This window comes from Burkholderia cepacia (genome assembly GCF_029962485.1).
GTDB lineage: Bacteria > Pseudomonadota > Gammaproteobacteria > Burkholderiales > Burkholderiaceae > Burkholderia.
Genome location: NZ_CP073637.1, coordinates 3,462,017 through 3,519,333 on the forward strand (window position 1 = coordinate 3,462,017; position 57,317 = coordinate 3,519,333).

A 57,317-nucleotide genomic window follows, 5' to 3' on the forward strand; every position below is an offset into this window, starting at 1 on the left:
ACCGCACATGCGGATGCCGCAGGCGCCAGTGCTCGACGAACGTCTCGAGCCAGTCGTCCACCGGCTGGCGGCTCGCCGGCGCGCTCGCACGGCTGCGCAGGCGCGCGAGCGCCGACGTGCAGAGCGTCATCTGTTCCTCGAGCACCTTCAGGTCGGCCTCGTAGCGCGCCAGCCCCGGATCGGCGCGTGCCGCGTCGCGCAGCTCTTCGGCGAGCATCGCGATCGTCGACAGCGGCGTGCCCATCTCGTGCGCGACGGTGGCGGCCTGCACGCCGAGCGCAACGGCCCGCTCGTCGCGCAGCAGATGCTGCTGCGCCTCGCCGAGCGCCGAATCGCGCTGGCGCAACGCATTCGACATGCGCGCGACGAACCACGCGATCAGCCCGACGCTCACCATGAAGTTCGCCCACATGCCGGTGCGGTAGTAGTCGAACAGGTTCGCCGGATTGTCCATGTTGAGCGGCACCGAATCGAAGCCGAGCGCTGCATAGCACGCGACCGCGAACGCCGCGAGCCAGATCATCAGGTGCCACGGCAGCACGGCCGCCGCGATCGCGAGCGACGGCAGGTACAGCGACACGAAAGGGTTGGTCGTGCCGCCCGACAGGAACAGCAGCGCGGACAGCGCGCCAAGGTCGACCCACAGCTGGCCGAGCAGCTCGAAATTGGTCTCGGGCCGGGCGCGCAGCACGCGCACCCAGGTCAGCGCGTTGAAAACGATTTCGAGCGCGATGACCATCAGCATGGCGGGCAACGGCAGATGCACGCCGAAATAGGTCTGCACGACGCCGATCGTCACGAGCTGGCCGATGATCGCGAGATTGCGAAGCCAGAACAGGTGACTGAGGTTGACGCGCCCGGTGGTGGTGATTCGTTGCATCCGGGCAGTTTACCCGTTTAGCGGGCAGCGCCTCCAGCGGGGCCGGATCGGCGCGCAGGGCCGGTGCCGTCAGCCGGTCGCGCGGGCCATCCGCTGCGCGATCTCGTCGGCGAGGCACTCGGGGCAGCGGCAGCGTGCGCCGGCCGCCGGCTGGGCGCCGCCGGGCAGCACCGGCATCGACGCGCACCAGCAGTCGAACGGCTGCGTATGCGCGCCGCAGTCGAAGCCGCGCCCGCAGTGCGGGCAGCGCGCGCGGCGCGGGGCGGAACGGGCGTCGGCGGCGGTATCGGTCATGGCGCAATCGCGGAAACGGGCGGGAACTCGCCCCACGCGACAAGCATAGCGCGGTGAGCGGAATTTGCACGCCGGCCGCTCGTCCGGCGTCCGCCGCCAACCCGGGCGCATCCCCCCGCCGCTACCGGGCGCGCACCGCCGCCGGAATCGCGCCGCGCCATAGCCGGCGGGCCGCCGCGCGCCGCGCCCACCTCGCGCCGCCGGTGTTCCGGCCCGCCCAAAAACCCGATGCTGCGCTGCGCCACTCCTGTACAATTCGCCGTGTTTCAACCGTTCCCAGCCAGAGCCGCCGCCATGTCCGAGCCCATCGACCTCTCGCAGATTGCCCCCACGCTGAAAGCAGAAATCCTCGCCGAGGCGCTGCCGTACATCCGCCGTTACCACGGCAAGACCGTGGTCATCAAATACGGCGGCAACGCGATGACGGAAGAACGGCTCAAGCAAGGCTTCGCGCGCGACGTGATCCTGCTGAAACTGGTTGGCATCAACCCGGTGATCGTCCACGGCGGCGGCCCGCAGATCGACCAGGCGCTGAAGAAGATCGGCAAGGCCGGCACCTTCATCCAGGGCATGCGCGTCACCGACGAAGAGACGATGGAAGTCGTCGAGTGGGTGCTGGGCGGCGAAGTGCAGCAGGACATCGTCACGCTGATCAACCACTTCGGCGGCCACGCGGTGGGCCTGACGGGCAAGGACGGCGGCCTGATCCACGCACGCAAGCTGCTGATGCCGGACCGCGACAATCCGGGCCAGTACATCGACATCGGCCAGGTCGGCGAAGTCGAGGCGATCAACCCGGCGGTCGTGAAGGCGCTGCAGGACGACGCGTTCATCCCGGTGATCTCGCCGATCGGCTTCGGCGAAGACGGCCTCTCGTACAACATCAACGCAGACCTCGTCGCGGGCAAGCTCGCGACCGTGCTGAACGCCGAGAAGCTGCTGATGATGACCAACATCCCCGGCGTGATGGACAAGGACGGCAACCTGCTGACCGATCTGTCCGCGCGCGAGATCGACGCGCTGTTCGAGGACGGCACGATCTCCGGCGGCATGCTGCCGAAGATCTCGTCGGCGCTCGACGCCGCGAAGAGCGGCGTGAAGTCGGTGCACATCGTCGACGGCCGGATCGAGCATTCGGTGCTGCTGGAAATCCTGACCGAGCAGCCGTTCGGCACGATGATCCGCTCGCATTGAGCGCGCGCCGCAAAACCATCAGTCCCGATCTGCCGGCGCCACTGCGACGCCGGCGCATCTCGCGCAGCCGGCCGCGCGCCGGCTCGCCCGTCTGGCTGTTCGATCTCGACAACACGCTGCACCACGCATCGCACGCGATCTTTCCCGAGATCAACCGTGCGATGACGCAATACATCATCGACACGCTGCAGGTCGAGCGCGCCGAAGCCGACCGCCTGCGCACCGGCTACACCGAGCGCTACGGTGCCGCGCTGCTCGGCCTCACGCGCCACCATCCGATCGACCCGCACGACTTCCTGCGCGCGGTCCACACGTTTTCCGACCTGCCCGCCATGATCCGCGCCGAGCGCGGCCTCGCGCGCATCGTCGCCGCGCTGCCGGGCCGCAAGCTGATCCTGACCAATGCGCCGGAGAACTATGCGCGCGCGGTGCTGCGCGAGCTGCGCATCGAGCGGCTGTTCGAGCGCGTGATCGCGATCGAGCACATGCGCGACCGCCGCACGTGGCGTGCGAAGCCCGATCACACGATGCTGCGCCGGACGCTACGCGCCGCGCATGCACGCCTGTCCGACGCGATCCTCGTCGAAGATACGCGCGGCCACCTGAAGCGCTACAAGCGTCTCGGCATCGGCACGGTATGGATCACCGGCCACTTGCCGGGCCATCTGCCGGTTACCGGGCGTCCCCACTATGTCGACCAGCGCATTCGTTCGCTAAAATCGCTTCGACTGGGCACACGATCGGGGCGACAAAAATGCAGCCGACTTACCCGCAGGACCAAGCCGTAACGGAAAGCCAGGCCACACCCTCCCGCCCGCGCCCGAAGCCGGGCGAGCGCCGCGTCATGATCCTGCAGACGCTCGCGGCGATGCTGGAGGCGCCGAAACCCGAGAAAATCACGACGGCCGCGCTCGCGGCCCGGCTCGCGGTATCGGAAGCCGCGCTGTACCGGCACTTCACCAGCAAGGCGAAAATGTACGAAGGGCTGATCGAGTTCATCGAGCAGGCGCTGTTCGGACTCGTCAACCAGATCGTCGCGAAAGAGCCGAACGGCGTGCTGCAGGCACGCACGATCGCGCTGACGATGCTCAATTTCGCCGCGAAGAACCCCGGGATGACGCGCGTGCTGACCGGCGAGGCGTTGGTCGGCGAGGACGAGCGGCTCACCGAGCGCGTGAATCAGCTGCTCGAGCGCATCGAGGCGACCGTCAAGCAGTGCCTGCGGGTCGCGCGCACGGAGGCGCAGGCACCGCAGGACGGCTCGACGCCGTTCGTACTGCCGGCCGACTACGATCCCGCGGCGCGCGCGAGCCTGCTCGTCAGCTACGTGATCGGCCGGTGGCACCGCTTCGCGAAAGGCGGATTCCAGAAACCGCCCGGCGAGCAGGCCGACGCCCATCTGCGGCTGATCCTGCAGTAAGCGGAGCGTTCGCCGACAGCAAATCCACGCTCGCCGCTCCGGCACGACTGGCGACTGCGCGTCGCCTCTGTTCATGCCGGGCGCCTCTGCGTCGATACTCGACGATTCGCGCCTGCAAACCGGCGGCTGTGCCGCGAAATCCGTGCCCTGCCGAATTCCGCTATACTCGTCCGACTTGTCGCCTCCTTGGCGGCAGGCCGGAAGCGCGCCGATTTGCTGACTCGATTGCGGGCGCGCGAACCGGCCGGGGCCTTGATGCGTCGCTGCGTCGTTCCCCGGCGGTTCACTACAAATGCGGCTAAAGAGGTCGTCAGCCGCGCACCTTCGACTCCGCGCCTCGCCGACACCATTTAGCCGCCCAGTCATAAGGCATAAGGCGGAACGAATGGAATCGATCGGCATCGTCGCTCCACAGACCATGCACTTCGCCGAACCGCTGCGCTTGCAAAGCGGCAGCGTCATCGGCAACTATCAGCTCGTCGTCGAGACGTACGGCGAGCTCAACGCCGCGCGCTCGAACGCGGTGCTCGTCTGCCACGCGCTCAACGCGTCGCACCACGTCGCCGGCGTCTACGCGGACGATCCGCGCAGCACCGGCTGGTGGGACAACATGGTCGGCCCCGGCAAGCCGCTCGACACCAACCGTTTCTTCGTGATCGGCGTGAACAATCTCGGCTCGTGTTTCGGCTCGACCGGCCCGATGAGCCTCGATCCGTCGACCGGCAAGCCGTACGGTGCGCGCTACCCGGTCGTCACCGTCGAGGACTGGGTGCATGCGCAGGCGCGCGTCGCCGACGCGTTCGGCATCGAGCGCTTCGCCGCGGTGATGGGCGGCAGCCTCGGCGGCATGCAGGCGCTCGCGTGGAGCCTGATGTATCCGGAGCGCGTCGCGCACTGCATCGACATCGCATCGACGCCGAAGCTGTCCGCGCAGAACATCGCGTTCAACGAGGTCGCGCGCTCGGCGATCCTGTCCGACCCCGACTTCCACGGCGGCGACTACTACGCGCACGGCGTGAAGCCGAAGCGCGGCCTGCGGGTCGCGCGGATGATCGGCCACATCACGTACTTGTCCGACGACGACATGGCCGAGAAATTCGGCCGTGCGCTGCGCCGCGCCGACGGTGCGCTCGACGCGTACAACTTCAGCTTCGACGTCGAATTCGAGGTCGAGTCGTACCTGCGCTACCAGGGCGACAAGTTCGCCGACTACTTCGATGCGAACACGTACCTGCTGATCACGCGCGCGCTCGACTACTTCGACCCGGCGAAGGCGTTCGACGGCAACCTGACGGCCGCGCTCGCGCACACGCAGGCGAAGTACCTGATCGCGAGCTTCTCGACCGACTGGCGTTTCGCGCCCGCACGCTCGCGCGAGATCGTGAAGGCGCTGCTCGACAACAAGCGCACGGTCAGCTACGCGGAAATCGACGCACCGCACGGTCACGACGCGTTCCTGCTCGACGATGCGCGCTATCACAACCTGATCCGCGCGTATTACGAACGAATCGCCAACGAGGTGGGTGCATGAACCAGCAAGCGCTGAATTCCCTGTCCGCGCGCGCGGACTTCCGCACGATCGCACGCTGGGTCGAGCCGCGCTCGACCGTGCTCGACCTCGGCTGCGGCGACGGCTCGCTGCTCGCGCTGCTGATGGAAGAACTGGACGTCACCGGTTACGGCATCGAACTGAACGACGCGGGCGTGCTCGCGAGCGCGAAGAACGGCATCAACGTGATCCAGCAGAATCTCGAGGACGGCCTGCGGCTGTTCGAAGACCACAGCTTCGACATCGCGATCCTGTCGCAAACCTTGCAGACGATCCACCAGACGGCAGCGATCCTGCGCGAAACGGCGCGTGTCGGCCGCGAGTGCATCGTGTCGTTCCCGAACTTCGGCTACTGGTCGCACCGTCTGTCGGTGCTGCACGGCCGGATGCCCGTGTCGAAATCGCTGCCGTACCAGTGGCACAACACGCCGAACGTGCGGGTGCTGACGATCGAGGATTTCGAGGCGCTCGCGCCCGAAGTCGGCGTCACGATCCTCGACCGCGTCGTGCTGCACGAAGGCCAGCCGATTCGATGGGGAGCGAACTGGCGTGGTAGTCTTGCTGTCTATCGCGTCAAGCGCAGCTGAGCCGGGGGGCCGTTGACGGACGCCGACGGCCCGCACGCACGTGCGGCCGCGCTCCTGTGCTACCCGCGCCGCCGCCTGCGCTGCCGCCGCAATCAGTCAACGCTACCCAGTTCCAGTCCATGTCGAAAACGCCACACGAGGCGCCCGCACTCACCGCTCACGAGGAGCACCCCGGCTGGCGAGCCTATCTGAACACGCACATGCTGATCTGCGTGTTCCTCGGCTTCACGTCAGGTCTGCCCCTCTTCACGCTCGTCTACCTCGTGCAGGCATGGCTGCGCTCCGAAGGCGTGAACCTGAAGGAAATCGGCCTGTTCGCGCTGATCCAGTTCCCGTATACGTGGAAGTTCCTGTGGGCGCCGCTGATGGACCGCTACATCCCGCGCCTGCCCGGCTGGCGGCCGGGCCGCCGGCGCGGCTGGATGCTGCTCACGCAGGTGCTGGTCGCGGGCGCGATCGCCGCGCTCGGCTTCGTGTCGCCGCGCGACTCGATCTGGACGGTGGCCGCGCTCACGACGCTCGTCGCGTTCTTCGGCGCGAGCTCCGACATCGTGATCGACGCGTATCGCCGCGAACTGCTGCGCGACACCGAGCAGGGCCTCGGCAACGCGGTGCACGTGAACGCGTACAAGCTCGCCGCGCTGATTCCCGGCTCGCTCGCGTTGATCCTGTCCGACCACATGCCGTGGGACGCCGTGTTCGCGCTCACCGGCGCGTTCATGCTGCCGGGCATCCTGATGACGCTGCTCGTGCGCGAGCCCGAAGTGGTCGGCGCGCCGCCGCGCAACCTGCGCGACGCCATCGTGCTGCCGTTCCGCGAATTCATTCAGCGCGACGGCTGGGCCGGTGCGCTGCTCGTCATCGCGTTCATCTTCCTGTTCAAGATCGGCGACACGATGGCGACCACGCTGTCGACATCGTTCTTCCTCGACATCGGCTTCTCGCGCACCGAGATCGGCATCGTCGCGAAAACCACCGCGCTCGTCGCGAGCGTCGCCGGCGGCATCATCGGCGGCATCTGGCTCGTGAAGATCGGCATCGGCCGCGGGCTGTGGGTCTTCGGCGCGCTGCAGATGGTGTCGACGCTCGGCTTCGCGTGGCTTGCGCACGTCGGCCCCAGCTCGCCGGTGCTCGCGATGCTCTACGAATTCACGGTCACGGCAAGCCACGCGCTCGCGTCGTTCCTGTCGATCTTCGGCTTCGAGGTCACACCGCATCTGAGCCCGATGACCGTGGCGCTTGCGCTCGTCTACGGCTTCGAAACCTTCACGACCGGCCTGACGATGGCCGCGTTCGTCGCGTACATCGCCAGCACGACCGACCCGCGCTATACGGCCACGCAGTTCGCGCTGTTCACGAGCCTCGCGTCGGTACCGCGCACGCTCGCGTCGGCCGCGAGCGGCTTCATCGTCGCGAAGATCGGCTGGTTCGACTACTTCATCGTGTGTACCGCGCTCGCGATTCCCGGCATGTTGCTGCTGTTCAAGATCGCGCCGTGGAACGGCATCGCACGCAACGGCGAGGCCAGCCGTGCGCAGTGACCGCCTGCGCCGCGTCGCGCGCGTTGCGGCCTCGTTGGGCATCGGCGCCGCGGCACTCGCCGCGACGTTCGCGCACGCGTCCGACACCGCCGCGACGGCAGCGGGCTCAGCGCCAGCCGCCACTCCCGCTACCGCGCCCGCGCCTTCGACTTCCACCGCACCCGTCGCACCGTCCGCCGCCGAAGCCGCGCAGCCGACCGGCGCCGCCGTGCCGGCGAAGGCGTATGCGCAGACGCCGCAACAGCAAGTCCGCTACGGCAACGCAATCGCGTTCCGCACGCTGATCCCGTCGCCGTTGCTCGAGCAGCTCACCGCGAACGAATACGCGCAGATCGTGCAGGCAGCCGCCGACAGCAACCGGTTGCTGCCCGCGAACCAGCCGCGCGTGAAGCGTCTGCGCGCGATCGTCGCGAAGCTCGCGCCGTACTCGGTGAAGTGGAACGATCGCGTGAAGAGCTGGACGTGGGACGTCAACGCGATCCGCTCACGCGACATCCGCCTGACCTGCCTGCCGGGCGGCAAGGTGCTCGTGTATGGCGGCATGCTCGACCGCGTCCGCCTGAACGACGACGAGCTCGGCGTGCTGCTCGCGCACGGCATCGCGCACGCGCTGCGTGAACACGCGCGTAGCAACTTCAGCGCGACGTCGCAGACGTCGCTGCGTGCGGCCGCGCTGCCGCCGCTGTTCGGCGTCGGCGATCCGCTGCCGCAGGCGCTGAATCTCGGCGAGCGCCTGCAATCGCTTCACTATGAGCCGACCGACGAGACCGAAGCCGACGTGATCGGCGGCGACATCGCCGCACGCGCGGGCTTCGATCCGCGCGCGGCCATCACGCTGTGGGACAAGCTCGCGGTCGCGACACGCGCGAACAAGGCGACGGGCTTCATCTACACGCACCCGTACAGCACCGCGCGACGCCAGGATCTGCTGAACCGGCTGCCCGACCTGATTCCGCTGTATGCAAAGGCGATCGGCAAGCGTGTCGATTCGCTGCCCGACTATGCGGGCATCAGCGCGCAGCGGCGCAAAGTCGTCCGGCGCGCCGCCGGGTGACGCCGGGCGCTACGCGTCCACGTCGGCCGCGACCGGGCGGACACCGCTTTCACGCATCCAGCGCACCTCGTCACCGGGGCTGCGGCCGAACAGCCGCTTGAACTCGCGGCTGAACTGCGACGCGCTCGCGTAGCCGACGCGCGCTGCCGCCGTGCCGGCGCCGACCCCGTCCTGCACCATCATCAGCCGCGCCTGGTGTAGCCGCGCGGCCTTCACGTATTGCATCGGCGAGGTTGCCGTCACGTGCTTGAACTGCGCGTGGAACACCGCGAGGCTCATCCCGGCTTCGCGCGCGAGCGTCTCGACATCGAGGTCGGCCGTCAGCTCCGCGTGGATGCGCCGCAGCGCCTTCGCGATGCGGCCGAAGTGATGCTGCTGCACGAGCGCCGCGCGCATCGCGTCGCCCTGTTCGCCCGTCAGCACGCGATACGCGATCTCGCGCATGATCGCGGGCCCCAGCACGCGCGTGTCGTGCGGCGACGCGAGCGCTTCGAGCAGCCGCACGACCGCGTCGGCCAGCGGCGCGTCGAGCGGCGTCGAATAGACGCCGAGCGGTTCGCTGACGGCCGCGCCGAGCGTCTCGTCGAGCAGGATCGCCAGCTCGGCGATCACCGCGAGGTCGACGCGGATCGAGATCGCGAGAAACGGCTCGTCCATGCTCGCGAACGTCTCGCACTCGAACGGCAGCGGCACCGACAGCACCAGGTACTGCTGCGCGTCGTACACGAACGAGCGGCCGCCGAGATAGCCGAGCTTGCGCCCCTGGCACACGACGATGATGCTCGGTTCGTACAGCACGGGCATGCGTGGCGCGGGGCGGCTGACGCGAAAAAGGCGCACGCCGTCGAGCGCCGCGAACGTGTCGCCTTCGTTCGGCGCAAGGCGCGTATGCAGCTCGATCATGCGGCGCTGCACACGGTCGCCCGCATCGGCAAAAAGGGGCTGAAAGCTCATCGGCGCGGTCCTGTCCGGCAAGAGAATCTGGCTCGCAATGTAGCACCTTGCACGCGTTTTAACGGCTGTTCGCATGCAGTTCAAGAGGAATAGGCAAATCTTCCAGACCTTCGTGTATTTCGCCGCGGCGCCGCGCTCCGTACGATGACGTCCTGCCTCGCCGCATCGCCACATGATGCGACGGCAGTTCGTTTCGCCGGATCCGTTCCGGACAAGGAGCCCATCGCATGAGCACAACCTATGCCTACGCGGCGACCGATTCGCAGTCGCCGCTCGCCCCGTTCGAATTCCAGCGTCGCGCGCTGCGCGACCTCGACGTCCAGATCGACGTCCTCTACTGCGGCGTCTGCCACTCGGATCTGCACCAGGCGCGCAACGAATGGCGCAACACGATCTACCCGGTCGTGCCGGGCCATGAAATCGTCGGCCGCGTGACCGCAACCGGCGCGCAGGTCTCGCGCTTCAAGGTCGGCGAGCTGGTCGGCGTCGGCTGCCTCGTCGATTCGTGCCGCACCTGCCCGAGCTGCGCGGACGGCCTCGAGCAATACTGCGAGAACGGCTTCGTCGGCACCTACAACGGCCAGGATCGCGTGACGGGCGACATCACGTTCGGCGGCTATTCGACGCAGCTCGTCGTCGACGAGGCGTTCGTGCTGCGCGTGCCCGAGACGCTCGACCCGGCCGGCGCCGCACCGCTCCTGTGCGCGGGGATCACGACCTACTCGCCGCTGCGGCAGTGGAACGTCGGACCCGGCAAGAAGGTCGGCATCGTCGGCCTCGGCGGCCTCGGCCACATGGGCGTGAAGCTGGCGCGCGCGATGGGTGCGCACGTCGTGCTGTTCACGACGTCGCCGTCGAAGATCGAGGACGGCAAGCGCGTCGGCGCGCACGAAGTCGTGATCTCGAAGGACGAAGCGCAGATGCATGCGCACCTGAACAGCTTCGACTTCATCCTGAACACGGTCGCCGCGCCGCACGACCTGAACCCGTTCCTGCACCTGCTGAAGCGCGACGGCACGATGACGCTCGTCGGCGCGCCGGAGCACGACCACCCGTCGCCGCAAGTGTTCAACCTGATCTTCAAGCGCCGCCGCCTCGCGGGCTCGCTGATCGGCGGGATCGCGGAAACGCAGGAAATGCTCGACTTCTGCGCGGAGCACGGGATCACGTCGGATATCGAGACGATTCCGATGCAGCAGATCAACGCCGCTTACGAGCGGATGCTGAAGAGCGACGTGAAGTACCGGTTCGTGATCGACATGGCGTCGATCAAGCAGTAAGCACCGCGTCAAACGAAACGGGCCGCATGTCAGACATGCGGCCCGTTTTGCATTCGGCGGCTGCGCACGCGGCGCAGCGCCGCCAATCACTTCTTGTAGTCGTAGTCGATCGTCAGCGGCGCATGGTCGCTGAACTTGATGTCCTTGAAGATCGACGTGCTTTTCGCGGTGCCGGCCACGCCAGGCGTCGCGATCTGGTAGTCGATCCGCCACCCGACGTTCTTCGCGTATGCCTGGCCGCGGTTGCTCCACCACGTGTACTGCTCGGCGCGCGGGTCGAGCGTGCGGAACACGTCGACGTAGCCGACATCGTCGAACAGCTTCGTGAGCCACTCGCGCTCTTCCGGCAGGCAGCCCGAGTTCTTCTGGTTGCTCTTCCAGTTCTTGATGTCGATTTCCTTGTGGACGATGTTCACGTCGCCGCACAGGATCACCTCGCGCTTCTTCTTGAGCTGAGCGAGATGCGGCATGAATTCGTCCATGAAGCGGTACTTCGCCTGCTGGCGCTCTTCGCCGCTCGAGCCGGACGGTACGTACACCGACACGACCGACAGCTTGCCGTAGCGCGCCTCGACGTAGCGCCCTTCGGAATCGAATTCGCTGCTGCCGAAGCCGATGATCACGTCATCGGGCTCGCGCCGGCTGTACACGCCCGCGCCGCTGTAGCCCTTCTTCTCGGCGTGGTGGAAATAGCTCTTGAAGCCGTGCGGCTCGACGAATTCGGCCGGCAGGTCGTCGGCCGATACCTTGATTTCCTGCACGCACACGCAGTCGGCGTTCTGTTCGCCGAGCCAGTCGAAGAAGCCCTTCTTCGCGGCGGAGCGGATGCCGTTCAGGTTGGCGGTAATCACTCGCATCATGTCGGGTTCCGTTCAGTTCGATGTTTTTACAGGGTGGCAGCTTAACGGATCTTCACGCCTTCGAGCTCGGGCTTCGGCGGCGGGAATTCCAGCTTCATGTCGGTCATCGCGCGCAGCAGCAGCTCGGCGATCATCACGTTGCGGTGCGTCTTCGAATCGGCCGGGATCACGTACCACGGCGCATGCTCGGCCGACGTCGCGGCGAGTGCGTCGCGGTACGCGGACTGGTACGCGTCCCAGTGCTTGCGCGCGTCGAGATCGGAGATGTCGAACTTCCAGTGCTTGGTTGGATCGTCGATGCGCGCCTGCAGCCGCTCGCGCTGCTCGTCCTTCGAGATGTGCAGGAAGCATTTGATGATCGTCGTGCCGTTCTCGGACAGCATCGTCTCGAAATCGCGGATCTGCCGGTAGCGGCGCTCGCATTCCTTCGCGTCGATCAGGTCGAGCACGCGCGGCACGAGCACGTCTTCATAGTGGCTGCGGTTGAAGATCGCGAGCTCGCCCGCGGCCGGCACCTGCGCATGCACGCGCCACAGGAAGTCGTGCGCGGCCTCGATCGGCGTCGGCGCCTTGAACGGCACGATGCGCAGGCCGAGCGGATCGACGTCGCGGAACACCGCGCGCACGGTGCCGTCCTTGCCGCTGGTGTCCATCCCCTGCAGCACGAGCAGCACGCGCTTCTTCTGCTGCGTGTGCAGGCGCTCCTGCTGCGTGTCGAGTTCGGTCGACACGGCCGACAGCCGTTCGCGGTCGGCGTCCTTCGAGCCGGACGAAAACGGCTTCGCGGCCGGGTCGAACGCATCGAGCTTGAATGCGGCGGCTTCCTTCTCGCGCGTGCTGTACGGCACGCGGAAATCGTCGAGCGACGGTTGTTTCGCCATTCGTTCCTCCGTTGGACGGTGTGGTGCATACGATAACGCATCCACCAAACGCAACGGGCCGCTCCGAACTGGTTCGGAGCGGCCCGTCGTCAAGCGCGGTTCAGGCGCGCGGTCATGCTCAGCCGAGCTTCTTCTTCAGCAGTTCGTTGACCTGCTGCGGATTGGCCTTGCCCTTCGTGGCCTTCATCGCCTGGCCGATCAGCGCGTTGAACGCCTTTTCCTTGCCCGCGCGGAATTCCTCGACCGACTTCGCGTTCGCCGCGAGCACTTCGTCGATGATCGCTTCCAGCGCGCCGGTGTCGGAGATCTGCTTCAGCCCCTTCGCGTCGATGATGCGGTCGGCCGCGCCTTCGTCGGTCGCCTTCTCGTCCCAGATCGTCGTGAAGATTTCCTTCGCGATCTTGTTCGAGATCGTGCCGTCGGCGATGCGCTGCAGCAACAGCGCGAGCTGCGCAGCCGACACGGGGATCGCGTCGATCTCGATGCCGTCGCGGTTCAGCTGCGACGACACGTCGCCCATCAGCCAGTTCGCGACGATCTTCGCGTTCGCCGCACCGGCCTTCGCGACCACGGACTCGAAGTACGCGGCCATCGCCTTGCTCGATGTCAGCACGCCCGCGTCATACGCGGACACGCCGTACTCGTCGACGAAGCGCTGCTGGATCGCGGCCGGCAGTTCGGGCATGCCGGACTGCACGCGCTCGATCCAGTCCTGGCCGATCACGAGCGGCATCAGGTCGGGATCGGGGAAGTAGCGGTAATCGTGCGCGTCTTCCTTGCTGCGCATCGAACGCGTCTCGCGCTTGTCCGGATCGTACAGGCGCGTTTCCTGCACGACTTCGCCGCCGTCCTCGATCAGCTCGATCTGGCGACGGACTTCGAAGTTGATCGCTTCCTCGAGGAACCGGAACGAGTTCAGGTTCTTGATTTCCGCGCGCGTGCCGAACTTCTCCTGGCCGACCGGGCGCACCGACACGTTCGCATCGCAGCGGAACGAGCCTTCCTGCATGTTGCCGTCGCAGATGCCGAGCCACACGACGAGCCCGTGCAGCGCCTTCGCGTACGCAACGGCTTCGGCCGCGCTGCGCATTTCCGGCTCGGTGACGATCTCGAGCAGCGGCGTGCCGGCGCGGTTCAGGTCGATCCCCGTCATCCCGGCGAAGTCTTCATGCAGCGACTTGCCCGCATCTTCCTCGAGGTGCGCGCGGGTCAGGTTGACCGTCTTCTCGTACGCTGCTTTGCCTGCCTTCTCGTTGGCGGGCACCTGGATCGTGATCTGGCCGCCCTGCACGACCGGAATCTCGTACTGGCTGATCTGATAGCCCTTCGGCAGATCGGGGTAGAAGTAATTCTTGCGCGCGAAGATGCTGCGCGGCGCGATGGTCGAGCCAATCGCGAGACCGAAGCGGATCGCGCGTTCGACTGCGCCGCGGTTCAGCACCGGCAGTACGCCCGGCAGCGCCAGGTCGACCGGGCAGGCCTGCGTGTTCGGTTCGGCGCCGAACTGCGTCGACGCGCCCGAGAAAATCTTCGAGACGGTCGACAGTTGCGCGTGCGTCTCGAGACCGATAACGACTTCCCATTGCGTAGTCATTGCTTACACCCCTGCCGGAACTTGCTTGTGCCAGTCGGTCGCGCGCTGGAACGCGTCGGCGACCTGCAGCATCCGGGCTTCGTTGAAATAGTTGCCGATGATCTGCAGGCCGACCGGGCGCTTCGCGTTCGCGCCCGCGCCGAAGCCGCACGGCACGCTCATGCCGGGCAGGCCGGCGAGGCTCACCGACAGCGTGTAGATATCCGCGAGATACATCTTCACCGGATCGTCGCCCTTCGCGCCGAGATCCCATGCGACCGTCGGCGACGCCGGGCCCATGATCACGTCGCACGACTTGAACGCTTCCTGGAAATCGTTCGCGATGATGCGGCGGATCTTCTGCGCCTGCAGGTAGTACGCGTCGTAGTAGCCGTGCGACAGCACGTACGCGCCGACCAGAATCCGGCGCTTCACCTCGGGGCCGAAGCCTTCGGCGCGCGACTTCTTGTACATGTCGAGCAGGTCGCCGTACTGCGCGGCGCGATGGCCGAAGCGCACGCCGTCGAAACGCGACAGGTTCGACGACGCTTCCGCCGGCGCGATCACGTAGTACACGGGGATCGACAGTTCCGTCTTCGGCAGCGACACCGGCACGAGCGTCGCGCCGAGCGCTTCATACTGCTTCAGTGCGGCGTCGATCGTCGCGCGCACGTCGTCGGCGAGGCCTTCGCCGAAATATTCGTTCGGCAAACCGATGCGCAGGCCCGCGAGCGGCTTGCCCGCGTCGTTGCCGGCTGCCCACGGCTGGCCGAGGTGGCGCGTGAAATCTTCGTCGTCGCGCTCGAGGCTCGTCGAATCGCGCTCGTCGAAGCCGGCCATCGCGTTCAGCAGCAGCGCGCAGTCGGACGCGCTCTGCGCCATCGGGCCGCCCTGGTCGAGCGACGACGCGAACGCGATCATCCCGTAGCGCGACACGCGGCCGTAGGTCGGCTTGATGCCCGTCACGCCCGCGAACGACGCGGGCTGGCGGATCGAGCCGCCGGTGTCGGTGCCCGTCGCGGCCGGCGCGAGGCGCGCGGCGACGGCGGCCGAGCTGCCGCCCGAGCTGCCGCCCGGCACCGCGTTCGTGTCCCACGGGTTCTTCACCGCGCCGAACGCCGAATTCTCGTTCGACGAGCCCATCGCGAACTCGTCCATGTTGGTCTTGCCGAGCGTGACCATGCCGGCCGCCTGCAGGCGGGCGACGACGGTCGCGTCGAACGGGCTCTCGTAATTCGCGAGCATCTTCGAGCCGGCGGTCGAGCGCCAGCCGCGCGTGACGAAGACGTCCTTGTGCGCGATCGGCAGGCCGGTGAGCGCGCCGCCCGCGCCGCGCGCGAGCTCCGCGTCGGCGGCTTTCGCCTGCGCGAGGGTCAGATCGGCGTCGACGTGGACGAACGCGTTCAGGTCGCGTGCGGCGTCGATCCGTTTCAGGTAGTGCTGCGCGAGCTCGACGGCCGAGCATTCCTTGGCGGCGAGCGCGGCGCGCAGTTCGGTCAGGCTTTTTGCGTGCATTGAGTGGTTTTCCTGGGAATTCTGGGTGGCGCGCGGCGCGAAGGCGGCGGCGCGCTTGTCATCGAATGCTTACTCGATCACCTTCGGCACGAGATAGAGGCCGTCCTGGACGGCCGGCGCCGGACGCTGGTTGTCGTCGCGATTGACGACCTCCGTCACGGCGTCGTCGCGCAGGCGCTGCGCGACTTCCTGGATCTGTTCGATCGGGTGGGCGAGCGGCGCGATGCCGGCGGTGTCGACCGCCTGCATCTGTTCGACGAGGCCGAAGAATTCATTGAGCTGGCCGAGCATGTGCTCGGCGTCGGCGTCGGCCATTTCGAGTCGCGCCAGGTGCGCGATGCGTTTCACATCGGTCAGGGTCAGGGCCATGCGATCACCGGAAAAACAAGGCTGCGCAGCGCATCAAAAGCAGCACTGCGGCGGGGGGTTGGAGGGTGCGATCCCACCCTCAAAAATCGGGGCCGAAGCGGCAAAAATACCACCCGTTTCGATTCAAATACCGTGAAATTATAAGGTATCATTACGCGTTCGACCCAAACCCGGCAGCCTTTTCCCGCACCGTTTCGCCTCGCTTCGGCAAGCCGTGCGTGCATCGTGCGATCCCCGGTAGACATCACTCGCAGCTTCGTGCGCCGCGGCGGCCGCTTCCGCCACGCTTCCCGAGGCTGTTATTTTTTCCGCTGCCGCCCTCAGCGCTCGCTATGCAGGGCCGGCCCAGAGCGAAACAGGATTCTGAATGTTCGGTTTTTTGCGCAGCTACTTCTCCAACGATCTCGCGATCGACCTCGGCACCGCAAACACCCTGATCTACATGCGCGGCAAGGGCATCGTGCTCGATGAACCGTCCGTCGTGTCGATCCGCCAGGAAGGCGGCCCCAACGGCAAGAAGACGATCCAGGCGGTCGGCAAGGAAGCCAAGCAGATGCTCGGCAAGGTGCCGGGCAACATCGAGGCGATCCGCCCGATGAAGGACGGCGTGATCGCCGACTTCACCGTCACCGAGCAGATGATCAAGCAGTTCATCAAGACCGCTCACGAATCGCGCATGTTCTCGCCGTCGCCGCGCATCATCATCTGCGTGCCGTGCGGCTCGACCCAGGTCGAGCGCCGCGCGATCAAGGAAGCCGCACACGGCGCCGGCGCATCGCAGGTCTACCTGATCGAGGAGCCGATGGCGGCCGCGATCGGCGCGGGCCTGCCGGTGTCGGAAGCCACCGGCTCGATGGTCGTCGACATCGGCGGCGGCACGACCGAAGTCGGCGTGATCTCGCTCGGCGGCATCGTGTACAAGGGCTCGGTCCGCGTCGGCGGCGACAAGTTCGACGAGGCGATCGTCAACTACATCCGCCGCAACTACGGCATGCTGATCGGCGAACAGACCGCCGAGGCGATCAAGAAGGAAATCGGCTCCGCGTTCCCGGGCTCCGAAGTCAAGGAAATGGAAGTGAAGGGCCGCAACCTGTCGGAAGGCATTCCGCGCAGCTTCACGATCTCCAGCAACGAAATCCTCGAAGCGCTGACCGATCCGCTGAACCAGATCGTGTCGTCGGTGAAGATCGCGCTCGAACAGACGCCGCCGGAACTCGGCGCCGACATCGCCGAACGCGGGATGATGCTGACGGGCGGCGGTGCGCTGCTGCGCGACCTCGACCGCCTGCTCGCGGAAGAAACCGGCCTGCCGGTGCTCGTCGCCGAAGATCCGCTCACCTGCGTCGTGCGCGGTTCGGGCATGGCGCTCGAGCGCATGGACAAGCTGGGCAGCATCTTCTCGTACGAGTGATCGTCTAAGCTGTTTCGTTGATATGACGCACCCGCGGCGTGGCCGGATCGCTCGATTAGAACGAACCGCCGCGCCGTTTGCGCGTCTGAGCATCATTTAACCGATCCCACGCGCCCGGCGCCGACCATGGAATACAGTCCGCCGCCCCTCTTCAAGCAAGGTCCGCCCGCGCTCGCGCGGCTCATCTTCTTCGTTGCCCTCGCCATCGCGCTCCTCGTATCGGACGCGCGCTTCAGCACGCTCGAAATCCTCCGCGGCGTGCTCGGCACCGTGCTCTATCCGCTGCAGCGCGCGGCGCTCGTGCCGCGCGACCTGTTCATGGGCGCGGCCGACATCGCCGTCACCGGCGCATCGCTGCGCCACGAGAACGACGATCTCCGCAAACGCAACCTGCAGCTGTCCACGCAGGCCAACCAGGCCGCCGTGCTCACGCAGGAAAACGCGCACCTGCGCGCGGTGCTCGAGCTACGCCAGCACATCGCGACGCAATCGACGCCGGTCGAGATCCAGTACGACACCAGCGATCCGTTCACGCAGAAGATCGTGATCGGGCAAGGTTCGCAGCAGGGCATCCAGAACGGCTCGCCCGTCGTCAGCGAAGACGGCGTGATCGGCCAGGTCACGCGCGTGTTCCCGCTGCAGGCCGAAGTCACGCTGGTCACCGACCGCGATCTCGCGATTCCCGTGCAAGTGCTGCGCACCGGCCTGCGCAGCGTGATCTACGGCACGCCGAAGGGCGATTCGCTCGATCTGCGCTTCGTGCCGACGAGCGCGGATCTCGTGGCCGGCGACGAGCTCGTCACGAGCGGCCTCGACGGCGTCTATCCGCCCGGCCTGCCGGTCGCGAAGGTCGCGCGTGTCGACAAGCTCGCCGATACGGCCTTCGCGCGCGTGACCTGCGCGCCGATCGCCGCCGTGCGCGGCGCGCGCCAGATGCTCGTGCTGCACTACCAGAACGACATCCCGCCGCGCCCGGCCGAGCCCGATCCGGCCACCGAGAAGAACGCGAAGGGCAAGAAGGGCGCGAAAGCCGCCGCGAAGGGCGAGAAGGCAGACAAGGCCGACGCTAACGCCAAGCCGGCCGCCGCGGCCCAGCCCGCCGCGAAGCCTGCGCCGGCGGCGCCCGCCGCCTCCGGCAAACCGGCCACCGCGCCCGCGAAGCCCGCGGCCGGGCAACCAGGAGCCCAGCGATGAACCGCCCGCAATACATCCTGCAGCCGGTCAATCCGTACTTCATCGTCTTCAGCCTCGCCGCCGCGTTCCTGCTGAACCTGATGCCATGGGGCCGCCTGCCCGGCGTGCCCGACTTCGTCGCGCTCGTGCTGCTGTTCTGGAACATCCACCAGCCGCGCAAGGTCGGGATGGGCGTCGCGTTCTTGCTCGGCATCCTGATGGACGTGCATGACGCGGGGCTGCTCGGCGAGCACGCGCTCGCCTATACGTTGCTGTCGTACGGCGCGATCACGATCCACCGCCGCGTGCTGTGGATGCCGATCGGCGTGCAGGTGCTGTATGTCACGCCGCTGCTTGTCGTCGCGCAGCTCGTGCCGTTCGTGATCCGTCTCGTGATGGGCGCCGCGTTCCCCGGCTGGCGCTACCTCGTCGACGGCTTCGTCGAAGCCGCGCTGTGGCCAATCGCGAGCCACCTGCTGCTGATGCCGCAACGCCGCCCGGTCGATCCGGACGATACGCGCCCCATCTGAGCCGGACCGACCTTGAATACCCGCCGCCCCCACGCCCGTTGCGCCCAGGGGCGGCACCTCGCCCGCCCGCGCGGGCCGGATCGACTGTAACCGCATGACCGAATTCAACGACACCCAACAGCAGCTCTCGAAGTTCCGCCTGCGCGTCGCGGCGGCGGGCGTGTTCGTGTTCGTCTGCTTCGGGCTGCTCGCGAGCCGCTTCTTCTACCTGCAGCTGATGCAGCACGGCAAATACGCGCTGCAGGCCGAGGAAAACCGCATCTCGGTCGCGCCGATCGTGCCGAACCGCGGGATCATCACCGACCGCAACGGCGTGATCCTCGCGAAGAACTATTCGGCGTACACGCTCGAGATCACGCCGTCGAAGCTCGACGACACGCTCGACAACACGATCGACAAGCTGTCCGAGATCATCCCGATCGACGCGCGCGACCGCCGCCGCTTCAAGAAGCTGCAGGAAGACTCGAAGAACTTCGAGAGCCTGCCGATCCGCACGCGGCTCACCGACGCGGAAGTCGCGCGCTTCACCGCGCAGCGCTTCCGCTTCCCCGGCGTCGACGTGCGCGCGCGGCTGTTCCGCCAGTACCCGCTCGGCATGACGGCCGCGCACGTGATCGGCTACATCGGCCGGATCTCGAAGCGCGACCAGGATCGCATCGACGCGATGAGCGACGACAACGACAGCGACCAGGAAACCTACGATCCGCGCCGCGACGCGAACAACTACAAGGGCACCGACTACATCGGCAAGATCGGCGTCGAGCAGAGCTACGAAACCGAGCTGCACGGGCTGACGGGCTTCGAGGAAGTCGAGGTGACGGCCGGCGGCCGGCCGGTGCGCACGCTGTCGCGCACGCAGGCGACGCCCGGCAACAACCTCGTGCTGTCGCTCGACATCGGGCTGCAGCAGGCCGCCGAGCAGGCGTTCGCCGGCAAGCGCGGCGCGCTCGTCGCGATCGAGCCGAAGACGGGCGACGTGCTCGCCTTCGTGTCGTCGCCGAGCTTCGATCCGAATTCGTTCGTCGACGGCATCGACCAGCAGACCTGGGACGAGCTGAACAACTCGACCGACAAGCCGCTCCTGAACCGCCCGCTGCACGGCACCTACCCGCCCGGCTCGACGTACAAGCCGTTCATGGCGCTCGCGGGCCTGACGCTCGGCAAGCGCACGCCGGGCTGGGGTTTCCAGGATCCCGGCTACTTCACGTTCGGCGGCCACACGTTCCGCAACGACGTGCGCTCCGGCCAGGGCTGGGTCGACATGAACAAGGCGATCATGGTGTCGAACGACACCTACTTCTACATGCTCGCGCGCGACCTCGGCGTGAACTCGATCGCGAACTTCATGAAGCCGTTCGGCTTCGGCCAGATCACCGGGATCGACATCCAGGGCGAGGCGCGCGGGATCCTGCCGTCGACCGACTGGAAGAAGAAGGCGTTCAAGAAGGCCGCGCAGCAGAAGTGGTTCGACGGCGAGACGATCAGCCTCGGGATCGGCCAGGGCTACAACTCGTTCACGATCCTGCAGCTCGCACACGCGACCGCGACGCTCGCGAACAACGGCGTCGTGATGAAGCCTCACCTCGTGAAGGAAGTCGAGGATCCGATCACGCGTGGGCGCCACCTGACCGTGCCGAAGGAAAGCGAAGTGATCCCGCTCAAGCAGGCCGACATCGACGTCGTGAAGCGCGGGATGGAGAACGTGATCGAGAACCCGTCCGGCACGGCATACAAGGTGTTCCGCGGCGCGCCGTACCTCGCGGCCGGCAAGACCGGTACCGCGCAGGTGTTCTCGCTGCAGGGCTCGAACTACAAGGGCCACCTGCTCGCCGAGCACCTGCGCGACCACGCGCTGTTCATCGCGTATGCGCCGGTCGACCACCCGCAGATCGCCGTCGCGCTGGTCGTCGAGAACGGCGGCTGGGGCGCGCAGGCTGCGGGCCCGATCGCGCGCCGCGTGCTCGACTACTACCTGATCGACCGCCAGAACCCGAAGAACGAGGCTGCGGCCGTAGCGGCCGCCGCATCGGCGACCGAACCCATCAGTGCGCCGGTGATCGGCGACGCGACCAAGCCCGCCGCCGTCGCGGCCGGCTTCACGGCGTTGCCGCAGCCGGTCGTGCCGACCGCGGCCAGCGCGGCGGATGCGGCATCGGCTGCGTCCGCGGCCGCCGCATCGGACGCGGCCGGCGCCAGCGCGGCCCAGCCGGCCGACGCGAGCGCCGCGGCGCCGAGGGCCGCGAGCCTGCCGCCGATCCGGCGTCCGCACCGGCCGCGCCGCCCCGCCAGCGACGCGCAGCCGCTCGTCGCCACGCCGCGGGACGACAACCACCGTGCGACGGCCCCCGCGAAAGCGGCGGACGCCGGCACCGCTCATTAACGGAGAAAGGCATGCAATTCGACAAGCGCGCCTGGCTCGACAAGATCAAGCAGATGTTCGCGGGCTTCGACCGCCCGCTCGCCCTCATCGTGTTCCTGCTGCTGTGCGTCGGCATCGTCACGCTGTACAGCGCGGCGATCGACATGCCGGGCCGCGTAGAGGACCAGTTGCGCAACATCCTGCTGACGTTCGTGCTGATGTGGGTGATCGCCAACATCCCGCCGACCACGCTGATGCGCTTCGCGGTCCCGCTCTACACATTCGGGGTCGCGCTGCTGATTGCCGTCGCGCTGTTCGGGATGACCAAGAAAGGCGCGAAGCGCTGGCTGAACGTCGGCGTCGTGATCCAGCCGTCTGAAATCCTCAAGATCGCGACACCGCTGATGCTCGCGTGGTACTACCAGCGCCGCGAGGGCGGGGTGCGCTGGTACGACTTCCTCGCCGCGTTCGGGATCCTGATGGTGCCGGTCGGGCTGATCGCGAAGCAGCCCGACCTCGGCACGGGCCTGCTCGTGTTCGCGGCCGGTTTCTTCGTGATCTACCTCGCCGGCCTGTCGTTCAAGCTGATCGTGCCGGTGCTCGTCGCGGGCGTGATCGCGGTCGGCTCGATCGCCGTGTTCGAAGAGCGCATCTGCCAGCCCGAAGTGCAGTGGCCGCTGATGCACGACTACCAGAAGCACCGTGTGTGCACGCTGCTCGACCCGACCTCCGACCCGCTCGGCAAGGGCTTCCACACGATCCAGGCCGTGATCGCGATCGGCTCGGGCGGCGTGCTCGGCAAGGGCTACCTGAAAGGCACGCAGGCGCACCTCGAATTCATTCCGGAAAAGCACACCGACTTCATCTTCGCGGTGTTTTCCGAGGAATGGGGGCTCGTCGGCGGGCTCGTGCTGCTGACGCTGTACATGGCGCTGATCGCGCGCGGGCTCTACATCGCCGCGCAGGGCGCGACGCTGTTCGGCCGCCTGCTCGCGGGCTCGCTCACGCTCGCGTTCTTCGTCTACGCGTTCGTCAACATCGGGATGGTGAGCGGCGTGCTGCCGGTCGTCGGCGTGCCGCTGCCGTTCATGAGTTACGGCGGCACCGCGCTCACGACGCTCGGCATCGCGATCGGGATGATCATGAGCGTCGGGCGGCAACGGCGGCTGATGAAGAGCTGACCGCGCGGCCCGCACCGCAGTCAAGGAAAACGGCGCCCTGGGGCGCCGTTTTTCATGGGGCGGACCGAACGCCGCGTGCGCTCACTGCGACGGCGTATGCGGCCCGCCCGGCTCCGCCCCGCCGCCCGATGCCGGCGCCTGCGACTTCAACCGCGCACTCAGCTCCTTGAATTTCAGCCCGGCCGTCTCGTCGCCCTGTGCGGCCGCCGCCGCGTAATACGCCCGCGCGATGTTCAGGTTCTGCGCGACGCCGTCGCCACCACGCTCGTAGAACGACGCGGTCACGTACTGCGCGGTCGGCTCGCCCGCGTCGGCGGCCTGCTTGTACCACGCGAACGCCTGCCGGTTGTCGCGCGGCGTGCCGCGCCCGTCGAGGAACTGGTTCGCGAGCGACAGCGCGGCCTGCACGTGCCCCTGCTTCGCCGCGCGCAGGAACCAGCGGTGCGCTTCGACCGGATTGCGCGTGACGAACTCGCCGTCGTCGAACATCCGGCCGTACACGTACTGCGCATGCGACATGTTCGCGTCGGCCGCGCGCTTCAGCCAGCGCAACCCTTCGTCGACGTTCGCGGTCACGCCTTCGCCCGTCAGCAGCATCATCGCGTAGTTGAATTGCGCGAGGCGATCGCCGCGCTCGGCCGCGTCGTGGAACTGCACCAGCGCCGCGCGATAGTCACCGGCGTTGTAGTCGGCGACCGCCGATTGCGTCTCGCGCGACGGATCGACCTTCTCTTGCGGCGCGCCCTGCGCGACCGCCGCGATACACAGGGCCCACAGGCCGAACATCACACCGATCCGCGTGCGCCCGCGGCACGCACCGTCACCACCGTTCATGACCGTACCTCCTGCAGCGCCTGCCGCGTCGCGCGCAACAACCAGCTCACGTCGGCCGACACCGAGATCATCCGGTAACCGGCCTCGCGGTACTGGCGTGCAGCCGCCGTATCGCCCGCGAAGATGCCGACCGCGACGCCGGCCTGCCTGCCGGCCGCGAGCACGCGCGCCATCGCGGTTTCGACGTCCGGGTGGCGGATGTCACCGAGATGCCCGAGGCTCGCCGCGAGATCGGCCGGGCCGACGAACAGGCAGTCGACGCCCGGCGTCGCCGCGATCCGCTCGACCTCGTCGACACCGCGCGCCGATTCGATCTGCACGATCACCGCGACCTGCGCGTTGGCCGTCTGCACGTAATCGCGGCGCATGCCGAATGCCGCCGCGCGCACCATGCCCGCGACGCCGCGCAGCCCGTCGGGCGAATCGGGCGATGGATAGCGCGTGAGCCGCACTGCGTGCGCGGCTTCGTCAGGCGTTTCGATGGACGGAAACATCAGCGTGCGTGCGCCGGCATCGAGCGCGCGCTTCACGAGCCACGGCTCGCGCGCCGGCACGCGCACGACCGGCTCGCTCGGCAGGTGCGCGGCCGCGATCGCACGCAGCTGCGAGGCCACGTCGCGGCTGTCGTTCGGCGCGTGCTCCATGTCGATGCAGAGCCAGTCGTAGCCGGCATGCGCGAGCGCTTCCGCGGCCGATTCACTGCCGAGCGACAGCCACAGGCCGTACAGCGGATCGTCGCCGTCACGCAGGCGTTGTTTGAGGGAATTGGTGAGCGTGCTCATCGATACGGCCTCCTGGACGGAACGGCAATCGAACGGGACAAGCAACAGGCGAGGCGGGACACAACACGTCGTGCAGCGCAGCACGGCGGCGACACCGGGATCGCGCCCTGGAACGTTAGTCGGCGACGGGCAGCGGATCTGACAACCGATCTGACAGCGCGCGCCGTGCGACGGCACACGAGCGGATTGTCCGGCGCCACTCAACGATCATAGCGCGGCGTTACGCGGAATGTCGGAACAGGCGGGAAGCTGCGCCGGCGCGGATCGAAGCCGCGCGGCACGATGACAGGCAACCCGCGCCGGACGGCACGGGCTGCCAGGAAGGCGGATCAGCGGCCGGGCTGGCGCTCGACGTCGGCCCAGCAGTTCGGCGTTTCGTACAGGCGCACGCGCTCGAGGCGCAGGTTCACGCCGTAGTGCGCGTCGTACACGTTCGCGAGGAGGTCGAACGCGATCGCCGCGAGGTTCTCGACGGTCGGGATCCGGTCGATCACGACGGTCTTGTGGTCGGCCATCTGCTCGAGGAACGAGCGCACGACTTCGTCGCGCGCATAGACCAGGAACGCGTGGTCCCACTTGCTGACGAGGTGCTCCATCGCAAGCGCCTTCACGTCGGCGAAATCCATCACCATGCCGCGGTCGGGCGCCCCCTCGGTATCGACGAGATCGCCGCGCAGCGTGATTTCGAGCACGTAGCGATGGCCATGCAGGTTCCTGCACTGGCTGCGGTGATCGGGGATGCGGTGGCCCGCGTCGAATTCGAGTTTTCGGGTAATCAGCACGATGTCAAAAGCCGTGGCTCAGGGAATGTTCAGATATTTGTGGGTCTGCATCGACAGCCGCCACTGCGGATGACGCTTGCACCAGTCGATCGCGAGCTTCGTATTGAGGTCGCGCGACGGGCCGTCCATCGGCTGGACCAGGAAGTACTCGAAGTCGAGCTTCGCATAGTCGGCCAGCCGCTGGTTGTCCTGCGGGATCACGACTTTCAGCTCGTTGCCCTTCGTGACGACGAGCGGCGCGTCGGCCTTCGGGCTCACGCAGATCCAGTCGATCGATTCGAGCACCGGCAGCGAACCGTTGGTCTCGATCGCGATCTCGAAACCGGCCGCGTGCAGCGCGTCGACGAGCGGCTGGTCGAGCTGCAGCATCGGCTCGCCGCCCGTGCAGACGACGAAGCGGTGCGCCTCGCCCTCCGGCCACAGGCCGGCGATCGTCGCGACGAGCGCTTCGGCATCCTTGAACTTGCCGCCGTTCTCGCCGTCGGTGCCGACGAAGTCGGTATCGCAGAAGCGGCACACGGCCTCCGCACGATCCTCTTCGCGGCCCGACCACAGGTTGCAGCCGGCAAACCGGCAGAACACGGCGGGCCGGCCCGCATTCGCGCCTTCGCCCTGCAACGTGTAGAAAATTTCCTTGACCGCGTAAGTCATCGTGCTTCGTCCGGCTCGCGCCGCTCGTTGTCGATCAGAATCCGTTATTCATTCAGTGCCGCCGGCGCACCCGCGTCACAGCGGCGCTTCGGTCACCCGCTCGCCCTTCAGGTAAGCCTCGTAGCCGCGCTTGCGCAGCTTGCAGGCCGGGCATTCGCCGCAGCCGAAGCCCCAGTCGTGCAGTTCCGCGCGCTCGCCCACGTAGCACGTGTGCGTCTCGACGCGGATCAGTTCGACGAGCGCCTCGCCGCCGAGCTGCTCGGCGAGCTGCCAGGTCTGCGCCTTGTCGAGCCACATCAGCGGCGTCTCGAGCACCATGCGCGTGTCCATGCCGAGGTTCAGCGCGACCTGCAGCGCCTTCATCGTGTCGTCGCGGCAGTCGGGATAGCCCGAGAAGTCTGTCTCGCACATCCCGCCGACCAGCACGCGCAATCCGCGACGATAGGCGATCGCCGCGGCGATCGTCATGAACATCAGGTTGCGACCGGGCACGAACGTATTCGGCAGGCCGTTCGCGGACGTCTCGATCTCGATCGTGCGCGTCATCGCGGTATCGCTGATCGCGCCGAGCACCGACAGGTCGATCATGTGATCGTCGCCGAGCCGGTCCGACCATGCGGGAAAATCGCGCTTCAGTGCTTCGCGCACGCCGTCGCGACATTCGAGCTCGACGCGATGCCGCTGGCCGTAATCGAAGCCGAGCGTCTCGACCGTCTGGTAGCGTTCGAGGGCCCATGCCACGCACGTGGCCGAATCCTGCCCGCCGGAAAACAACACGAGCGCGCCGTCTTTAGCGTCTGTCCGAATCACCGTGATACTCCGTGAATGTGTAGGCTCGCGTCGCGCTGCGCCCCAAGGCCGGCTGCCGCCGGGCGGCCCGACGCGGCCGGCCTGCGCCGGCTCGACCAGTATAGGCAGCGCGGTCGGCCGCGAACGCGGCGGTGCGCTTATACCGCCCATCGCGCAGCATCGTTGCCGCGCGCCACGGCGGCGCGAGACTCGCAGCCTGCCGTGCGTCTGAAGCGATGCGCTAAGTCATTGAGCGGGCACGGATTTTATCATGCCCCTGCGAATGCTGCCGGACACGCCGCCAACGACACGCAATACCCACCACAAACGAAAAACCCCAAGAACCTTCCGATTCTTGGGGTTTTAAATGCTGGTGGCCTGGGACGGAATCGAACCATCGACACGCGGATTTTCAATCCGCTGCTCTACCAACTGAGCTACCGGGCCAACGAAGAATGAAAGTATATCGAGCTATTCGTACCCGAGCAAGAGGTTTCGCAAAATATTTTATACGACGCCTTCGGACGGCTTCTTGCCGAGCTCGACACCGAGCTGCTTGAGCTTGCGATACAGGTGCGTGCGCTCGAGGCCCGTCTTCTCCGCGACGCGCGTCATGCTGCCGTTTTCGCGCGCGAGGTGATATTCGAAGTACGCGCGCTCGAACGCATCGCGCGCTTCGCGCAACGGGATGTCGAACGGAATCGCGGCCGTCTGCCCCGCGAGGCCGAGTGCCACTGCCATGTCGTCGCCGAGCGTCGGCAGCGCTGCCGCGGACGCCACCGATGCAGGCCCCGCGGCCTGTCCGGCGCCGGCCTTCGCCGCCGCGTTGGCGGACATGGGCGCCGCGCCGCGTGCGAGACCGTGCTCGACCGACTTCAGCAGCTTCTGCAGTGCGATCGGCTTCTCGAGGAAATCGAGCGCGCCGATCTTGGTTGCCTCGACGGCCGTATCGATCGTCGCGTGCCCGGACATCATGATCACGGGCATCGTCAGCAGCCCCTGCGCCGCCCACTCCTTGAGCAAGGTCACGCCGTCGGTATCGGGCATCCAGATATCGAGCAGCACGAGATCGGGCGCCTGATTCAGCCGGTATTCCCGCGCGGCCTGCGCGTTCTCCGCTGCCTCGACGACATGTCCTTCATCGCTGAGGATCTCCGAGAGCAATTCCCGGATGCCCATTTCATCATCTACCACCAGGATGGTTGCCATTTACGCTGCCTTTGTCTGCTCACTTGCTTTTGTCTTAGCGGGGGCCGTCCCGCCCTGCACGCCCGATTCGGCGCCTGGCGCATCGCTCGCCATCTGCAGGAACAGGATCGACACCTGCGCACCCTCGACGGTCTCGCCGTGCATGCGATTGCGCAGATCGATCCGCGCGCCATGCTCGTCGACGATTTTCTTGACCGTGGCCAACCCGAGCCCCGTGCCCTTCGCCTTCGTCGTCACGTAAGGCTCGAACGCGCGGGTCAGAATGCGTGCCGGAAAACCGGGCCCGTTGTCGGACACGGTAAGACGTACCGCGACGCGCGTTTTGCCCTCGGCGTCGGGATCGCCATATTCTACTGTCTTGGTTTCGATCAACACACGCGGATGCGCAGACTCCGCGACCGAATCCTGCGCATTCTGCAGCAGGTTGTGAATCACCTGGCGCAGTTGCGTCGCGTCGCCGCGTATCACCGGCAGCGACGGCGCGAGCTCGGCGATGATCGGGTTCTTGCCTTCGCCGACACCATACAGCCCGAGCACCTCGCTCGCCAGTTCATTCAACTGCAGGTTCGCGAGCACCGCCGGCGGCGTGCGCGCGTATTCGCGGAAATCGTCGACCATCCGCTTCATCGCGGCGACCTGGTTCACGATCATCGTCGCGCCGCGCTTGAGCACATCCGCATCGGGCGGCGCGAGCTTGTCGGACAGCTTCATCTGCAGCCGCTCGGCCGACAGCTGGATCGGCGTCAACGGATTCTTGATCTCGTGCGCGAGCCGGCGCGCGACCTCGCCCCACGCGACCGACCGCTGCGCGGAAATCACGTCGGAGATGTCGTCGAACACGACGACGTAACCGGACGTCTGCGGATCGTCGGCCTGCCCCTCGACCGTCGACACGAGACGCGTGCCGCGCACGAGCAGCGTCAGCGGCTCGGTTTCGCCCGGCACCTCGATCGCGAACTGCTGCTGCCAGTGGCCGCGATCGCCGCTGCCGCCGTCGGACGCCGCCTCGCGATCGGCGAACGCCTTGCGCACCATCGCGCCGAACCCCGCCGCCACGCCGATCCGGTCGAGCGTCGTGCCGATCAGCGAGTTGAACGGCTGCCGGAAGATCCGCTCGGCGCCGCGATTGGCCGTCGTCAGCCTGAACTGGCGGTCGAGCACGAACACGCCGGCCGTCAGGTTCGCGAGGATACTTTCGAGATACGTCTTCGAATGCTCGAGCGCGACGCGGTTCTTCTCGACCGCGAGCCGCGCCTCGGACAACTGGCGCGTCATCGCGTTGAACGACTGCGTGAGGAAGCCGAGCTCGTCGCGCGTCTTGATCTCGCGCTTCGGCGTGTAGTCGCCTTCCGTGACTTCCTTCGTGCCCTGCGCGAGCAGGAACAGCGGCCGCGCGAGCTGCTGGCCGAGCGCGAGCGCGAGCATCATCGCGATGAAGGTCGCGAGGAACAGCGCGAGCGTCAGCGTGCCGATGTACATCTTGCGCAGCCCCGTGCGGCCGAGCGACTTTTCCTGGTACTCGCGATACGCGCGCTGCACGGCGTCCGCGTTGTGCGCGAGCGTAGGCGGCACCGGCTGCGTGAGCTGCAGGAAGCGCTCCGCCGGCTGCAGCAGCGACGTCGTCGCATCGGGAATCGGCCGCACGACGCGCAGCCGCAACGCGCCCTTCGCGCCATGCGCACGCGGGTCGCCGTCGACTTCGCCCTCGATCGCCGCGTACGCGCCGTGTTCGCGCGCCTGGCTCAGCATCAGCGGAGTCGGCAGGTCGTCCGGAATCAGCGCCGCGAAATTGCCCGACGCCTGCGCGACGATATGCAGGTCGGGCGCCGCGCCCGAGCCGCCGCGGCTCGGCTCGACGATCGTCGCGTCCTGCACGCCGAACTGGTCGCGCAGCCGCAGCAGCGTGAGCGTCGTGCCGTTCGTGTTCGCATCGACGCTCGCGAGCTGGTCGGACATCATCCGCGCCTTCGTCTGCAGGTCGGACAGCGACGCATCGAGCATCCCGCGGCCGAGGTTCAGGCCGGCCGTCAGCGCGGTCTCGACGTTCACGTCGAACCACGACTCGATACTGCGCGACACGAACTGGTACGACACGATGTAGATGATCCCGCCCGGCACCACGCCGACGAGCGCGAAGAACACCGCGAGCTTCGCGAGCAGCCGCGTGCCGAACTTGCCCTTCCTCAGGCGCACGACGATCATCCCGATCAGTCCGAGCACCACGAGCAGGAACACGAGCGCGACGACGATGTTCGTCGCGTACAGCCACGAGTAGTAGCGATCGAAGAATTCGGTGTTCGCGCTCGCGGCCGCGAGCAGCACGAGCAGCAACAGCGCGGTCAGCGCGACGGTCGAGACGATCACACGGACGAGGAGGCTCTTCCCGCTGGCCGCGCGGCGCACTTTATTTAGCACGTTCGGTCACCGTGAAAGTGAAGCGCTTCCAGTCCGACCCGAGCGTCCAGTCGCGGTTGTTCACGGCATCGACCTGGAACGGCTTCGGCATCAGCGCCGTATCGAGCTGCATCCGCACCGACGCCGTGTAGGTTTCACCCGAGCGCACCTGGTTGCGGTCGATCACGTGCCACGACGTGATGTGCCGGACGACCGCGAGCGCGTCCTTCAGCGACGGGAAACCGAGCTGCAGGCCGCCGGTCGATACGCGGTACTCGCGCGTGAGCGGCTGGAACGACAGGCGGATCGTCTGCGACACCGATACCGGCTGTTCGTCAAGCCAGTACCAGCGCGCGCGACTCAACTCGAAATCCGTCGTGAAATACACCGGAATGCCTTTGTTCACGGCATCCTCGAGGTTCGGATTCAGCTCGAAGTCGAAACGCGCGTCGAGGCTCCAGCCGCTTCCGTCGGACTGGAGCGACGCGCGCTGCACGGCGATCGATTCGGCATGCGCCGGCCGGACGACGGCCAGGCACAGCATCAACGCGACCAGCAAGACGGCCGCGAGCCGAAATGGAAAAAGGTGTTTGATCGTCACCGTTTCTGAAACCGCGCGTAGAAAAATCCGTCTTGATCGGTGTTCTGGTCGAGTGCGCCGGCGGCCGCCCGTCCCTGCACGCCGCCTGGCAGCAGCTGGCCGGGGGCGTCCAATCGTACCGCATCTTCACAGGCCGCTTCAAACCAGCGGGCCTGCAATTCGCCTTCCTCGGGGAAGATCGAACAGGTCACGTAAAGCAGCTCGCCGCCCGGCTTCACGAGCGGCCACAGCGCCGACAGGATGCGGCGCTGTTCCGCAACGAGCGCCGGAATGTCGGCCTCGCGGCGCAGCCAGCGAATGTCGGGGTGCCGCCGCACGATGCCGGACGCCGAGCACGGCACATCGGCGAGGATACGGTCGAACGGGCGCCCGTCGTACCACGCGTCGGGTGCACCTGCATCGCCGACGCACACGTTCGCTTCGAGCGACAGGCGCACGAGGTTTTCGCCGATGCGCGCCGCGCGCGTTGCGTCGCTTTCGAGCGCAACGACTTCCGCGTCAGCCAGTTCGAGAATGTGGCCGGTCTTGCCGCCGGGTGCCGCGCAGGCATCGAGCACGCGCATGCCGTCGCGCGCGTCGAGCCATTCGGCCGCGAGCTGCGCGCCGGCGTCCTGCACCGACACCACGCCGTCGGCGAAGCCGGGAATGCGCTCGACCGGCAGCGCCGACGCGAGCCGCACCGCGTGCCGGCCGATCGCGGTCGCTTCGATCCCGCTCGCGCGCAGCGTCTCGAGATACGCGTCGACGCTCGCGCGGCGCGCATTCACGCGCAGCGTCAACGGGCCCTGTCGTTCGCCGGCCGCGAGGATCGCCTGCCATGCATCGGGCCATGCGCGCTTCACCGCATCGACCCACCATGCGCGGTAATTCCACCGCGCGACCGGATCGTCCTGCATCGCCGCGACGAGGGCATCGCGCTCGCGCAGGAAACGGCGCAGCACCGCGTTGACCATGCCCTTCGCGAACGCGCATTCACGCCGCGCGCCGATGACGGTGACTGCCTGATCGACTACCGTGAATGCCGAATACGCGGCATCCTCCGCCGGGTCGAGCAGCAGCGCGAGCGCGCCGGCGAGCACCGCATGCACGTGCGCGGGCGGCGCCTTGCTGACGAGTTTGCCGATCAGCCAGTCCGCGCTGCCAAGGCGACGCATCGTCCGGTAGGCAACGTCCTGCGTCGCACCGCGCGCGAGCGCCTGCGCACCGGACTCCATCTGTGCGAATACCGCCGACAACGCTGCCGGCAGCGCAGTGCCGCGCCGTACCGCATCGACCGCCTGCGCGGCCGCGTCGAGCGCGAAGCCGAGCGAATCGGGCGCCAGATGCAGCGCGGCCAGTCGCGCAGGGCGGCCGGAGGAAGACGGAGCGGAAGAACGGGTTCGTGTCATCGGTACGGAATCGGCAATCAAACGCAGCAAGCAAATGCGGCAAACGGCAGGATCGCGACGGCCGCAAGGCCTCGCGATCCCAAATCGCGCATTGTAGCGTGCGACCACGCGGCCCCTTTGTCCCCTTTACGGCGCGCACAAATGAAACACCCCGCAGCGCGAAGCGTGCGGGGTGGCGTGCCGGACCCCGCGCGGCAACGGCCGCACGGTACGCCGGGGTTTAGTCGAAGCGACCGGTACGCGCCATCTCCATCAGGCGCGCGATGCGCTCCTCGGTGGCTGGGTGCGTCGAGAAAAGGTTCTGCAGACCGCCACCGTGCAGCGGGTTCATGATCATCATCTGCGCGGTGGCCGGATGGGCCTCGGCCGCCTGGAACGGGATACCCGCCGCATAGCGATGGATCTTGTCGAGCGCGGTCGCGAGCGACTGCGGATCGCCCGAAATCTGCGCGCCGCCGCGGTCGGCCTCGAACTCGCGTGCCCGCGAAATCGCCATCTGGATCAAGGCGCCTGCGATCGGCGCGAGCAGCGCGACCGCGATACCCGCGATTGGGTTGGCCGGCCGGCCGTTCTCGTCGCGCCCGCCGAAGAACATCGCGAAGTTCGCGATCGCCGAGATCGCGCCTGCCATCGTCGCGGTGATCGTCGAGATCAGGATGTCGCGGTGCTTCACGTGCGCAAGCTCGTGCGCCATCACGCCACGCATCTCGCGCTCCGACAGCACGCGCAGGATGCCCGTCGTCGCGGCGACCGCCGCGTGCTCGGGGTTGCGGCCCGTCGCGAACGCGTTCGGCGCGTCCTCGTTGATCAGGTAGACGCGCGGCATCGGCAGGTTCGCGCGCGTGGCCAGCTCGCGCACCATCCGGTAGAACTGCGGCGCCGAGTTCTCGTCGACTTCCTGCGCGTTGTACATGCGCAGCACCATCTTGTCCGAGAACCAGTAAGAGAAGAAATTCATGCCGAGCGCGAACAGCAGCGCGATCGTCATGCCCCGCGAGCCGCCGATCATGCCGCCGATCACGATGAACAGGGCCGTGATCGCGGCCATCAGCATCGCCGTTTTGACCCAATTGAACATACCCACTCCTTATCCGTCAGGGGACCCGCCGCGCATCACAGGGCGCGGCGGAAAATTGTAAGCGATTTGTTAGATAAGGTCTTGCCGGAAAAATTCAATCTCAGCGTTGCGATGTTGCAAGGCGCAGCCCGAGGCCGACGAACGCGCTGCCGACCGTGCGGTCGAGCCACTTCTTGACGCCCGGCTTGCCGGAAAAGCGCTGCGTGACGCTGCCCGCAACCCATGCGACCAGGCTCGTCCAGACCGTGCTCATCGCGACGAACACCGCGCCGAGGGTCAGGAACGCCCATGCCTTGTGCGGGCTGTCGGCCGACACGAACTGCGGGAAGAACGACACGAAGAACAGCACGACCTTCGGATTCAGCACGTTGGTCCAGAAGCCCTGCATGAACAGCTGGCGCAGCGGCTTGGCAGCCGTGGCCTGCGCGGCCTCGACGCCCGCCGGCGCCGCGGCCTGCTTCGTGATGATCATCCGCACGCCGAGATAGATCAGGTAGGCCGCGCCGACCAGCTTGATCACCGTGAACGCGGTGGCCGACGCCGCAAGCAGCGCGGTCAGGCCGAATGCGCACGCGAGCGCGTGAACGCAGCAGCCTGCCGAAATGCCGAATGCCGACATCAGCCCCGCGCCGCGGCCCTGCGCGACGCTGCGGCCGACGATGTAAGCCGTATCGGGGCCAGGCGTGACATTCAGCAAGAAAACCGCCAGGACGAAGAAACCGAAATGGGTGATGCCGAACATGAAAACCTCGAAACCGGAGAGCGCAGGGAAATTCTACGCGCGCCTGCCGCGCCGCGCGACTCGGCCGTCCGGCCAATTGTGCAGGGCCGGCAGGCCGTGTCGAATGACGGTCAGCCCGCGTCAGGCAACGTCGGGCAGCGCGAAACGCTGGCCTGCGGCGAGCGGCGAGCCGGCCAGGAATTCGCGCGCGGGCAGCCGTTTGCCGCCCGGCTTCTGCAACTGCGTGACGCGCAGCGCGCCGCTGCCGCATGCGACGACCACGCCTTCCGGCGCGGCGTCGACGATCGTGCCGGGCACCGCGTCGCCGCGCGCCGCCACGGGCTCGGCCGCCCACAGCTTGATCGCCGCGCCGTCGAGCGTCGCGACGCCGCCCGGGAACGGATCGAACGCACGCACCTGGCGCGCGAGCACGTCGGCCGGCTTGCGCCAGTCGAGCGCCGCCTCATGCTTGCCGATCTTTTCCGCATAGGTCACGCCATCGGCCGGCTGCGGCGTCGCCGGCAGCGTGCCGTCGCGCTCGAGCCGCACGAGCGCATCGACGATCAACCGCGCGCCATCGGCAGCGAGCCGGTCGTGCAGCGTCGCGGTCGTATCGTCGGCCGCGATCGCGATGCGTGCTTCCTCGATCATCGCACCGGTGTCGAGGCCGACGTCCATCTGCATCAGCGTGACGCCCGTCTCGGCGTCGCCGGCCTCGATCGCACGATGGATCGGCGCGGCGCCGCGCCAGCGCGGCAGCAGCGATGCATGGATGTTGATGCAACCGGCGCGCGGGATGTCGAGCACTTCCTGCGGCAGCAGCAGGCCGTAGGCGGCCACCACCATCACGTCGTGCGGCGTCGTGCGCAGCAGCTCGATCGCATCGGCCGCCTCGACCGGGTACTTGCCCGCGCGGCGCAACGACGGCGGCTGCGCGACGGGCATCCCGTGCTCGACGGCGTAGCGCTTCACGGCGCTCGCCTGCAGCTTCATCCCGCGCCCCGCAGGGCGATCGGGCTGGGTGAGCACGAGCGGCACCGGGAAACCGGCCTCGTGGATTGCGGCAAGGGCAGCCGCGGCAAATTCCGGCGTGCCGGCAAAAATCACGCGCAACGTATGGGTCATGACAGCGTTCGAGGTCGGGCAGGGCGAACGCGCGTTACATCGCGCGTTCGAGTTTCTTCATCTTCGTCTTGATGCGCGTCTGCTTGAGCGACGACAGGTATTCGACGAACACGCGCCCCATCAGGTGATCCATCTCGTGCTGGACGCACACGGCAAGCAAGCCTTCGCAGTCGAGCTCGAACGTCTCACCCTGCTCGTTGAGCGCGCGCACGCGCACGTGGTCGGGCCGCTCGACTTCGTCGTAGATGCCGGGCACCGACAGGCAGCCTTCTTCATAGATCTGCTTCGCGTCGCTCGACCACACGATCTCGGGGTTGATGAACGCGCGCAGTTCGTTCTTCTCCTCCGAGATGTCGATCACGATCACACGCTCGTGCACGTCGACCTGCGTGGCCGCAAGGCCGATGCCGGGCGCCGCGTACATGGTCTCGGCCATGTCGGCGACGAGCTTGCGGATCCGGTCGTCGACCTTGTCGACGGGCTTGGCGACCTTATGCAGCCGCTTGTCGGGGTAATGAAGAATATTGAGCAAAGCCATGGTGTTCGGTATTCGGTGGAGCGGCGTGCCGCATCGGCCATCCGGCCGACTGGTGCCGCCGCCGGGATGCAATGAAGATGAGGCGGATGCGTGGCGATTCAACGCCGCGGATCACGCCTCCTGCAATTGGCCGGGCGCTCGTGCGCACGGCCCTGTCGAGTATTTCGGATGATGAAAATTTTATCATGGCGCCACGCGGTCCGCTGGCCGCCGCATTCGAGGGCAGCCTCATGTCGCCGCAAGCGCTGACGCCGTCCGCGCTGCGCGCGTGGCTACAGCTCGCGCACGCACCCGGCCTCGCGCACGCCGTGCTGCAGCGCCTGCTCGATGCATTCGGCTCACCGGCCGCACTGTTGTGCGCCCCTGACCCGGCCATCGCCGCGGTGAGCTGCCCCGCCGCCGCACAAGCGGTTCGCGCGAGCGAGCGCGGCGATCTCGACGCACGCACCGACGCCGCGCTCGCGTGGCTCGAAGCGCCGGGCAATGCGCTGGTCACGCTCAACGATCCCGCCTACCCGCCGCGGCTGCGCGACCTGCACGATCCGCCGCCCCTGCTATATGTAAAGGGCCGGCTCGACCTGCTGCACGCACGCGGTCTCGCCGTGGTCGGCAGCCGGCACGCGACGCCGCAGGGGCTCGCCGACGCAACGGGCTTCGCGCGCGCGTTGTCCGACGCGGGGCTCTCGATCGTCTCGGGCCTCGCGCTCGGGATCGACGGCGCCGCGCATCGCGGCGGACTCGACGGCCGCTCGGGCACGGTCGCCGTCATCGCGACGGGCGCCGATCTCGTCTATCCGGCGCGGCATCGCGCACTCGCGCACGAGATCGCCGCGCACGGTGCGATCGTGTCGGAATGGCCGCTCGGCACACCGGCCCGTGCCGCGCATTTCCCGCAGCGCAATCGCCTGATCGCCGCACTGGCGATCGGCACGCTCGTCGTCGAGGCCGCGCCGCGCTCCGGCTCGCTGATCACCGCACGGCTCGCGAACGAACTGGGGCGCGATGTATTCGCGGTGCCGGGCTCGATCCACGCACCGCTCGCGCAGGGCTGCCACGCGCTGATCCGCGACGGCGCGAAGCTCACGGCGGCGCCGCTCGATGTGCTCGAAGAGTACGGGCTGGCCGAACCGGCCGCGTGTGCAACCAGCCGCCCGGCTCCCGCCGGGCATCCCGGCACCAACACCGGCGGCATCCGCACAAGCGACGCTCCCGGCGCCGGGCAGGCGAATCCCGCCGTTCCGGCCGCCACGTCGGCCCGAATCGACGCCCCGCCGCCGGGCGCCGCGTCCGAGCAGGCCGTGCTGGCCGCATTGGGATACGGCCCCGTTACCTACGAATGGCTCGCCGAACGCAGCGGCCTGTCCGACGACGTGCTGCATGGCGCGTTGCTGGCGCTGGAGTTGGCCGGTCGCGTCGCCAGCCTCCCTGGCGGACGCTTCGCGCGGCTTGACGCCACGCCCACCCCGGCCGCGCACGGCGTGCTACATTCCCCGCCATAGGGGCGGCCAAGCCGCCGACGATATTCAAGGAATTCCATGCCCGCGCTGAATCTCGACACCGATGCGGATCGGATCGCCGAGCGCCTCGCCGATCCCGGCACGTTGCTCGTCGCCTGCCTGTGCGCCGAGTGGTGCGGCACGTGCCGCGACTACCGGACGGCCTTCGACCAGCTCGCCGACGCGCATCCGGACGCCTGTTTCGCCTGGATCGACATCGAAACGCATGCCGACCAGCTCGACGATCTCGACGTCGAGAACTTCCCGACGATCCTGATCGAGGATGCCAACACCGCACGCTTCTTCGGCACGGTGCTGCCGCACGCGGCGATCGTCGAGCGGATGCTGTCCGACCTGAGCGCGGTGCCCGGCTCGCCGCACGCACCGAAATTGCGCAACGTCCTGATCGTCGAAGCCTGAATTCGCAGGCCGGCGCGGCGGTTTTGCGCGTGTTCGCGCGCCCCGCCGCGGCGGGCGCTTGCCGCCGTTGCAGCCCCCCTCTATGATGAGCCGCTTTTTACACGCTGAGCCGCCGTCGCTGCGGCGTGTGCTATAAAGCGGTCGTAAAAGGGACCCACAACCGGCGAACCCGGTCTACCAACACACACCTGTCATGTCCAAAGCACTGATCATTGCGGAAAAGCCTTCTGTCGCGAACGACATCGCACGCGCTTTGGGCGGCTTTACCAAGCATGACGAGTATTACGAGAGCGACGATTTCGTCCTTTCGTCCGCTGTCGGCCACCTGCTGGAAATCGCCGCCCCGGAAGAGTACGAGGTCAAGCGCGGGAAATGGAGCTTCGCGCATCTGCCCGTCATCCCCCCGCATTTCGACCTGAACCCGATCGCAAAAAGCGAGTCGCGCCTCAAGGTGCTCACGAAGCTGATGAAGCGCAAGGACGTCGACCGACTGATCAACGCATGTGACGCGGGGCGCGAGGGCGAGCTGATTTTCCGCCTGATCGCGCAGCACGCGAAGGCGAAGCAGCCGGTCCAACGCCTGTGGCTCCAATCGATGACCCCGCAGGCGATCCGCGACGGTTTCGCGAACCTGCGCAGCGACACCGACATGCAGCCGCTCGCCGACGCCGCACGCTGCCGCTCGGAAGCCGACTGGCTCGTCGGGATCAACGGCACCCGCGCGATGACCGCGTTCAACAGCAAGGGCGGCGGCTTCTTCCTGACGACCGTCGGTCGCGTTCAGACGCCAACGCTGTCGATCGTCGTCGAACGTGAAGAGAAAATCCGTCGCTTCATCCCGCGCGACTACTGGGAAGTGAAGGCCGAATTCGCGTGCGCGGGCGGCTTCTACGAAGGCAAGTGGTACGACCCGAAATTCAAGCGCGACGAATTCGATCCGGAGAAACGTGACTCCCGCCTGTGGAGCCTGCCTGCCGCCGAAACGATCGTCGCCGCATGCCGCGACCAGATCGGCACGGTGTCCGAGGAATCGAAGCCGTCGACACAGCTGTCGCCGCTGCTGTTCGACCTGACGAGCCTGCAGCGCGAGGCGAACGGCCGCTTCGGCTTCTCCGCGAAGAACACGCTCGGTCTCGCGCAGGCGCTGTATGAAAAGCACAAGGTACTGACCTACCCGCGTACCGACGCGCGCGCGCTGCCGGAAGACTACCTGTCGACGGTCGAGTCCACGCTCGAGATGCTCAAGGAAAGCAACAACTACCTGCCGCATGCGAAGCAGGTGCTCGACAAGGGCTGGGTGAAGCCGAACAAGCGGATCTTCGACAACTCGAAGATCAGCGACCACTTTGCAATCATCCCGACGCTGCAGGCGCCGAAGGCGCTGTCCGAGCCCGAGCAGAAGCTGTACGACCTGGTCGTGAAGCGCTTCCTCGCGGTGTTCTTCCCGGCCGCGGAATTCCGCGTCACGACGCGGATCACCGAAGTCGCCGGCCATCACTTCAAGACCGAAGGCAAGGTGCTCGTCGAGCCGGGCTGGCTGCAGGTATACGGCCGCGACGCCGAAGGCGCGGACGCGAATCTCGTGCCGGTGCAGAAGGACGAGAAGGTGAAGACGGACGAGATCGCTGCGGTCGCACTCGTGACGAAACCGCCCGCCCGCTACTCGGAAGCGACGCTGCTGTCCGCGATGGAAGGCGCGGGCAAGCTGGTCGAGGACGACGAGCTGCGCGAAGCGATGGCCGCGAAGGGCCTCGGCACGCCGGCCACGCGCGCGGCGATCATCGAAGGCCTGCTCGGCGAGAAATACCTGCTGCGCGAGGGTCGCGAAATGATCCCGACCGCGAAGGCATTCCAGCTGATGACGCTGTTGCGCGGGCTCGGCGTGAAGGAACTGACCGCGCCGGAGCTCACCGGCGAATGGGAATACAAGTTGTCGCAGATGGAGCGCGGCAACCTCGGGCGCGACGCGTTCATGCAGGAAATCGCCCGCATGACGCAGCAGATCGTCAAGCGCGCGAAGGAATACGATTCCGACACGATCCCCGGCGACTACGCGACGCTCGAGACGCCGTGCCCGAACTGCGGCGGCCAGGTGAAGGAAAACTACCGCCGCTTCGCGTGCACGAAGTGCGAGTTCTCGATCTCGAAGATCCCGGGCAGCCGGCAGTTCGAGATCCCGGAAGTCGAGGAGCTGCTGCAGAAGAAGGAAATCGGGCCGCTGTCCGGGTTCCGCAGCAAGATGGGCCGCCCGTTCTCGGCGATCCTCAAGCTGTCCTTCGACGACGAGACGAAGAACTACAAGCTCGAGTTCGATTTCGGCCAGGACCAGGGCGGCGAGGATGGCGAAGCGCCCGACTTCTCCGCGCAGGAGCCGGTCGGCGCATGCCCGAAGTGCAAGGGCCGCGTATTCGAGCACGGGATGAGCTACGTGTGCGAACACTCGGTGGCGAACCCGAAGACCTGCGACTTCCGCTCGGGCAAGGTGATCCTGCAGCAGGAAATCACGCGCGAGCAGATGGGCAAGCTGCTGGCCGACGGCCGCACGGATCTGCTGCCGAACTTCAAGTCGTCGCGTACCGGCCGCAACTTCAAGGCGTTCCTCGTGAAGCAGCCGGATGGCAAGATCGGCTTCGAGTTCGAAAAGAAGGAGCCGAAGGCCGCCGCCGCGAAGAAGACGGCAAAATCGGCGACGAAGGACGCCGAAACCGTGACGGAAGGCGCAGAAGAGAAACCGGCGCCGGCCCGCAAGACCGCCGCGAAGACCGCAGCCACCAAGACGGCCGCCCGCAAGACGACGGCGCGCAAAACGGGTTCGTAACGGCCCGGCCGCCGGGGCCTCCCCCCGGCGCGTCAGGCTTCATCACGCAGCCAATAAAAAAACGCGGATCGATCGCTCGATCCGCGTTTTTTCTTTGTGCCGACGGCAACCGCCGCCCGGCCGCCGCGCCGTTACAGCGGCGACGGCACCGCAACGCGCGTGCGCGGCGAACGCGGCAGGCGCGGCGACAGGTTCGGGTCGGCCGCTTCCGGCTGCTCGGCGCGGGTTTCGACGCCGATCGGCGCGAGCACCGAACTCTGCGCGGCCCACTGCTCGCCGATCATCGCGTCGGTCGAATGGCTGAAATGCTCGACGAGGTGGTCGATGAACGTGCGCACCTTCGCCGGCAGATGGCGCCGGCTCGGATACGCGATGTTGATCTCGACCTGCGGCAGCCGAAAATCCGGTAGCAGCCGCACGAGCGCGCCGCGCGCGATGTCGCTGCCGATCAGGTAGCTCGGCAGGATCGCGACGCCCATCCCGAGCAGCGCGAACTGGCGCAGCATCGCGGTGTTGTTCGCGACGATCACGTTGGTCGGGCGCACGCGCACTTCGCCGTCCGGCCCCGTGAACACGCGCTCGTCGCCCCAGTATTCGGTCGGCAGGCTCAGGCTCGGGTGCTCGGCGAGCTGTTCCGGATGCGTCGGCACGCCGTGCTTCTCCAGATAGCTCGGCGTCGCGCACACGGTCATGCAACCGGTGGTCAGGCGCCGTGTGACGATGCTCGCGCTGCGCATCTGGCGCGTGACGACGATGCCGACGTCGAAGCCTTCCTCGACGAGATCGACCTGCCGGTCGACCAGCGTGAGATCCGGCACCACTTTCGGGAAATTCTCCGTGTACGACTGCAGCACGGGTGCGAGGTTGTGCAGGCCGAACACGACCGGCGCGACGATGCGCAGCGTGCCGACCGGCTCGTGATTGCGTGCGACGACCATCTGCTCGACGTCCTCGAGCTCATCGAGGATCTGGCGGGCACGCTCCAGATAGACCTGACCCGACTCCGTCAGGGAGAGGCTGCGCGTGGTGCGATTCAGCAAGCGCGTGCCAAGCCGGCCTTCCAGGTCGGCGACGTGGCGCGTCGCGACCGCGTTGGAGATATCCATTGCGCTCGCGGCCCGCGCGAAACTGCCGAGATCTGCAACCTTGACGAATACGCGCATCGACTGCAAGTGATCCATAAACGACTCCTGCCGCTAGTACAACTTCAAAAAGATGAAGCAAATGCGTAATTCTCCTACGACAGCGGAAATGATGCAGAGTTGCTCAGCAAGGGGCCGGTTGGCGATAAAAATAGTCAAAAATCCTCGCCCTTCGTGGATAGATGATCCAATTATTCTGATTGGAGCAACAATTGGGTGAACCTCGTCGAGTAAGTAGCCGAATCAGGAAAGACGTGTTTGATGCGACACAACAGCGCACCCTAGCGCCCCGCACGCGAGCGGCGCCGGATCAGGCTCCCGCCAATTGCGGCGGAGCGTAACAACCTGTTAAAAAGACACCAAGAAGGCGGCCGGCGTAGCATCATGTCGGCCCCGGCCGGGCGGGACGGGTGCGCGACGTGCGCCGCCGCCACTGCCGCTTTCAACGCGCGACACCCGTTCACCATGAAAATTGCCATCCTCGACGACTACCAGGACGCCGTCCGCAAGCTGAACTGCTTCGAGATGCTTGCCGGCCACGACGTGAAGGTCTTCAACAATACGGTGCGCGGCCTGGGACAGCTCGCAAGCCGCCTGGCGGAAGTCGAGGCGCTCGTGCTGATTCGTGAACGGACCCCGATTTCTTCGCAACTGCTCGCCAAGCTGCCGAACCTGCGCATGATCAGCCAGACCGGCCGCGTGTCGAGCCACATCGATCTGGAAGCCTGTACCGACCGCGGCATCGCGGTGCTCGAAGGCACGGGTTCGCCGGTCGCTCCCGCCGAGCTGACGTGGGCGCTCGTGATGGCGGCCCAGCGCCGCATTCCGCAGTACGTCGCAAACCTGAAGCAGGGCGCCTGGCAGCAATCGGGCCTGAAGACGTCGGCCATGCCGCCGAACTTCGGTCTCGGCCAGGTGCTGCGCGGCCAGACGCTCGGCATCTGGGGCTACGGCAAGATCGGCCGGCTCGTCGCCGGCTACGGCAAGGCCTTCGGGATGAACGTGCTGATCTGGGGCCGTGAGCATTCGCTCGAAGCCGCGCGCGCCGATGGCTACACGGCGGCCGAGAGCCGCGAAGCGCTGTTCGAGCAGAGCGACGTGCTGTCGCTGCATCTGCGCATGCACGACGACACGCGCGGGATCGTGAAGCAGGAAGACCTGATGCGGATGAAGCCGACGTCGCTGCTCGTCAACACGAGCCGCGCCGAGCTGCTCGAGGAAAACGCGCTCGTCAACGCGCTGTCGCACAACCGTCCGGGGATGGTCGCGATCGACGTGTTCGAGAGCGAGCCGATCCTGCAGGGCTACAGCCTGCTGCGCATGGAAAACGTGATCTGCACGCCGCACATCGGCTACGTCGAACGCGAAAGCTACGAGCTTTACTTCAGCGCGGCGTTCCGCAACATCCTCGCGTTCGACGACGGCGACATGTCGAGCGTCGCCAACCCCGAAGCGCTGACGCCGATCCGCAAGCGCTGATCGCACGGGCTGCGCGCACCGCGCTGCCCTGCTCCTTCCTGCCCGATCGTCAGGCGGCCACGCGGCCGCCCGTCATCGCGCCGACGCGCGTGAGGAAATGCTCGCCGTCGCGCCGCCCGAGATCGTACGCATGCCGCATCTGCGACGGGCTCGTGTAATCCCAGCTCGAAATCGGCACCTTGCTCGACGGCTGCACATACAGCCGCCGCTGGTCGCCGTGCGCGACCGTGAACATCTGCGGACGCGGATACAGCCGCGTGACGAGCACCAGCACGTCGCCCGGCGACGGGTCGAGCGCGTCGACCGGCACGTTGTCGACCATTCCACCGTCGAGCACGGGCCGGCCACCGCGACGCAAGACCGGCGTGAACGGCGGCGTACAGGACGACTGCAGGATCAGGTCGGCAAGCTCGTCGACTCGCGTACACGCCTGCGCACGCACGAATTCGGGCCGAAAGCCGAGCGTGCGCCCGAGCGTCGGGTGCAGCGTCTTGCGCACGTATTTCTCGATGTTGTACGCGACGAGACCGGCGGCGACCGCGCTGCGCGCGCCGAGCCAGCGCGGCACGTGCGACACGCCGATGCGGATCTCCGGCGCGTCGGCCAGCTTCGCAAACGGCTCGCCGTAGATGTCGAGCAATGCCTGGCGATAGATCCGGTAATGCGGAAACACGGGCTCGCGCCCGAACAGGTTGCCCCAGTACGCATTCTTCCGGTTGTGGCGCAGCGCTTCTTCGTAATAGCGCATCACCCACGCGGCGTCGCGCGTATACAGCATGCACGCTGTCGCCGCGCCGGCCGAGATGCCGGTGATCACGCGCGGGCGCAGGTCGAGCGCCGGCCGCGCGATGTCCCAGAAGCCGGCCTGCCACCAGCAGCGATTGCCGCCGCCCGCAAAAACGATCTGGTCGAACATCGCGCCGCTCAGCTGACGAGCGCGTAGGTCGACGTCGCGTGGACGGCCATCTTGCCGTCCTCGTCGAACAGCTCGACTTCGCCGAACACGAGGTTGCGGCCCATTCGCAGCACGCGCGCGGTGACGAGCACGTCGCCCTTGCGCACGGGACGCATGAAGTTGGTGTTCAGCGATACCGTTGTCATCGGCCGGAACTCGCCGAGCGCGGACGAGATCGCGACCACCATAGCGGTGTCGGCGGCCGCCGTGAACACCTGGCCGCAGATGATGCCGCCCGAATGGCGGAATTCGCCGGAAAACGGCAGGCGCAGCGTGACGCTGTCGTCGCCGATCGACACGGGGACCAGACCCAGCGAGCGGACCCACGGGGCCAGCAGGCGATCCAGCAATTCGCGGACTGCGTTTTCGTCCATCTTCGAATGTCCAGAAAGCGTTGCGCGACCGCCGCGCAGCACGTGTGGCGTCATCATACCGGGAGCGCGCCAACTGCGATCGCTCGTTACCGTGCCGACAGCCGCCGTTGGCCTGACGAAATATTTTCAGGATATTTGCAGAAAGGTCTTGCCATGTCCTGAAAACCCCGGCATAATCTTTCTTCTGTTGGGGGCGTTAGCTCAGTTGGTAGAGCAGCGGACTCTTAATCCGTAGGTCGAGTGTTCGAGTCACTCACGCCCCACCAGGAATTTCAAAGGCCGGTTAGCGCAAGCTAACCGGCCTTTTCCTTTTCCGCCGCCGAATTCACGACGCGCGCCATTCGCGGTACGCATCCGCACGCATCTTCCGCATCGTTTCCGCTAGAATCGTCCGACAAATATCACACGACCGGCGCAGGTCCTGTTGCCCGCCGGCACTGAGAGAACATGGGACGTCAGACATGGAAGCATGTGAACGAGACGCGACCATTCAGAGGCCATGGTTGCGCCGATATCGGCTTGTCCGTCGGGACGAGCCGTTCATCCGAGCACACCCGAATCCGTCGCGCGATGCACGAACCGGATCGGGTCATGCCCGGTAAGGACGCGCTCGTCGCGCTGGCGCTCGGCGTCGTGTTGCTCGTGCTGGCAGGCGTGCTCGCCGTCACGACCGGCCGCGCGACCGGCCACCTGGTCCGCGCGCCGGGCACCGTCGTGCGCATCGTGCAGGACAGCGACGCGATGCGTGCGTACCGGCCGATCGTCGCGTACCTGTCGAACGACGGCCTGCGCCGCGAAATTGCCGGCAATACCGCATCGACCGTCCCCGCATACGACATCGGCGAGAACGTCGACGTGCTGCTCGACCCCGACCACCCCGACCGCCCCGCCCTGATCGACGATTTCGCGCAACGCTGGTTTCCGGTGGTCGTGTCGGCGCTGCTCGCGCTCGCATCATTCGCGATCGGCGGCCTGCTGATCGCCGGCGAGCGTCGCCGCCGGCAAGCCGAACCGCCGCCGACCCGCGCCGAACGCAAGGAAACGCGGCGCCGCTGGGATATCGCGATCGTGCTGATTCCGATCGCGATCGGCACGGGCTTTCTCGCCGGCGCCGGCGCGACCGGCCTGCGTCAGTGGCAGATCGTCCATCACTATGCGCGCTCGACCGGCCATGTCGTCGAGATCGCGAAAAACGGGCGGTCGGCACGATTGCGCACGTCGCTGTATTCGGCGATCGTCGCGTTCACGACCGACAGCGGGCGGCCGATCACGTTCGCGCAGGGTTCGGCGTCGTCGCATCCAGGCCTGCGCGAAGGCGACGCGGTCGACGTGCTGTACGACCCCGTCACGCCCGAACGCGCGATCGTCGACCGCTTCTGGGATCGCTGGGGCCTCACGGCGATCCTGTTCGCGATCGGCGCACCGTTCCTTGCCGCCGGGCTGTTCATCGCCGCGACGCTGTGGCCCGAACATCGGCCGCACGAAGCCGCCCCATGACACGCGCTCGGCGCGGCCCCCATCACGCCGCGCACTTCACCGCTCCCTGAACGCCTCGACCTTCGCGCGGTTCCCGCACGTGCGCATGTCGCACCAGCGGCGCCCGACGCCGCGGCCGCGATCGACGAAGAACCACGTACACCGGCCGCACTGCCGTACACGCGCGAAATCGTCGCTGCGCAGCAACTGCTCGAAGCCGAGCGCGGCCGCATCGATCCAGCGTGACGCGGTGCGCGCGTCGGGCCGCCACGCGAAGCGGCCGTCGACCGCGTCGAACGCGCTGCGCCCGATCGCTTCGCGGATCGCGACCGTGAGCCGGTCCGCCGCACGCGCACCTGCGCTGCCGCCGCCTTCGGCCGTCAGGTGCGCGACCGCGGCATACGCATCGTCGCGAAAGCGGCGCAGCGCAACCAGCTCGTCAGGCCCGCCCTGCCGCGGATGACGCAGCAGCCGCGCCAGATCGGCCGGCGCCAGCAACCCCGATTGCTCCGCCCACGCACGCACGGCCGGCCAGTCGACGAGCTTCTCGTCGTCGCGCGTCTTGCCCGTGTCGGCCACCGTATTGAGGAAGTCGAGCGCCGGATGGCCACCGACGAAATCGGCCGCACCCCATACGTGCACGTGTCGTGCAGGCTCGGATCGAGTAACCATTTATTTTCACCTATCGGTTTCATATCCGGACAATCCGGCGTAACCTTTTAAATAACAAAAACAGGTTATCACGGAGAAGCCGATGCTCGAACTCGCGAATCGCTTCAATTTCGAAGGTCACCGGATTGCATGGGGCGCGCTTGGGAAGGGCCCACCGCTCGTGCTCGTGCACGGCACGCCGTTTTCATCGCAGGTGTGGCGCCGGATCGCCCCGTGGCTCGCACGGCGCCATCGCGTGTATTTCTACGACCTGCTCGGCTACGGCCAGTCCGACATGCCGGACGCGGACGTATCGCTCGGCCGCCAGAACGCGCTGTTCGGCGCGATGCTGAATGAATGGAGAATTTCGCGGCCACGCGTGCTTGCGCACGACTACGGCGGCGCCACCGTGCTGCGCGCGCACTTTCTCGACGGCATTGCGTATGCGGATCTCACGCTCGTGAATCCGGTCGCGATCGCGCCACAAGGGTCGCCGTTCGTACGCCATGTCGCGCAGCACGAGGCCGCGTTCACCGGGCTGCCGGCCTATGCGCATCACGCGCTCCTGTCTGCCTATCTCGGCAATGCAGTGGCGCGGCCACTGAGCGACGACGCGCTGTCGATCTACCGTGCGCCGTGGCTCACGCCGGCCGGCCAGGCCGCGTTCTATCGCCAGATCGCGCAGATGCGCCAGCGCTACATCGAGGAAGCCGAGGCACGTTACGCGCCGTCGGACTTCCCGGTGCGCATCGTGTGGGGCGAGGACGACGCGTGGATTCCGCTCGAACAGGGGCAGGCGCTTGCCGACCGCATCGCGAACGGCAAGCTGATCAGGGTGCCGCGAGCGGGGCACCTGGTCCAGGAAGATGCGCCGGAGGCGATCGTCGCCGCGGTACTCGATGGACACGTGCCGGGCTGACCACCGTCGGCATGCCGTCCCGCATCAGAACGCCGGTACGCCCTGCGCGAGTGTCGCGACGAACTTCGCGGTGCGAGGGTCGCGTGGCCGGCCGAACAGCTCGCGCGATGCGCCGGCTTCGACGATGCGGCCGTCGGCGAGGAACACCGCGTCGTGCGCGATCGACGCGGCCAGGCGCAAGTCGTGCGTGGCCATCAGCATCGTCGTGCCTTCGCGTGCGAGCTGGCGCAGCACCTCGACCACTTCGACGGACAACTCCGGATCGAGCGCCGACGTCGGTTCGTCGCACAACAGCACCTGCGGAGACGGCGCGAGCGCCCGCGCGATCGCCACGCGCTGCTGCTGCCCGCCCGACAGCGTGGCCGGCCATGCGTCGGCCTTGTCCGCGATGCCAACCTTGTCGAGCAACGCGAGCGCCCGCTGGCGCGCCTGTTCGCGCGGCCAGCGCTGCACGGTCACGAGCCCTTCCATCACGTTCTGCACGACGCTCAGGTGCGGAAACAACTGGAAGTTCTGAAACACCATACCGGTCTGCCTGCGCACCGCGAACACCGCGTCACGCGACGGCCGGCGCCCTGGCGCGAATTCGATGCGCGCATCGCCGACCGCGAGCGTGCCCGCCTCCGGCACTTCGAGCAGGTTCACGCAGCGCAGCAGCGTGCTCTTGCCGCTGCCGGACGGCCCGATCAGCGCGGTCACGCTGCCCGGCTGCAACGCGAGGTCGATTCCGCTCAGCACGCGATGTGCGCCGAACGACTTGTCGATATGGTCGAGACGAATCACCGCAACTCCGCCTGGAACAGCGCGTGCCGGCCGAAGCGGGCTTCGAGGCGACGTTGCAGCGTGGACAGCACCGAACTGAACAGCAGATAGATCACCGCGGCCTCGGTATAGAGAATCAGCGGCTCGTAGGTCACGGCCGCGATCCGCTGCGCGGCCTGGAAAATCTCGGGCACGGTCAGCACGGCCGCGAGCGACGTGTCCTTCACGAGCGAAATGAACGAGTTCGACAGCGCAGGCAGCGCGACACGCGCGGCCTGCGGCAGGATCGCGCGGCGCAATGCCTGCGCACGTGTCATCGCCATCGAGTAGGCGGCCTCCCACTGCCCCTTCGGCATCGATTCGATCACGCCGCGAATCACCTCGGCGTTGTACGCGCCCACGTTCAGCGAGAAGCCGATCACGGCGGCCGTCAGCGGGTCGAGCACGATGCCGACGTTCGGCAATCCGTAGAAGATCACGAACAGCTGCACGAGCAATGGCGAGCCGCGGAACAGCCAGATGTAGAAGCGCACGACGGCTTGCGCCCAGCGCGGCCCGAACAACCGCGTGAGCGCCGCGCCGAACGCGAGCAGCAGGCCGATCGCGAACGACGCGAGCGTGAGCGGAACCGTGAACACGAGCCCCGCGTAAAGCAGCGGCCGCAGCGATTCCGCCATCAGGTGCAGCCAGGCCGGCATCGTTCAGCCTCGCGTCACGGCTGCGACACGTCGCGGCCGAAGTACTTCTGCGAGATCTTCGCGTAGGTGCCGTCCGCCTTGATGTCCGCGAGCGCCTTGTCGATCGCGGCCACCAGCGCGGGGCTGCCCTTGCGCAGCAGCACGCCGGACGCATCGCCGGCACCGGTCTTGTCGGTCGCCGCGATCTTCAGTTTCGCGTCGGGCTTGTGCTTGCGGAAATCGAGGTACGACAGCGAATCGTTGATCGTCGCGTCGACACGCCCCGAGCTCAGCAGGTCGATCGACTCGTTGAAGCCCTGCACCGGAACCACGTCGGCGCCATGCGCGGCCGCGAGCTTGCCGAAATTGCTCGTCAGCGTGTTCGCGGATTTCTTGCCCTTCAGGTCGTCGAACGAGCGAATCGTCGTGTTGTCCGCGCGCACGATCAGCACCGCGTGCGACGTGATGTACGGCGACGAGAAATCGTATTTCGCCTTGCGCGCATCGGTGATCGACACTTCATTGACGACCGCATCGTAGCGGTTCACGTCGAGGCCCGCGATCAGCCCGTCCCACTTGCCTTCGACGAACTGCGGCTTCACGCCGAGGCGCTGCGCGATCGCCGTGGCGATGTCGACGTCGAATCCCGTCAGCTTGCCCGTCTCGTCGTGGTACGTGAACGGCGCGTAGGTGCCTTCGGTGCCGACCCGGAACACGCCGGCCGATTTGATCTGCGACAGGTCGTCGGCAGCCAGCGCACTGGTGGCCGCGGTCGCCTGCAGCAGCGCGACGATCAGGATGGAACGGAGGAATTTCATGGTGCGGACCCCGAATGATTGGAGAGAATCATCCCGTCGGCATGCATGCGCCGCTCGAGAGGTCCGCGAATTCTACCGACGCGTTGGAGCACGGCAAAAACGCAAATCGGCTAACGATATGAGCCGATCGAATAACGCCCGCACCGGCTGCAAAACCGGTGCGGGCGCCTTACACGCCACTTACCACGGCAGCGAATACGTCTTCGTATTCGTGAAGCTCTTCATCGCTTCCTGCACGCCTTCCTTGTAGCCGAGCCCCGAATCCTTCACGCCGCCGAACGGCGTCAGTTCGAGCCGATAGCCCGGCACCTCGCGCACGTTCACGCTGCCGACTTCCAGCTCGGTGATGAAGCGCGTGATGTTGTCGAAGCGGTTCGTACACACCGACGACGACAGCGCATAGTCGGTGCTGTTCGACATCCGGATCGCTTCGTCGATGTCGCGAAAGCGCATGATCGGCGACACGGGGCCGAACGTCTCGTACTTCACGAGCGGCATGTCGGGCGTCACGCGATCGATCACCGTCGGCGAATACAGCGCGCCATCGCGCACGTTGCCGACCAGCAGCCGTGCCCCGCGCGAAATCGCATCGTTCACTTGCTGCTCGCAGAACTTCGCGGCCGCTTCGTCGATCACGGTGCCCATGTCGACCGACGGATCGGACGGATTGCCGTACGACCATGCGCGCGTTTTCTCGACGACCAGCTCGGTGAAGCGATCGGCCACCGACTCGTGCACGAGCATCCGCTTGATCGCCGTGCAGCGCTGCCCCGAGTTCTTGTACGAGCCCGACACCGCGAGCGTGCTCGCTTCGTCGAGATCGGCATCTTCCATCACGATGATCGGATCGTTGCCGCCGAGTTCGAGCACCGCGCGCCGGTAGCCCATCCGCGACGCGATCGACTTGCCGATCGACACGCCGCCCGTGAACGTGATGAGGTCGATCGCCGGGTTCGTGATCAGCTCGTCGGCGATCTCCCTCGGGTCTCCGGTGATCACCTGCAGCATCTGCGGCGGCAGGCCGGCTTCGTACAGGATGTCCGCGAACAGGTAGCACGACAGCGGCACCTTCTCCGACGGCTTCACGACGATCCGGTTGTTGGTCGCGACCGACGGCACGATCTTGTGCGCGACCTGGTTCATCGGGTGGTTGAACGGCGTGATCGCCGAAATCACGCCGAGCAGTGGATCGCGCTGCGTGTACACGCGGCGCTTCTTGCCGTGCGGCGTCAGATCGCACGAGAAGATCTGCCCGTCATCCTTCAGCACTTCACCGGCGCCGAACGTCAGCACGTCGGCCACGCGGCCCGCCTCGTACGTCGAATCCTTGATGCACAACCCGGCCTCGGCCGTGATCAGCGCCGCGATCTCCGCCGTGCGCGAACGCACGATGTCGGCCGCACGGCGCAGGATCGCCGCGCGATCGTGGCGCGTGAGCGTCGGCCGGTAGGCACGCGCGACCGCGAACGCGCGACGCACGTCGTCCAGCGTTGCCTTCGGCACGGTGCCGACCAGCGAGCCGTCGTACGGGTTGCGCACGTCGATCACCGCGTCCCGATGAATCCGCTCGCCGTCGATTCGCAGTGCTTCGCGACGAATCTCGCGGACGTCCGTCGATGCTGCAATGGCGTTCATGAGTGTGTCCCCTTACGGATGCGTACGCATCACTGCAGATGGTTGAGCGCGATGTCGATGATGTCGAAGTTGCGCAGCCGTGCGCGGCCCGTGACGTCGGTCGCGACCGGCTTGCTGAAGATCAGCGGCACGATCTGCTCGGAGATGCCGCCGTGCGAGCGCAGCGGCACGTCGAGGCCCGACAGGTCGTGCTTGATGCGGCGCGTGCCGAGCACGACGTCCTGCTTCGAGATCACGATCAGGTCGCCCATCCGCGCGGGCGGCAGCTCGAAACGCGCGCAGCCTTCGGCGCCCGTCAGCACGACCTCGATGCCGTCGACCGCGGCGAGCCGCGTGCGCAGCGCCTCGGCATCGGCCGTCGCCGGCACGTAGACGGTCGCGAACGAGCCGAGCGCGCCGTGGTGCACGACGTACGGGTCGGTGATCGGCAGGATCACGCGCGCCGCATCCTCGCCGAGCCACTCGTCGAACAGTTCCTGCAGGTAGATCACGTTCGGCTCGCCGGTCTCGTCGTCGTGCTTCGCGTTCATCCCGTGGTCGGCCGTGATCGCGACGATCGCGCCGAGCTCGTCGAGACGCTGCAGGTACTTGTCCATCATCGCGTAGAACGCGTTTGCGCCTTCCGTGCCGGGCGCGCACTTGTGCTGCACGTAGTCGGTGGTCGACAGGTACATCAGGTCGATCGGGCGCGTCTCGAGCAAGCGCACGCCGGCCGCGAACACGAATTCCGACAGGTCCGCGCTGTACACGCTCGGCACCGGCTTGCCGACCAGTTCGAGCACGTTGTCGATGCCGTTTTCCTCGACGCTCGCCTCGTCGGCCTTTTCCGACGAGAAGCAGATGCCCTTCAGCCCCTTGCCGAGCAGGCGGCGCAGCTTGTCCTTCGCGGTGACGACCGCGACCTTCGCGCCTTGCTCCGCGAAGGTCGCGAGCACGGTCGGCGCGACCAGGTACTTCGGATCGTTCATCAGCACCTCGGCGCCGGTGTCGCGATCGTAGAAGTAGTTGCCGCTTATCCCATGCACCGCCGGCGGCACGCCGGTCACGATCGACAGGTTGTTCGGGTTCGTGAAGCTCGGCACCACGCACTCGCCCTTGAGTGCCGTGCCCGGCTTCAGCAGCGTGCGCAGGAACGGCGCCACGCCGGCCTCGGCCGCTTCTTCCAGATATTCGTATGCGCAGCCATCGACACAGACGACCACCACGGGCCGGCTCATCCAGTTGTAGCGGCGGCCGTTCACTTCCACGGATACAGGCGTTTCAATCATGACGTTCATTCCTTTCAGTTCGAAGGGTAGAGCCGTCGGCGCCCGCGTCGCGCCGAAGGGAGGTGTTTTCCATGCTTGACATTAAAATTGATGATTTGTAGATTGTCAACAACATGCAGAGAACAGAAAGCAAAACAACGTAGCAGCAAGAGGGCTGGTCTCCACTCATCCGCCGTGTGCCGCGGCGCCACAGTCAAGGGGTCTGAAGATGAACGAAGTGCCGGTAAACAAGCGTTTGAATGCATGGGCGGCGGGCGCGGCCCGTTTCGCGCTGGCCGCGGCGGTCGCGCTCGGCGCCGCGCAGGCGGCGCACGCGAAGACATCGCTGCTCGTCTACACCGCGCTGGAAGACGAGGCGATGAAGCCCTACAAGGACGCGTTCGAGAAAGCGAACCCCGATATCGAGATCCGCTGGGTGCGCGACTCGACCGGCTCGGTCACCGCGAAGCTGCTCGCCGAGAAGAACAACCCGCGCGCGGACGTCGTGCTCGGCCTCGCCGCGTCGAGCCTCACGCTGCTCGACCTGCAAGGCATGCTGATGCCGTACACGCCGAAGGGCTTCGACCAGCTCACGCGCAAGTACAGCGACGCGAACACGCCGCCGCACTGGGTCGGCATGGATGTGTGGGGCGCGACGATCTGCTACAACCGCGTCGCCGCGCAGGCGAAGAACATCCCGAAACCGACGTCGTGGGAAGACCTGACGAAGCCGGTCTACAAAGGCGCGATCGTGATGCCTAGCCCGGTTTCATCCGGCACCGGCTACCTCGACGTGACCGCGTGGCTGCAGACCTTCGGCGACGACAAAGGCTGGAAATTCATGGACGCGCTCGACAAGAACGTCGCGCAGTACGTGCACTCGGGCTCGAAGCCCTGCACGCTCGCCGGCACCGGCGAATTCCCGATCGGCATCTCGTTCGAGTTCCGCGGCCACGAGTTGCAGTCGCAGGGCGCGCCGATCGATCTCGTGTTCCCGAAGGAAGGGCTCGGCTGGGACATGGAAGGCACGGCAATCATGAAGACAACCAGGCAGCCCGATGCGGCGAAGAAGCTCGCCGACTTCATGGCGAGCAAGGACGCGAACGAGATCACCGCGCGCTGGTGGGCGATCGTCGCGTATCCGGGCGTCGCACGGAAGCTGGCCGGCATCCCCGACAACTACTCGGACCTGCTCGTGAAGAACGACTTCGTGTGGTCGGCGAAGAACCGCCAGTCGATCCTCGATACGTGGCAGAAGCGCTACGGGGCGAAGGCGCAGCAATGACGCGGCAATAACGCCGCAACCGGCAGCGGGGCCGCGCAGCGCGCCGCCCCGCGCCCCCCTTCCCCTCGTCGAATCCGGCCCCCGGGCCGCCCCAGCATGGAGGCGCGCATGGCACCTTATCTGAGCGTAGAACGCATCGAGAAGCGGTACAACGACACGCAGGTCCTCACCGACATCAACCTGAGCGTGATGAAGGGCGAGATGATCTGTTTCCTGGGGCCGTCCGGCTGCGGGAAAACGACGCTGCTGCGAATCATCGCGGGGCTCGAAACGCAGAACGCCGGCCACATCATGCAGGACGGCCGCGACATCTCGCGGCTGCCGCCGCAACTGCGCGACTACGGCATCGTGTTCCAGTCGTATGCGCTGTTCCCGAACCTCACCGTGTACGACAACGTCGCGTACGGGCTCGTGAACCGGAAGATGAAGCGCGACGCGATTCACGAGCGCGTGCACACGCTGCTCGCGCTGGTCGGCCTGCCCGACAGCCATCGCAAGCACCCGGGCCAGCTGTCCGGCGGCCAGCAGCAGCGCATCGCGCTGGCGCGTGCGCTCGCGACTTCCCCCGGCCTGCTGCTGCTCGACGAGCCGCTGTCGGCGCTCGACGCGCGCGTGCGCGTGCGGCTGCGCCAGGAAATCCGCGCGCTGCAGCAGCGGCTCGGCGTGACGACGATCATGGTCACGCACGACCAGGAAGAAGCGTTGTCGATGGCCGATCGCATCGTCGTGATGAACCACGGCGTGATCGAGCAGATCGGCACGCCGCTCGAAATCTACCGGCAGCCGGCTTCGCCGTTCGTCGCGGATTTCATCGGCCGCGTCAACACGATTCCCGCTGAAGTCGCGCAGGACGGCACGCTGCGCGCGGGCGCGGTCGGCCTCGACTGCCGCCACGGCACGGCCCGCCCCGCGCAAGGCGCGGCGGTATCGGTCTACGTGCGGCCGGAAGACCTGCGTATCCGCGTGCCAGGTGAAACGGCCGACAACGTGCTCGCGGGCCGCGTCGAGAAGCTCGAATTCCTCGGCGCGTTCTGCCGCGTGAGCTTCCGCATCGACGGGCTCGACGGCCAGGAAATCGTCGCCGACCTGTCGTATCACGACGTCGACCGCACGGGCGTGCAGGCCGGCGCGCGCATCGACCTCGCGCTCGATCGCGAGCATGTCCGCGTGTTCCCGTGCGCGAAGGAGCGACTGCAATGAGCACCGTCCTGACCGAGCGCCGCCGCGGCGCCTCCGCCCCCGCCGACGTGCGGCAGATCACGCACTGGCACGACCGCATCGCGCAGCTCGCGCTCGTCGCGATGGCCGCGCTGATGTCGCTGTTCCTGCTGCTGCGCCGCTCGCGCTCGTCGTGCAGAAATGCTTCGTCGACGCGGACGGGCGCTTCGTCGGCGCGCACAACTTCGTCGACTATCTCGAGGACAGCGGCGTGCTGCGCTCGATGCTGCATTCGCTGACGGTCGGCGCGCTCGTCACGGCGATCGTGGTGCCGATGGCGTTCACGTTCGCGTATGCGTTGACGCGCTCGTGCATGCCGCTGAAGAACGCCGCACGCACGATCGCGCTCTTGCCGCTGCTCGCGCCGACGCTGCTGTCGGCCGTGTCGTTCATCTACTGGTTCGGCAACGCGGGGCTGCTGAAGCCGCTGCTGCACGGCCACTCGATCTACGGGCTGCCGGGCATCGTGCTGAGCATGGTGTACGCGTCGTTCCCGCACGTGCTGATGATCCTCGTCACCGCGCTGTCGCTCGCGGACGGCCGGCTCTACGAGGCCGCCGACGCGATGGGCACGAGTCGCATCCGCAAGTTCTTCACGATCACGCTGCCGGGCGCGAAGTACGGGCTGATCAGCGCGACGATGGTCGCATTCACGATGTGCATCAATGACTTCGGCGTGCCGGTCGTGATCGGCGGTTCGTACAACGTATTGTCGACCGACATCTACAAGCTGATCATCGGGCTGCAGGACTTCAACCGCAGCGCGGTCGTGAGCCTGATGCTGCTGTGTCCGGCACTGGTCGCGTTCGGCGTCGACTTCTTCATCCGCCGCCGCCAGCAGTCCCAGCTCGGCGCGCGCTCGACGCCGTACCAGCCGAAACCGTCGCGCGGCTTCGACGCCGCGATGCTCGCGTACTGCACGCTCGTGTGCGCGTTCTTCATCGCGGTGGTCGGTATCTCGGTGTTCGCGTCGTTCGTGAAGTTCTGGCCTTACCAGATGAGCCTCGGGCTACAGCACTACAAGATGGGGCTGATCGGCGCCGGCATCTTCGACGCGTACAAGAACAGCCTGCGGATGGCCGCGACGGTGGCGCTCGGCGGCACGATCGTCGTGTTCGGCGGCGCCTACCTGATCGAGAAGACGCGCGGCGCGCGCTGGCTGCGCGGCTTCATCGCGCTGTGCGCGATCCTGCCGATGGGCGTGCCGGGGCTCGTGCTCGGCATCAGCTACATCTTCCTGTTCAACGCGCCCGGCAATCCGCTGAACGGGCTGTACGGGTCGCTGTGGCTGCTCGCGATCGTCACGGTCGTCCACTACTACGCATCGAGTCATCTCACCGCCGTCACCGCGCTCCGGCAGATCGACAGCGAGTTCGAGGCCGTATCGGCATCGCTGAAGGTGCCGTTCTACAAGACCTTCCTGCGCGTGACGGTGCCCGTGTGCCTGCCCGCGATCCTGCTGATCGCGCGCTACCTGTTCGTCAACGGGATGACGACGGTCTCGGCCGTCGCGTTCCTCTACTCGCCGGACACGCAACCCGCATCGGTCGCGATCCTGAACCTCGACGACGCGGGCCAGATGGGCCCGGCCGCCGCGATGGCCACGCTCGTGCTCGCGACCTCGTCGTTCGCGTGCGTGCTGTTCGCCTGCATCTCGCACCGCCTGCTGCGTCGTACGCAGGCGTGGCGCAACCCGCATCGCCGTTGATTCCCAGCCGCATTCAAGTGACGTCCCGACTTCATCAAGGAGACACCATGACGCTCGCCGCCCAGCCCATCCTGCTCACTCCCGGCCCCCTGACGACCTCCGACACCACGCGCGACGCGATGCTGCGCGACTGGGGGTCGTGGGACAGCGACTTCAACGCGATCACCGCGCGGCTGCGCGAACGCCTGCTGCAAATCGTGCATGCCGAAGGCACGCACGAATGCGTACCGCTGCAAGGCAGCGGCACGTTCTCGGTCGAAGCGGCCCTCGGCACGCTCGTGCCGCGCGACGGCCACGTGCTCGTGCCAAACAACGGCGCGTACTGCCAGCGCATCGCGAAGATCTGCCGCGTGCTCGGCCGCAAGCTGACGACGATCGACTATCGCGAGGATCGCCGCGTCGATCCGGCCGACGTCGAGCGCGCGCTCGCCGCCGACGCGACCATCACGCACGTCGCGCTCGTGCACTGCGAAACGGGCGCCGGCGTGCTGAACCCGCTGCACGAGATCGCGCAGGTCGTCGCGAAGCACGGCCGCGCGCTGATCGTCGATGCGATGAGCTCGTTCGGCGCGATCGACATCGACGCGCGCACGACGCCGTTCGATGCGGTGATCGCGGCGTCCGGCAAATGCCTCGAAGGCGTGCCGGGGCTCGGCTTCGTGATCGCCAGGCGCAGCACGCTCGAACGCTGCGAAGGCAACAGCCATTCGCTCGCGATGGACCTGTACGACCAGTGGGTC

Annotated in this window: 52 protein-coding genes, 2 tRNA genes and 1 pseudogene (2 of these 55 running past the window's edge); 24 read left to right on the top strand and 31 right to left on the bottom strand. The window is 67.0% G+C overall.

From position 1 onward, the window contains the following. On the bottom strand, positions 1-880 hold the 5' portion of the coding sequence (locus KEC55_RS16140) for an ATP-binding protein (protein ID WP_282506196.1). 533 nt of this gene lie to the left of the window's left edge; only the first 880 of its 1,413 coding nucleotides appear in the window; the start codon lies at positions 878-880; the stop codon falls past the left edge of the window. A gap of 69 nt (positions 881-949) precedes the next feature. Next, entirely contained in the window at positions 950-1,174 is a 225-nt protein-coding gene (locus KEC55_RS16145; protein ID WP_176050796.1) for a cysteine-rich CWC family protein, read from the bottom strand. A gap of 294 nt (positions 1,175-1,468) precedes the next feature. Between KEC55_RS16145 and argB the strand changes: the two genes are divergently transcribed. The 7 genes from argB (at position 1,469) to KEC55_RS16180 (ending at position 8,519) form a co-directional block, all read left to right on the top strand. Beyond that, positions 1,469-2,368, top strand: a complete 900-nt coding sequence (argB, locus tag KEC55_RS16150) for an acetylglutamate kinase (RefSeq protein ID WP_006754950.1) — start codon at positions 1,469-1,471, stop codon at positions 2,366-2,368. After that, a complete protein-coding gene (locus tag KEC55_RS16155) occupies positions 2,365-3,156 on the top strand; it encodes a pyrimidine 5'-nucleotidase (protein WP_282506197.1) in 792 nt (263 codons plus the stop codon). The genes argB and KEC55_RS16155 overlap by 4 nt, the downstream gene beginning before the upstream one ends. Then, entirely contained in the window at positions 3,123-3,788 is a 666-nt protein-coding gene (gene slmA / locus KEC55_RS16160; protein WP_282506198.1) for a nucleoid occlusion factor SlmA, read from the top strand. The genes KEC55_RS16155 and slmA overlap by 34 nt, the downstream gene beginning before the upstream one ends. A gap of 385 nt (positions 3,789-4,173) precedes the next feature. Continuing rightward, positions 4,174-5,319 (top strand): homoserine O-succinyltransferase MetX, encoded by a 1,146-nt coding sequence (gene metX / locus KEC55_RS16165; protein WP_282506199.1) that lies wholly within the window; start codon positions 4,174-4,176, stop codon positions 5,317-5,319. After that, entirely contained in the window at positions 5,316-5,924 is a 609-nt protein-coding gene (gene metW, locus KEC55_RS16170; protein WP_166962431.1) for a methionine biosynthesis protein MetW, read from the top strand. The genes metX and metW overlap by 4 nt, the downstream gene beginning before the upstream one ends. Before the next feature lie 119 nt (positions 5,925-6,043). Then, complete coding sequence (locus KEC55_RS16175) at positions 6,044-7,465, top strand: AmpG family muropeptide MFS transporter (RefSeq protein ID WP_282506200.1); 1,422 nt, start codon at positions 6,044-6,046, stop codon at positions 7,463-7,465. After that, positions 7,455-8,519, top strand: a complete 1,065-nt coding sequence (locus KEC55_RS16180; RefSeq protein ID WP_282506201.1) for a M48 family metallopeptidase — start codon at positions 7,455-7,457, stop codon at positions 8,517-8,519. Before KEC55_RS16175 ends, KEC55_RS16180 begins: the two co-directional genes overlap by 11 nt. 9 nt (positions 8,520-8,528) lie before the next feature. Here the strand turns inward: KEC55_RS16180 and KEC55_RS16185 are convergent, their stop codons facing one another. Continuing rightward, entirely contained in the window at positions 8,529-9,473 is a 945-nt protein-coding gene (locus KEC55_RS16185) for an AraC family transcriptional regulator (RefSeq protein ID WP_282506202.1), read from the bottom strand. A 227-nt stretch (positions 9,474-9,700) separates the two neighbouring features. Here KEC55_RS16185 and KEC55_RS16190 point away from each other — a divergent pair, with 227 nt between their 5' ends. Next, positions 9,701-10,753: an NAD(P)-dependent alcohol dehydrogenase gene (locus KEC55_RS16190; RefSeq protein ID WP_282506203.1), complete on the top strand. Its 1,053-nt coding sequence runs from the start codon at positions 9,701-9,703 to the stop codon at positions 10,751-10,753. 86 nt (positions 10,754-10,839) lie between these two features. On the opposite strand, the gene KEC55_RS16195 is transcribed toward KEC55_RS16190, so the two are convergent. From KEC55_RS16195 to gatC, 5 genes are all read right to left on the bottom strand, one after another. Next, positions 10,840-11,613 carry an exodeoxyribonuclease III gene (locus tag KEC55_RS16195; protein WP_176050804.1) on the bottom strand — a complete coding sequence of 258 codons (774 nt, stop codon included), beginning with the start codon at positions 11,611-11,613 and terminating at the stop codon, positions 10,840-10,842. A gap of 41 nt (positions 11,614-11,654) precedes the next feature. After that, entirely contained in the window at positions 11,655-12,494 is an 840-nt protein-coding gene (locus tag KEC55_RS16200; RefSeq protein WP_176050805.1) for a polyphosphate kinase 2 family protein, read from the bottom strand. 118 nt (positions 12,495-12,612) lie between these two features. Then, entirely contained in the window at positions 12,613-14,088 is a 1,476-nt protein-coding gene (gene gatB / locus KEC55_RS16205; protein ID WP_282506204.1) for an Asp-tRNA(Asn)/Glu-tRNA(Gln) amidotransferase subunit GatB, read from the bottom strand. 3 nt (positions 14,089-14,091) lie between these two features. Further along, positions 14,092-15,582 carry an Asp-tRNA(Asn)/Glu-tRNA(Gln) amidotransferase subunit GatA gene (gene gatA / locus KEC55_RS16210; RefSeq protein WP_282506205.1) on the bottom strand — a complete coding sequence of 497 codons (1,491 nt, stop codon included), beginning with the start codon at positions 15,580-15,582 and terminating at the stop codon, positions 14,092-14,094. Positions 15,583-15,651: 69 nt separating this feature from the next. Then, a complete protein-coding gene (gene gatC / locus KEC55_RS16215; protein WP_006477478.1) occupies positions 15,652-15,951 on the bottom strand; it encodes an Asp-tRNA(Asn)/Glu-tRNA(Gln) amidotransferase subunit GatC in 300 nt (99 codons plus the stop codon). 367 nt (positions 15,952-16,318) lie between these two features. Here gatC and KEC55_RS16220 point away from each other — a divergent pair, with 367 nt between their 5' ends. From KEC55_RS16220 to rodA, 5 genes are all read left to right on the top strand, one after another. Next, on the top strand, positions 16,319-17,362 hold the full coding sequence (locus KEC55_RS16220) for a rod shape-determining protein (RefSeq protein ID WP_004189550.1): 1,044 nt from the start codon (positions 16,319-16,321) through the stop codon (positions 17,360-17,362). Between the two features lie 126 nt (positions 17,363-17,488). Next, a complete protein-coding gene (gene mreC / locus KEC55_RS16225; RefSeq protein WP_282506206.1) occupies positions 17,489-18,556 on the top strand; it encodes a rod shape-determining protein MreC in 1,068 nt (355 codons plus the stop codon). Next, a complete protein-coding gene (gene mreD, locus KEC55_RS16230; protein ID WP_176050809.1) occupies positions 18,553-19,065 on the top strand; it encodes a rod shape-determining protein MreD in 513 nt (170 codons plus the stop codon). Before mreC ends, mreD begins: the two co-directional genes overlap by 4 nt. 94 nt (positions 19,066-19,159) lie before the next feature. Further along, entirely contained in the window at positions 19,160-21,445 is a 2,286-nt protein-coding gene (gene mrdA, locus KEC55_RS16235) for a penicillin-binding protein 2 (protein WP_282506207.1), read from the top strand. An 11-nt stretch (positions 21,446-21,456) separates the two neighbouring features. Beyond that, positions 21,457-22,605: a rod shape-determining protein RodA gene (gene rodA / locus KEC55_RS16240; RefSeq protein ID WP_282506208.1), complete on the top strand. Its 1,149-nt coding sequence runs from the start codon at positions 21,457-21,459 to the stop codon at positions 22,603-22,605. An 81-nt stretch (positions 22,606-22,686) separates the two neighbouring features. On the opposite strand, the gene KEC55_RS16245 is transcribed toward rodA, so the two are convergent. The 14 genes from KEC55_RS16245 to def form a co-directional block, all read right to left on the bottom strand. After that, on the bottom strand, positions 22,687-23,439 hold the full coding sequence (locus KEC55_RS16245) for a tetratricopeptide repeat protein (protein ID WP_282506209.1): 753 nt from the start codon (positions 23,437-23,439) through the stop codon (positions 22,687-22,689). Further along, complete coding sequence (locus tag KEC55_RS16250) at positions 23,436-24,221, bottom strand: HpcH/HpaI aldolase family protein (RefSeq protein ID WP_176050813.1); 786 nt, start codon at positions 24,219-24,221, stop codon at positions 23,436-23,438. The genes KEC55_RS16245 and KEC55_RS16250 overlap by 4 nt, the downstream gene beginning before the upstream one ends. 329 nt (positions 24,222-24,550) lie before the next feature. Continuing rightward, positions 24,551-25,003: a 6-carboxytetrahydropterin synthase QueD gene (gene queD / locus KEC55_RS16255; protein WP_006482561.1), complete on the bottom strand. Its 453-nt coding sequence runs from the start codon at positions 25,001-25,003 to the stop codon at positions 24,551-24,553. Between the two features lie 18 nt (positions 25,004-25,021). Further along, a complete protein-coding gene (gene queE / locus KEC55_RS16260; RefSeq protein ID WP_021163976.1) occupies positions 25,022-25,654 on the bottom strand; it encodes a 7-carboxy-7-deazaguanine synthase in 633 nt (210 codons plus the stop codon). A 75-nt stretch (positions 25,655-25,729) separates the two neighbouring features. Next, entirely contained in the window at positions 25,730-26,464 is a 735-nt protein-coding gene (gene queC / locus KEC55_RS16265) for a 7-cyano-7-deazaguanine synthase QueC (RefSeq protein ID WP_282506210.1), read from the bottom strand. A 350-nt stretch (positions 26,465-26,814) separates the two neighbouring features. After that, a tRNA-Phe gene (locus KEC55_RS16270) sits at positions 26,815-26,890 on the bottom strand. A gap of 60 nt (positions 26,891-26,950) precedes the next feature. After that, positions 26,951-27,652, bottom strand: a complete 702-nt coding sequence (gene esaR, locus KEC55_RS16275) for a response regulator transcription factor EsaR (RefSeq protein ID WP_176050815.1) — start codon at positions 27,650-27,652, stop codon at positions 26,951-26,953. Next, positions 27,653-30,067 carry a sensor histidine kinase EsaS gene (esaS, locus tag KEC55_RS16280; protein WP_282506211.1) on the bottom strand — a complete coding sequence of 805 codons (2,415 nt, stop codon included), beginning with the start codon at positions 30,065-30,067 and terminating at the stop codon, positions 27,653-27,655. Beyond that, positions 30,057-30,647, bottom strand: coding sequence for a DUF4390 domain-containing protein (locus tag KEC55_RS16285; RefSeq protein ID WP_176050817.1), 591 nt, complete (start codon positions 30,645-30,647; stop codon positions 30,057-30,059). Before KEC55_RS16285 ends, esaS begins: the two co-directional genes overlap by 11 nt. Next, positions 30,644-32,035, bottom strand: coding sequence for a 16S rRNA (cytosine(967)-C(5))-methyltransferase RsmB (gene rsmB / locus KEC55_RS16290; protein WP_282506212.1), 1,392 nt, complete (start codon positions 32,033-32,035; stop codon positions 30,644-30,646). Before rsmB ends, KEC55_RS16285 begins: the two co-directional genes overlap by 4 nt. A 220-nt stretch (positions 32,036-32,255) precedes the next feature. Continuing rightward, a complete protein-coding gene (htpX, locus tag KEC55_RS16295; RefSeq protein ID WP_176050819.1) occupies positions 32,256-33,113 on the bottom strand; it encodes a zinc metalloprotease HtpX in 858 nt (285 codons plus the stop codon). A 100-nt stretch (positions 33,114-33,213) separates the two neighbouring features. Next, positions 33,214-33,855 carry a LysE family translocator gene (locus KEC55_RS16300; RefSeq protein WP_282506213.1) on the bottom strand — a complete coding sequence of 214 codons (642 nt, stop codon included), beginning with the start codon at positions 33,853-33,855 and terminating at the stop codon, positions 33,214-33,216. A 120-nt stretch (positions 33,856-33,975) separates the two neighbouring features. Next, entirely contained in the window at positions 33,976-34,959 is a 984-nt protein-coding gene (gene fmt, locus KEC55_RS16305) for a methionyl-tRNA formyltransferase (RefSeq protein WP_282506214.1), read from the bottom strand. Between the two features lie 34 nt (positions 34,960-34,993). Further along, a complete protein-coding gene (def, locus tag KEC55_RS16310) occupies positions 34,994-35,497 on the bottom strand; it encodes a peptide deformylase (RefSeq protein WP_176050823.1) in 504 nt (167 codons plus the stop codon). Between the two features lie 185 nt (positions 35,498-35,682). Between def and dprA the strand changes: the two genes are divergently transcribed. The 3 genes from dprA to KEC55_RS16325 all read left to right on the top strand — a co-directional run bounded on the left by dprA (position 35,683) and on the right by KEC55_RS16325 (position 40,231). Continuing rightward, a complete protein-coding gene (gene dprA, locus KEC55_RS16315; RefSeq protein ID WP_282506215.1) occupies positions 35,683-36,996 on the top strand; it encodes a DNA-processing protein DprA in 1,314 nt (437 codons plus the stop codon). Positions 36,997-37,032: 36 nt separating this feature from the next. Further along, positions 37,033-37,413, top strand: a complete 381-nt coding sequence (locus KEC55_RS16320) for a thioredoxin family protein (protein ID WP_282506216.1) — start codon at positions 37,033-37,035, stop codon at positions 37,411-37,413. Between the two features lie 193 nt (positions 37,414-37,606). After that, positions 37,607-40,231 carry a DNA topoisomerase III gene (locus tag KEC55_RS16325; protein WP_282506217.1) on the top strand — a complete coding sequence of 875 codons (2,625 nt, stop codon included), beginning with the start codon at positions 37,607-37,609 and terminating at the stop codon, positions 40,229-40,231. Positions 40,232-40,362: 131 nt separating this feature from the next. Here KEC55_RS16325 and KEC55_RS16330 read toward each other — a convergent pair whose 3' ends face one another. Then, the gene (locus KEC55_RS16330; RefSeq protein WP_282506218.1) at positions 40,363-41,412 is read right to left on the bottom strand and encodes a LysR family transcriptional regulator; all 1,050 of its coding nucleotides are present in this window, start codon (positions 41,410-41,412) and stop codon (positions 40,363-40,365) included. Between the two features lie 426 nt (positions 41,413-41,838). On the opposite strand from KEC55_RS16330, the gene KEC55_RS16335 reads away from it, so the two are divergent. Next, positions 41,839-42,852 (top strand): D-2-hydroxyacid dehydrogenase family protein, encoded by a 1,014-nt coding sequence (locus KEC55_RS16335; RefSeq protein WP_027788844.1) that lies wholly within the window; start codon positions 41,839-41,841, stop codon positions 42,850-42,852. A gap of 49 nt (positions 42,853-42,901) precedes the next feature. On the opposite strand, the gene KEC55_RS16340 is transcribed toward KEC55_RS16335, so the two are convergent. Continuing rightward, positions 42,902-43,768, bottom strand: coding sequence for a patatin-like phospholipase family protein (locus KEC55_RS16340; protein ID WP_282506219.1), 867 nt, complete (start codon positions 43,766-43,768; stop codon positions 42,902-42,904). Between the two features lie 8 nt (positions 43,769-43,776). Further along, a complete protein-coding gene (locus KEC55_RS16345; protein WP_034201217.1) occupies positions 43,777-44,181 on the bottom strand; it encodes a PaaI family thioesterase in 405 nt (134 codons plus the stop codon). 190 nt (positions 44,182-44,371) lie between these two features. Between KEC55_RS16345 and KEC55_RS16350 the strand changes: the two genes are divergently transcribed. Both KEC55_RS16350 and KEC55_RS16355 read left to right on the top strand, forming a co-directional pair. After that, positions 44,372-44,447: transfer RNA gene (locus KEC55_RS16350), tRNA-Lys, on the top strand. A gap of 181 nt (positions 44,448-44,628) precedes the next feature. Then, positions 44,629-45,678, top strand: a complete 1,050-nt coding sequence (locus KEC55_RS16355; RefSeq protein WP_282506220.1) for a DUF3592 domain-containing protein — start codon at positions 44,629-44,631, stop codon at positions 45,676-45,678. A 36-nt stretch (positions 45,679-45,714) separates the two neighbouring features. On the opposite strand, the gene KEC55_RS16360 is transcribed toward KEC55_RS16355, so the two are convergent. After that, positions 45,715-46,329: a CGNR zinc finger domain-containing protein gene (locus tag KEC55_RS16360; RefSeq protein ID WP_282506221.1), complete on the bottom strand. Its 615-nt coding sequence runs from the start codon at positions 46,327-46,329 to the stop codon at positions 45,715-45,717. 82 nt (positions 46,330-46,411) lie between these two features. Here KEC55_RS16360 and KEC55_RS16365 point away from each other — a divergent pair, with 82 nt between their 5' ends. Continuing rightward, the gene (locus KEC55_RS16365; protein ID WP_282506222.1) at positions 46,412-47,227 is read left to right on the top strand and encodes an alpha/beta fold hydrolase; all 816 of its coding nucleotides are present in this window, start codon (positions 46,412-46,414) and stop codon (positions 47,225-47,227) included. 24 nt (positions 47,228-47,251) lie between these two features. On the opposite strand, the gene KEC55_RS16370 is transcribed toward KEC55_RS16365, so the two are convergent. From KEC55_RS16370 to phnA, 5 genes are all read right to left on the bottom strand, one after another. Continuing rightward, positions 47,252-48,010: an amino acid ABC transporter ATP-binding protein gene (locus KEC55_RS16370; protein WP_282506223.1), complete on the bottom strand. Its 759-nt coding sequence runs from the start codon at positions 48,008-48,010 to the stop codon at positions 47,252-47,254. After that, the gene (locus KEC55_RS16375) at positions 48,007-48,687 is read right to left on the bottom strand and encodes an amino acid ABC transporter permease (RefSeq protein ID WP_176050848.1); all 681 of its coding nucleotides are present in this window, start codon (positions 48,685-48,687) and stop codon (positions 48,007-48,009) included. The genes KEC55_RS16370 and KEC55_RS16375 overlap by 4 nt, the downstream gene beginning before the upstream one ends. Before the next feature lie 14 nt (positions 48,688-48,701). Next, positions 48,702-49,484: an amino acid ABC transporter substrate-binding protein gene (locus KEC55_RS16380; protein WP_176050849.1), complete on the bottom strand. Its 783-nt coding sequence runs from the start codon at positions 49,482-49,484 to the stop codon at positions 48,702-48,704. Between the two features lie 180 nt (positions 49,485-49,664). Then, positions 49,665-51,119: a phosphonoacetaldehyde dehydrogenase gene (gene phnY / locus KEC55_RS16385; protein WP_282506224.1), complete on the bottom strand. Its 1,455-nt coding sequence runs from the start codon at positions 51,117-51,119 to the stop codon at positions 49,665-49,667. A 29-nt stretch (positions 51,120-51,148) separates the two neighbouring features. Beyond that, positions 51,149-52,387 (bottom strand): phosphonoacetate hydrolase, encoded by a 1,239-nt coding sequence (gene phnA / locus KEC55_RS16390; RefSeq protein WP_282506225.1) that lies wholly within the window; start codon positions 52,385-52,387, stop codon positions 51,149-51,151. A 208-nt stretch (positions 52,388-52,595) separates the two neighbouring features. Here phnA and KEC55_RS16395 point away from each other — a divergent pair, with 208 nt between their 5' ends. The 4 genes and pseudogenes from KEC55_RS16395 to KEC55_RS16415 all read left to right on the top strand — a co-directional run. Continuing rightward, a complete protein-coding gene (locus KEC55_RS16395) occupies positions 52,596-53,651 on the top strand; it encodes a putative 2-aminoethylphosphonate ABC transporter substrate-binding protein (RefSeq protein ID WP_282506226.1) in 1,056 nt (351 codons plus the stop codon). Positions 53,652-53,759: 108 nt separating this feature from the next. Further along, entirely contained in the window at positions 53,760-54,851 is a 1,092-nt protein-coding gene (locus tag KEC55_RS16400) for a putative 2-aminoethylphosphonate ABC transporter ATP-binding protein (RefSeq protein ID WP_282506227.1), read from the top strand. Further along, a pseudogene (locus tag KEC55_RS16410) lies at positions 54,848-56,577 on the top strand (putative 2-aminoethylphosphonate ABC transporter permease subunit). The gene KEC55_RS16400 and the pseudogene KEC55_RS16410 overlap by 4 nt, the downstream one beginning before the upstream one ends. Before the next feature lie 47 nt (positions 56,578-56,624). Beyond that, positions 56,625-57,317, top strand: the 5' portion of a protein-coding gene (locus KEC55_RS16415) for a 2-aminoethylphosphonate--pyruvate transaminase (RefSeq protein ID WP_282506230.1). It continues 438 nt past the right edge of the window; the window shows 693 of its 1,131 coding nt (coding positions 1-693); its start codon is at positions 56,625-56,627; its stop codon lies beyond the right edge, outside the window.

Excerpts from the sequence above, each read along its gene's own strand:
- KEC55_RS16395 (WP_282506226.1), top strand. The coding sequence starts at position 52,596 with ATGAACGAAGTGCCGGTAAACAAGCGTTTGAATGCATGGGCGGCGGGC.
- KEC55_RS16325 (WP_282506217.1), top strand. The coding sequence starts at position 37,607 with ATGTCCAAAGCACTGATCATTGCGGAAAAGCCTTCTGTCGCGAACGAC.
- fmt (WP_282506214.1), bottom strand. The coding sequence starts at position 34,959 with ATGACCCATACGTTGCGCGTGATTTTTGCCGGCACGCCGGAATTTGCC.
- mreD (WP_176050809.1), top strand. The coding sequence starts at position 18,553 with ATGAACCGCCCGCAATACATCCTGCAGCCGGTCAATCCGTACTTCATC.
- KEC55_RS16250 (WP_176050813.1), bottom strand. The coding sequence starts at position 24,221 with ATGAGCACGCTCACCAATTCCCTCAAACAACGCCTGCGTGACGGCGAC.
- KEC55_RS16340 (WP_282506219.1), bottom strand. The coding sequence starts at position 43,768 with ATGTTCGACCAGATCGTTTTTGCGGGCGGCGGCAATCGCTGCTGGTGG.
- KEC55_RS16365 (WP_282506222.1), top strand. The coding sequence starts at position 46,412 with ATGCTCGAACTCGCGAATCGCTTCAATTTCGAAGGTCACCGGATTGCA.
- metW (WP_166962431.1), top strand. The coding sequence starts at position 5,316 with ATGAACCAGCAAGCGCTGAATTCCCTGTCCGCGCGCGCGGACTTCCGC.
- gatB (WP_282506204.1), bottom strand. The coding sequence starts at position 14,088 with ATGACTACGCAATGGGAAGTCGTTATCGGTCTCGAGACGCACGCGCAA.
- phnY (WP_282506224.1), bottom strand. The coding sequence starts at position 51,119 with ATGAACGCCATTGCAGCATCGACGGACGTCCGCGAGATTCGTCGCGAA.
- slmA (WP_282506198.1), top strand. The coding sequence starts at position 3,123 with ATGCAGCCGACTTACCCGCAGGACCAAGCCGTAACGGAAAGCCAGGCC.
- def (WP_176050823.1), bottom strand. The coding sequence starts at position 35,497 with ATGGCTTTGCTCAATATTCTTCATTACCCCGACAAGCGGCTGCATAAG.
- KEC55_RS16200 (WP_176050805.1), bottom strand. The coding sequence starts at position 12,494 with ATGGCGAAACAACCGTCGCTCGACGATTTCCGCGTGCCGTACAGCACG.
- dprA (WP_282506215.1), top strand. The coding sequence starts at position 35,683 with ATGGCGCCACGCGGTCCGCTGGCCGCCGCATTCGAGGGCAGCCTCATG.
- KEC55_RS16175 (WP_282506200.1), top strand. The coding sequence starts at position 6,044 with ATGTCGAAAACGCCACACGAGGCGCCCGCACTCACCGCTCACGAGGAG.
- KEC55_RS16320 (WP_282506216.1), top strand. The coding sequence starts at position 37,033 with ATGCCCGCGCTGAATCTCGACACCGATGCGGATCGGATCGCCGAGCGC.
- gatC (WP_006477478.1), bottom strand. The coding sequence starts at position 15,951 with ATGGCCCTGACCCTGACCGATGTGAAACGCATCGCGCACCTGGCGCGA.
- KEC55_RS16185 (WP_282506202.1), bottom strand. The coding sequence starts at position 9,473 with ATGAGCTTTCAGCCCCTTTTTGCCGATGCGGGCGACCGTGTGCAGCGC.
- mreC (WP_282506206.1), top strand. The coding sequence starts at position 17,489 with ATGGAATACAGTCCGCCGCCCCTCTTCAAGCAAGGTCCGCCCGCGCTC.
- KEC55_RS16400 (WP_282506227.1), top strand. The coding sequence starts at position 53,760 with ATGGCACCTTATCTGAGCGTAGAACGCATCGAGAAGCGGTACAACGAC.
- KEC55_RS16300 (WP_282506213.1), bottom strand. The coding sequence starts at position 33,855 with ATGTTCGGCATCACCCATTTCGGTTTCTTCGTCCTGGCGGTTTTCTTG.
- KEC55_RS16375 (WP_176050848.1), bottom strand. The coding sequence starts at position 48,687 with ATGCCGGCCTGGCTGCACCTGATGGCGGAATCGCTGCGGCCGCTGCTT.
- argB (WP_006754950.1), top strand. The coding sequence starts at position 1,469 with ATGTCCGAGCCCATCGACCTCTCGCAGATTGCCCCCACGCTGAAAGCA.
- KEC55_RS16330 (WP_282506218.1), bottom strand. The coding sequence starts at position 41,412 with ATGGATCACTTGCAGTCGATGCGCGTATTCGTCAAGGTTGCAGATCTC.
- KEC55_RS16380 (WP_176050849.1), bottom strand. The coding sequence starts at position 49,484 with ATGAAATTCCTCCGTTCCATCCTGATCGTCGCGCTGCTGCAGGCGACC.
- KEC55_RS16345 (WP_034201217.1), bottom strand. The coding sequence starts at position 44,181 with ATGGACGAAAACGCAGTCCGCGAATTGCTGGATCGCCTGCTGGCCCCG.
- KEC55_RS16245 (WP_282506209.1), bottom strand. The coding sequence starts at position 23,439 with ATGAACGGTGGTGACGGTGCGTGCCGCGGGCGCACGCGGATCGGTGTG.
- htpX (WP_176050819.1), bottom strand. The coding sequence starts at position 33,113 with ATGTTCAATTGGGTCAAAACGGCGATGCTGATGGCCGCGATCACGGCC.
- KEC55_RS16335 (WP_027788844.1), top strand. The coding sequence starts at position 41,839 with ATGAAAATTGCCATCCTCGACGACTACCAGGACGCCGTCCGCAAGCTG.
- KEC55_RS16195 (WP_176050804.1), bottom strand. The coding sequence starts at position 11,613 with ATGATGCGAGTGATTACCGCCAACCTGAACGGCATCCGCTCCGCCGCG.
- KEC55_RS16360 (WP_282506221.1), bottom strand. The coding sequence starts at position 46,329 with ATGGTTACTCGATCCGAGCCTGCACGACACGTGCACGTATGGGGTGCG.
- metX (WP_282506199.1), top strand. The coding sequence starts at position 4,174 with ATGGAATCGATCGGCATCGTCGCTCCACAGACCATGCACTTCGCCGAA.
- rsmB (WP_282506212.1), bottom strand. The coding sequence starts at position 32,035 with ATGACACGAACCCGTTCTTCCGCTCCGTCTTCCTCCGGCCGCCCTGCG.
- rodA (WP_282506208.1), top strand. The coding sequence starts at position 21,457 with ATGCAATTCGACAAGCGCGCCTGGCTCGACAAGATCAAGCAGATGTTC.
- mrdA (WP_282506207.1), top strand. The coding sequence starts at position 19,160 with ATGACCGAATTCAACGACACCCAACAGCAGCTCTCGAAGTTCCGCCTG.
- gatA (WP_282506205.1), bottom strand. The coding sequence starts at position 15,582 with ATGCACGCAAAAAGCCTGACCGAACTGCGCGCCGCGCTCGCCGCCAAG.
- phnA (WP_282506225.1), bottom strand. The coding sequence starts at position 52,387 with ATGATTGAAACGCCTGTATCCGTGGAAGTGAACGGCCGCCGCTACAAC.
- KEC55_RS16190 (WP_282506203.1), top strand. The coding sequence starts at position 9,701 with ATGAGCACAACCTATGCCTACGCGGCGACCGATTCGCAGTCGCCGCTC.
- esaR (WP_176050815.1), bottom strand. The coding sequence starts at position 27,652 with ATGGCAACCATCCTGGTGGTAGATGATGAAATGGGCATCCGGGAATTG.
- KEC55_RS16145 (WP_176050796.1), bottom strand. The coding sequence starts at position 1,174 with ATGACCGATACCGCCGCCGACGCCCGTTCCGCCCCGCGCCGCGCGCGC.
- KEC55_RS16220 (WP_004189550.1), top strand. The coding sequence starts at position 16,319 with ATGTTCGGTTTTTTGCGCAGCTACTTCTCCAACGATCTCGCGATCGAC.
- queE (WP_021163976.1), bottom strand. The coding sequence starts at position 25,654 with ATGACTTACGCGGTCAAGGAAATTTTCTACACGTTGCAGGGCGAAGGC.
- KEC55_RS16355 (WP_282506220.1), top strand. The coding sequence starts at position 44,629 with ATGGGACGTCAGACATGGAAGCATGTGAACGAGACGCGACCATTCAGA.